This is a genomic window from Brotocaccenecus cirricatena, from assembly GCF_020687045.1.
GTDB classification, from domain to species: domain Bacteria; phylum Bacillota; class Clostridia; order Oscillospirales; family Oscillospiraceae; genus Vescimonas; species Vescimonas cirricatena.
This window is the reverse complement of sequence record NZ_JAJEPW010000001.1, coordinates 1-57,671: the sequence shown is the minus strand read 5'-3', so window position 1 is coordinate 57,671 and position 57,671 is coordinate 1. Positions and strand designations below refer to the sequence as shown.

The following is a 57,671-nucleotide window of genomic DNA, read 5'->3' as shown; positions in this document are numbered from 1 at the left end:
ATTAAAGAGCAGCTCGCCGATATATGACCAAACCTGCGTGACTGCCGCCGCATTGGGATCGACCACAGGCGGGGAAGAAGCGAACAGGGAGAAGATAATGCAGGCTAAAACGATCACCGCACCTTCAAGGCACACGGCGCAGTAGCTTTTGATAAACGATTTACCTACATTCTGACTCGGCTCTCCCGCAAAAGTAGAAAGCGGAATCGGGGCAAGCGCCGTATACATATATAACTTAAAAAATCTCCCGTACACCGTCATAATGAGCAGGAATGACATAACCGTAATGAACAAGCCGCCAATGAGCGTAACCGCCCAAAGCGGAATTGACTCGAAAAAGCCGCAGCTTTCTATGGTGTCAATCATTTCCTGCGGCAGAGTGGTCTGCTGTGCGGAAGTAAAGCCTGCGGCGGTCATAATCGTGCCGATTGTACCCTGTACGATATTGAACAGGGCAAGCATTAGCTCCATACCGTAAGTGATACCCGCCTTTGCAAGCGCAAATCGGATAAAGAGCTTGACAGCGTGTTCCGGTTTCTTGACATCGGCAAAGCTGCCGCAGGTTTTGACCACGCCAACCACAAAGAACAGCACTAAAAGCGCAAACCCGATTGCCTGCACCGCACCGTGGATGTCCACGATAACCGTCCATATTCCGCCGCCTTTGAAGCTCTGCGGCGTAGTCGTAATAAGCTGCCATATCTCAGCGAGTTTTTCATTCCAAGTTTCGAGGGCGTTCTGGAGATTCTGAACTACCCAGTTATCACTCAATTTCGTAGCACCTCCTTATAAAGAAAAATGGGGCGTCCCTGAATTGTTTTTCAGGAACGCCCCTGAGCGTCGTTTGCGTAAAGGTTAGCCCGTAATCAGAGTGAGGATTTCTTTAGCGAAAGTAATGATGACGCCGCCCGCCAGCGTCAGAAATCCGTTCGCACGCTGCGAAGGATCGTGGGATTTCAGGGAAAGACCTACCTGAACGATACCAAAGCCGAGCAGGATCAGACCAATCGCACGGATAAAGCCGAAAATGAAATCGGACAGGTTATTGACAACGGTAAGCGGATCGCTTGCGGCAAAAGCCGTTGTAGACATCGCAAAAACAGCGGTCACGCTCAAAACCGCAGCACAGTAATAACGAAAGCCTTTCTTTACCTTTCCGGTCATCGGCAGTTTGCGGGTTTCTTTCTTCTGAGTCTTATGAAAAATGTTCATTCTATTTTCCTCCAATCAATTTGTTAAGTTTTCAAAGTCCTCATCGGACAACAGCTCGTAAGTCGTTTCCGAAAGCTCCATTTCGGGAACGCTGTCGAGATCAACATACAGGGTTTCAATGGTCGCCACATTTTTTGTGACTTCGCCGTGCTGATACACGCCGCCTTTCCCGTCTGCGGTATACGCCACATTCGGGTGCTTCAAAATGGCGTACTTCAAATCCATTACCGGAAGCTCGCCACGGATAAACAAAATGGCGTAGCGGTTGTCGAGCATTCTCACTTCGTCAGGGGTAAGCAGCTCACGACCGGAAATCTGATAATTGGTCGAGTAGCTTCCGCTCCGTCCTTCGCTTTTCCCGTAGGTGTTGGTATCAATCGTTTCCTTGCCTAAAAGCTCGGACACATACTTGTGCGTACTCTGTTCATTGCCGCCGAGATAGAGAAATTCATCGCAGTTGCCTACAATGGATTCCCATTGTTTCTCAAACAACGCCTTTAACTGCGCCAGATTTTGCAGGATAATGGATACCGACACGCCTCTTGAACGCATAACGGAAAGTATCTTGTCAAAATCGTCGGGCAGGCTCACATTTGCAAACTCGTCCATAAGAAAATGGACGGGTATCGGCAGGCTGCCGCCGTGGATATGGTCGGCAGAATAAAAAAGCTGCTGGAAAAGCTGCGTGTAAAGGATACTGACGAGGAAATTAAAGCTCGAATCGTTATCCGGTATCAGCGCAAACAGCGCCGTTTTCTTCTCGCCCATTGAAGCAAGGTCAAGCTCATCGGCGGAAGTCAGCGCCGCTAAGCTTTCAAGATTGAATTTCTCCAATCTTGCGGCAAGGGTAATCTGAATGGATTTGAGCGTCTTTGCCGAGCCGGAGTGGTAGGAACGGTAGTATTTCAGGGCGATATGGTCGGGATTATCCATTTCCAAATCGGCGAAAAGATTGTCGAGGGGAGAAGGGCGATTGTCCTCCTCGTCCTCAATCGCCGCCGCCCTGAGCATTTCCATTACCATAGCGAAATTCTGCTCCTCCTCCGGCGCTTCGTAGTGCAGATAAAAAATAAGGGCGAGTAGAAGCATACTCGCCGCAGTGTCCCAAAAAGGATCGTTGGATTGAGAGCCTTTCGGGGTGGTACTCTTAAAAAGGTTGGTCACGAGGCGCTGAATATCGTTGTCGTTTCTGAGATAGACAAACGGGTTGTAACAATGGCTTTTCTCCATTGAAATCAAGTCCAGCACCTTGATCTCATAGCCTGCTTTTTCAAGCAGATTGCCGACATCACGCAGAATTTCCCCTTTTGGATCTAAAATTACCTGAGAGGAATTGCTTGTCTGCATTAAATTCGGCTTGCAATAGAATCTTGTCTTGCCTGCGCCGGAGCCGCCGCACACCAGAGTATTCAGATTCCTCCGGTGTTTTTTCGCATTGAGTCCGATTCGGACATTCTGCGTCATCAGCTTATTTTCCGATGGCGGGCTTTGACGGTACTTTTTATCAATGGCTTTTGCGCTGCCCCATTTCGCTGAGCCGTGTTCCTCACGCCTTCGGTAATTCCTCCGTGTGGATAGATAAATCCCAATCCCCATTCCGTAGAGCAAAAGCAAAACGAGGACAGTTTTTAAGCTGTCCCCGCAAAGCTCGATATGGAACGGATCATTGAATACCGCCAAAAGGCTCGGCAGTATCTCCGGCAGACCGCCCTTGACGGACGGCGCTATCAATAAGCCGAGCCACACAACGGGAAGAATCCCGATTACCGCAAGGATAATCGCAGACTGCCTGCTGCTATCTCGATTCACGGCAGGATTCCTTTTCTACCACTTTGAACTTGCGTCTTGGGGCGTGACCGATTTTGATAATCAGTTCGTCAACAGCGTCGGTGGACTTGCCCTCTTTTTTGAGGTCGGTCTTTTTATCGTTCAGCGAACGGATCACAACGCCGTGTTCATAATCGTCCAAAGCGATATGGTAGAGTTCTTCTTTCATCACAGCTACCTCCGGTTATCTCTCCTGTTCCTTTGAGCGTTCCGCCCTCTGACGGTACAGCTCATCGGAAACACGGGCGGTAATTTCCTTAAACGCCTTCTGCGTCTTGCCGAGTTCAGCTTTGATGTCTTTCGGCTCTTTATTTTTCAATTCATCGGGGATACGGTCAATCGCAAAGTTCTGCGTATCGACGCCGTATTTCTTACAGAGCATATATCCAATGCACACCGCCTGAAATCCCATATCCCTGCGGCTGTATACCTCGCTGTTCATAGAAAGCTCGGCGTGACCGAGTTCCTGAGCGACGCACTGGCAGAGGGCAACGCTGTCGCCGATGTCCCGCTTCACATAAAGCGTCTGATCTTCATTTTTATAAAAAGCGCCCATATCGGGATAGGGCAGCTCACTGGTGCTTTCAATATTGATCGGGGCGCTGTCGAGCATAACCGCCACCAGCTTTCTCGGATCACGGTTAGCGGTCGGGGCGGCAGGGCGCTTGCCGTTGGTCTGTGAAACATCCAGCACTCTTTTCAAATTGAAATCAATGCCGATTGTCCCGTCCTTCTTGGTGTACTCGTATGGATCAAGGATAATAAAGGTCTTGGAGCCTTTATTGACCTTTACGCCCTCAGCCGCCCAATCGTCAAATTCCTTGATCTGGCTTGCCTGCGGGAACTGCTTATACATCAGCAGCGCATTGTTCGCCGTGTACCTGTCCATACGGCTCTGCACATCAAGGTAGGCTTTGAATTTTTCCGGCGACTGCACCACTTCCGAAGCGGTATTGTCGAGCAGTTGATAAATGGCTTCTTTCTCCGCCTTTTTCTTGGCGGCGTATTCCTCCGGCGAAAGTCTCGGCGGTCTTGCGCCGCTGCTTTGCTTATTCTTAAAATCGTTGGTCATATCTTTTTACCTCTCTTTTGATAGATTTGATTTTTGCGGTTGCGGGACGCTAATCTGCCCCAACGCCTGTGCTGTGCGGTTTTCTTCTTTGGAAGCGGTCGGCTCGCTGCGCTCTGTTCCTTTTTCTGCCTTTGCCGCCGCCCTGTATCTGCTGAGATTTTCCTTTACAGACGATTTCACACGGGAAACTCTGAGCTTATCCGCTGTATCCATCGCCTTTTGCTCCAAAGACGCAAATCCTTTCTGCGCTTTTTAAAATAAACGGGACAGCCTTGATAAAACGCCTTTATCACTCTTGGAATGTTCCGCTTCCTTTGCGGCTTTCCCCATAAACAGCAGCCCCATATTTTTCAAATGCCCTTTTGCGCCCTGAAGCTCCGCCTGCATAGCGGACAGCTTCTTTGTGTCCTGCGCCATCTCCTTTGACATTCTGCCGAACATAGCGGACAGCTTATCCAGCGCTTCGGGGATTTTCATTGCCCTGACCGACTCGGCAAGGGCGTCCCTGCCTCTTTCCCGGAACGCCCGCACAGCGTTTCCGGCTGACTGGATCAGATTGTCCTTCATCTTTTTGACTGCGGAAAATCCCTGACGGATTTTGCCCTCCGTTTTTTCCACAAGGGTATGGCACTTGCTCCGCAGCGTGTTGTTGTGGATCAGATTGATTTCACGGCGCATATCCTGAAGCTCGCCGAGCATTTCAGTAAGCGTATTTTCCATACCGCCGATATAGCTTACCAGCGACTGCACCTCGTTTTTCTCTTTCATCAAGCCGTTTTTATCGAGTGTGTCTAACAGCTCCACGATCTGCGGGTGTTCCTTTAGTTGATCCATTTCGCTCACCTCTCTTTCGGCTTCTTGGATTTCTTCGGCTGCCTGTGAACGGTCTGCCGATTGGCTTCAGGGGTTTTCGGCTTCTCTTTGGAAGCCTCCGGCACAGTACGCTCTGCTTCCTTTTCCGCTTTGGCAGCCGCCTTGTATCGGTCGAGCTTTTCCCTGACCGAAGGCTTCTTATCCGCTGCCTTTGCGACACCCTTATCAGTGTGCGTACCTGTCGTTTCTGAGTCTCGCTCTGACAGAGGGCTTTTGTCCGTCTTTGCGACCGAGGGGTTTTGGTGGGAATTTCCCTCCTTCTGTATTGGCTTTCCCATCGCTTCCTCCACAATAATCTCGCCCCTTGATCTCGCAGGCACTTCATTGGCAGCCGCTTCACGGTCTGCCACATCTTTTTCCGCTTCGGAAACAATGGAAGCCTTATCGACTTTGCCGAGTTCAAAGCGGTCGGAAATTCGCTGGATTTTCGCAGCGTCCTCCGCACGGGCGATAATATCGACCATCGCCGTATCGCTCTTGGTGTTTTTATCACGCAGAACGCAGTAAAGGACGCCGTATCGTTTTGCCTGTTCGGTAAACTTCGGCAGGTCTTTCTGCTGGAACGAAAAGACCTTCAGCTCCTTGCCGGACTTAATCATATTGGTAAGCCGTGCTTTCCCCCGTGTCTTATTCGACTGGCTGATCTCCTGCTTCAGCACGGAAGCTAACAGAATAGCGATATTCTTCGCCGCCGAGCCTGTGAGCCGGACAGCCACTTCAAATCCTTCAAGCGATAGCCTGACGATTTGTTCTGCTGCGTCACCGCCGTTGTTCATAGTTTCGGGACTCCTTTCTTTGAGATTTTTCTTCCTCTGCCTTGACTTGCGAAAGGGTATCGGCAATTACGCCTGACCGCTTCGCAATCCCGTCGCAGAGCTTTACTTCTTTGCGAAGCTCTTTCAAGCGTTCGGAGATAGCTGAAATTTTCATCTTTGCCGCCGACAGCCGTTCATCTGATATATCTACCTTTCGTATTTCATTTCGGAGATGTGTTCTGTCGGCGGTAAGGGTTTTGATTTCGTCCTCAACCGACCGCTTATATGAAAAAAGCTGCTCGTCCGTACCGATCTGGTGCTTGCCGAGCAGCGTTACCTGTTTGGTGAGTTCGTCCATCTTCATCAGATCGTCTTTGAGAAGATAGTGAAGTCTCGCCGTATTCTGTTGTTTCTGATTGTGCTTCGGAAGGTAGCCGAGCCGATAGCAGTAGTAGAGATACAAGCCATACAGACCGCCGACCTTTTGGATTCTGCTTTCTCTTGTGGGAAGGCGGTACTGCCGGACAATATAGGTCTTTGGCTGGAACGGCTTGAACACGATATTATCCCGATTGGCAATAAGCCGTTCAAGGATTTTCTCTTTGGTGTATTCCTCGCCGAGCCGATAAGTCCGTATCGGTTTTTCACTGCCTTTCGGTGTAACCGTCGCATACTTACGATTAGGACTAAAATTCGAGTGATAGCCCATCACGCCCAGCTCATACTGGAACTGCCGCAGGTTACGGCTCATCGCAATCGCTTCGTCAATCGCTTTTTTGGCGTTGTTGTATCGGGTGGGCATACCCGCCTCGTCCTTCATCGTAAGGTAAGAGGGCGATCTGTGCAGCTCCGGCTTTTCTACAATGGACAGCTTATGCTCCAAGCAAATCTCGTCGGCGATATGGCGGAAGTAGTACCAAGACTTTTCTTTATCTTTCAGCCGCTTCCCATCGACAAAGGAAACGGAGTTGATGACAAAATGGCAGTGGAGATGTTTCGTATTCAGGTGGGTAGTGACGACCACCTGAAACCTCTTGCCCCACATCTTCCTTGCAAACTCCATTCCGATCTGCTGCGCCTGTTCGGGCGTGACCTCGTTTTCCTTAAAGCTCAGATACCCGTGATATGCCTGAATCCCGTCCGTCTTGTCGAACTGCTCCTTGACGGTAATGAACTGGTCACGAGCCATCGCCACATTGCAGTTGATACCGTCGCAGAAAAACTCGTGTTCCGTTTTCTCCTCGTCCTTTGCATAGGCAAGCACATCTTTGAGCGCCTGATAATCTTCGGCAGAATATTCGGGGTTGGCGGTCTTTTCGGGGTTGGTCGTATAGTCGAGTACCTGATCGAGCCGGACGCTTACCTTCCAAAGCTTTGTTACTGCCATTTCAATCCGCTTTTTTCAGGGCGCAGAAATTCACGCTCAATCGCCGCCTGAAACTTGTGCCACCTCAGCGCCTCGTTCTTCAGCATTTGCGAATCCACAAAGCCGAGGGCGTTCGCTTTAATGGCGAGCTGATTGATGTTGTTGCCGATAGCGGAAAGCTCCCGCATAGCGTCGTAAAATCTTTCGTCCGGTTTTTCTCTCGGCTCATAGCCACGAAGCAGCAGTCGAATCAGCGCCGCTTCGGTCAGGCAGGCTTTCTTTGCTTTCTTCTTCAAGTCCTGTGCTTCCACCTTAGAAAACCAAAACTGTTTTTTGACTGTTCGTTTCACAGCTCCTCGTCCTCCTTTCGGGCGTTAGAGCCGCCGTGGATTCGGTTGATCTGCATAAGGCACATTATCGTCACGCCGATAACGCCGCCGAGCAGGAAGCCTATCATAAAGAATAGAAATTCGTGCATAGTCAAAATCCTTTCCTGTATTGGGGTATTAGGGGCAGCCCCTAACGAGCTTTTACTGTTTTTGCCCGATAGGAGTAAAAACAGTCTGCTCGCTAAGCTAATGCAGACCTATCCGGCTGCCCCGTATTTTGCGGTTTATCGCTCAAAATCTTTTGTTTTTGGTTTATACGGTATCGCTTTAATGCCATCGTCGGTACGCACAAATGTCTCAGGATACCTAAACTTCTCCGCATATTTTTTCTCCAAGTCCGGTGTTAGACTTAAAAACTTTTCTGAAGAAATGGGAGCGTAGCAGATGAAAAAATCTCCTGCAATTATTTCGATCATCTCCCGTTCTTTGATATAGCAGCGTTCAATTTTCCAACCGTCCTTGCCGCCTTTTTCAGCAGCCATATATGCGTCTAATCGAACATTTTTGTCTGTACCATCAAGCGAAGTGCCGAAAACAGAATAACCACTCATATTCGGACGATAGGCTTTGTTATCGCTGGAAACTATATAGGTACGGGATTCCAACGGATATTTTTCCGTAAAACTGTCCTCGGTAAATACGATATATCCGTTAAGATGTTGACCGCTTTTCTCGGCTTCTCTGAACTTCTGCGCCATTTCATCGTAACGCATATCCACTTTTTCCTCAGAATAAATCGCTCTGTTCAAGGGCAACCCGATCATCTTTCCTTCCTCATTACAGATGATTGCGACTTCATCTTCAAACGGCATATATTCCTCAATATCTCCGCCCACAAGCGCCTGCATTGCTTCAAGAGAATCTTTGATTTCAATAAGTTTCGGATACTTCCCAGCCTGAACGAGAAGAACGGAAACCGTATCTTTTTCCTCACCAGAACAAAATCGTTCGCTGATTTCACATTTATCTGGTTCAAACGCCACCTTTCTAAATCCGAAAGAATCACAGAAGTGAAAGTCCCTTGTACCGTCCTCTTGAATAACCTCCACCACATCAGATACCGAAAGGGAACGGGCTTTATATCCTGCGGGATGGTTTAAATTAAACATCTGATACACTTCTTCAAGGTTGGTGCAATTCACATCACCCTCAAATACTTTGTCATAAACACTGCTGTCTATCTCCGAACTACCCTGAAACTTGGGCAGGCTCTCATAATTCATAAAGGCAATATGATTCGGATCTCGACTCATATTTACCTGATAAACTCGTATATTCATCGTTCAAAATTCCTTTCTTTTGATTTCCATATTCCTAACTGAATACAGAGATAATCGTTATAGTCCTTACCTTTCTTCGGCGGCTCGTCAAAGATTTCGTACCGCTTTGGCAAGATTACTTTTAACGCCTGAGTTGCTTTTCTTCCTGCGTTGTCGTTATCAAAGTGAATGTGTATTTTCTGAATATCCGGTCGCTCCGCAAGATATTTGATAACGGCTGCCGGCGTTGTGCTGTCCTCAATTTTTTTTTCGGGAGGTAAACACCCGCAAGGGAAACAAGGTTTTCCTGCCGCCAGTCCTTCCCGGAAAGCTTGGAAAGCGTTGCGTAAGAAAGCAGGTCAATAGCACATTCAAAAAGGTGTACCTCGTTGCTTTCGCTGTCTGCTAACCGAAAAGAATAGTGCTTGTCACTGCCGGAACAATCGCCTAAAATGCGGCGGCTGTTTGTCGCTCGAAAAGCGGCGTATTTCGGTTTTCTATTCTCGTCAAAGCCAACAAAAACAATATTGTGGTAAGGCAAGCTCTCGAAAATAACGCCTTTTTTGATACATTCGTCGGTAATTGCCCCGTCAATTCCTCTGCTGAACAGGTACTCTTTGATCTTGTCGGTTGTTTTGCTTTTTTCGGGCAGTAGGAGAATTTTCGGCTTTTCACTCTGCTTTGGTTTGACCGTCAAAGTAGGCATAACCGCCGCCTTTCCCATCAGGGTTTCGACTGCCTCCACAAAAGAAAAGCCCCTGACTTTCACAAGATAGTCAATGGCGTTATATCCACCGATTCTCTGCGACCACCACATCCATTTGCCGTTTGAAATCTTTAGGCTGTCGTGGGTACGGGTAGTGTAGTTGTTGCCAGAAATTCGCACCAGTTCGTGCGGCTCACAGTTTTTCAGATAGGTCAAAAGGTCGATCTGCCGAGCCTGTTCGATCACCTCCGGCGCAATATATGGCATATCAAATCTTCCTTTCCCTGAGAAGTTCTGCGACTTTTTCGATGGAATCTTCCATATCGTCCACCTCAATATTCATCATCCACTCGTCCCAAGACAGCTCCAAAACATTTTTTGTTTTCATAAGGGAGCTTACCATTTCAGGCGGAAACTCCGTATTCTCCACATAGTCATACAACTCGCACATAAAAGCAAACTGCTTATCGTTTGTGATGATTGTTGCCTGCGGCTGGCAGAGATACCGCCGTACATATCGAATTAGTTCCCTTTCAAGTTGGCATTGAAGTACCAGCATATCCCCACGGATTGTTTTTAATTTGTGTACCATTTTTCTTACCTGCTTTCTCTGTTTTTGTCCCGTTTGAGTACATCGTTTGCCCTTGTTTCGATGGAATCCCGAATGGTATCCATATGCTCAACTTCTCTGTCCCTAAACTCTTTATAGACATCATCAAGCGGACAGGGGGAGCGAAGCAATGCCTTTGCCTGTTTCGGAGAAAGCTCCATTTCTTCCATACACATCACGATGTCCTCTCTCATCGTGTACTCGTAGGTATGATTCAGAATTTCCTCCGGCGGCTGTGAAAGCAGCCAGTCTTTGTACTTGTCCTGCTCCGCTTTCATCTTGTCGTAAAGCAGGGCATTGTAGTCTGTTTCGCCCATAAGCGAACACCTCCTTAAACAAAAATATAGCCGCTTGATTTTTTGAAAACCAAGCGGCTATGTAAAGATATTTGTTATTCGGTAAGTCCTATTACTTTAGGTCATCAATGCTTCCCGTTTGAATGGCGGGAATATTTTTTTTAATTTTTTTCTCCGACCAATCCCACCATCTAATATCCAATAATGATGATATGGTATCTTCAGAAAATCTCTTTCTGATTTGTCGTGCGGGTACACCGCCTACAATCGTGTAAGGCGGTACATCTTTCGTTACTACTGCCCGAGTACCAATGATTGCTCCATCACCAATGGTAACACCAGACATAATAACAGCTTCATATCCAATCCATACATCATTTCCGATAACAATGTCTCCCTTATTATCCCACGAATCTGTCACATTGCTTTTGTCCAGTCCCCATTCTTCAAAAAACAATGGGAAAGGATAAGTAGACAATGACTTCAAAGTGTGATTAGCACTCGTGAAAATAAACTTTGCACCACACGCAATAGAGCAAAATTTCCCAATAATCAGTCTATCGTGATTGATAGGATAGTGGTACAGAACATTATTTTTTCAAAATCCGTTGGATCATTTACGAAATCATTATACATCGTATAATCGCCAACAATAATGTTTGGATTTTTTACTACGCTCTTTAAGTATACCGTTTGTTTGTCCCCGGTACGAGGATAGATTTTAGTTTCCGAAATAGCCATTATTAACCTCCTGATATTTTATTTTAGACTATTTCGGTTACTACAATGCAGCGTTTCACCTACAAATCACCTCTCTCAAATCAATCATTTTATAAATTGCATAGGTGTATATCGTATGCCATCCGAAAGTTGCTCCGTATCAATATCTACGAAACCCAGTTTATGATAGACGGGAACTGCATACGGAGAAGAATTTACTGTAATGGTTTTGCTTGAACTATTTTCTCGTAGGAAGTCCCACAACTTTCTACCAATGCCTTGTCTTTGATACTGTGCTTTCACAAAAAAGCAACAGATATGCTTCCGGTTTTCGTTTGTTGCGATAACTCCCTTTAGTTCTTCTTCGTCATAAGCGCCCCAAAATTCTAATGTTTTGATGATCTCTTTGTTCTCAATAAAATCCTGAAACGACTTAACTCCTTCTTCAGAATAATCGGGAGCCTCAAATTGTAAAAAAGTTTGCCAAATCAAGTCAATGGCATTTGTAATTTGAGTATCATCTATTTTTTTGACTTCCATACTAAGCACCTCGTAAATTTTCGTTATGACCGTTCCTTTTCGATCACATAGGACTGCAAGCTTCTTTTGCAACCATTCTTTTCGTAAAACTTTTCTATCCCCGGCTGCGCTCCAAAATACAGCATAGTAGGGGTATTATCCTTTGCAAGTTGCAAGAGTTTACTGCCGACTCCCTGTTTTTGATATTCAGGAAGGACGAGCAACTCTGTAATCGTACCGAAATAATATCCGTCTGTAAGAATACGCAAGCAGCCAATCAGTGCCTCATTTTCATAAGCAGTAATATTGATTGTCTGAGACAATGCACACTGTGTTTTTTCAATATCATAATTGCCTTGCCATACTTGTTTGACGAACGCAATAAAGGTAAATGCGTCCAGTTTTTTATCATCTACTATATATTCCATCTTTCTGTCTCCATATTTCCTTTATTAAATTCGTGACGGAAATCTACCACGATAATCAACATATCAAAACCAATTTGCCTTTTCATCTCTAAATCGAGGTTGATCGCCATATTGATACGGATTATAGTTATTACGGTTGCAGCCAAATTCTTTTAAAGACTTAATTTTGTTATCATCCGTCCACTCTACAAGTGAAATGCCGTCAAATTCTTCTATGCTTCCAGCGTTCATTTCATTTTTGAAGTACCATTCCACGATAGTCTGATTACCTTTATGGAAAAACTGCTTAATGTCCCAAATAAGGACTTTGCCCCGTGTATTCCACTCGTCAAACCAGTGCTTAACAGTTTTTCGATCCTGATATTTTGGACTCCAGCTTTCTGTATAAACCACATCTTCTGTAAAAATATCATCTATACCTAAATCCTGCTGCTTCAGCCACATATCAAACCATAAACGGATAATGTTTTCTCTCTCATTCATTATTAAAAACCCCATCTCTATCTTTCTGCCCAAAAGTCTTGTAAAATACTGACCAACTCATTCGGATTATCTTTGTTGACTTCGTGACCGGAATCATCTACAACAACCAGTTTGCTGTTTTTCATTGCTTCGTGAAATCGCTTCGCACTCCCCATATTCGTTTTATCCTTTGCGCCGCAAAGAATAAGGGCGGGACAATCAAGCGCTGTCGCCGAATCCATAAAATTGAAATCAACCATTGATTTGCTCAAACGAATAAAATCTTTTTTGCTTACGCCCATATTCTGAAATACGGCTTTGGGCATAAATCTAAATACAATATTTTGAAATTTCAGCAGTCCTTTCGGTATCTCAAACGGCGTTCCGATCAAAACAAGAGAGTTTATTTTCTTCGGATGTTCAATAGCATAATTGAGCGCAAGTAATCCCCCAAGCGAAAGCCCGCAAAGATTCAGACGATCTTGGTGTGAATCACATAGTCTACTGAACGCCTGATAAACAGTGTTATAGTCTAACTCCTTACCTTTTGCAAGGTCAAATAAATCAGGAGCGACAGAGGAAATTCCCCTCGTTTCCAACTCATTTTTAATGGTATCCCAATCCTTACTGATTTGTCCCAAGCCGTGAATCAAAATATTTTTCATAGGAAAATAACCTCAGTTTTCTTGACATTGACTCTCAAAGAGCCACTTTATTATATCACAGCACTATGTCTTTTTCCACCTTGCCGTGATAGATATAGCCGCCTGATTTTTTGTAAAACCGAGCGGCTATGTAAAAAAGATGTTCAGTTTTTAGAACGATTTGTTTTGCAAGCTGTAAGCCATTTATCTCGACAACTTAGGATTTGTTAGTGCCTTTACGGCAGAAGTTTTATTGTCTTGTTGTTGATTTCTACTTCCAATGTTACATCATATTCCATAATCCATGACTGACTATTTTTTAATAAGTCTAATATAAGTTGGTCTGGTTTTTCTTTAAAAGTAACTCGTAAAATAATTGGACATTTCAAATATTCATTTTGAAATTCTGCACTCTTAGTATACTTCAAATATGCTTCAATTTTAGTCAACAATGCTCTTTGAGTTTTTTCTTCTCCATCAATAAAACCATAGCAAATCAAGAACAGTACAATTTCTCCTGTTTTCTTTTCTGCCATAATATCAATGGAGTATAAATCTCCAAACATTTCTTCTATCGTCATATAATAATTCTCCCGTTTTGTTTTCCACAAATATCAATTTGTATTTTGATTATTATATCACAGAATTGTGTCTTTTTCCACCTTGCCGTGATATGTAAAGGCGGTATGAGACTTCTCCCATACCGCAAAAAGGTTATCTCTCATAAGCTCTTTCCTTTGGAGCGGGTACGCTGTCGCCCTCATCAGGCGCACCGTCCACCAACTCATTTTCCCGCTTGTCTACATTGAGCAAGCCGTTTAAGACATTGAGGCGATTTGTCTTTTCGGTCAGTTCTTCTTCCTTGTCAAACGGTTTTTCAACCTCTGCTTTCGCAGTAGCAAATTGCTGTTCGAGGGTTGAAAGCTCCCTGCTTTTTGCCTCCAGCTGTTCAGGAATTTTCTCAATGGCATTGTCGATTCGGGTAATATTGCCGATAGCGTCCGTGCCTAAAGAAACGGAACGGGAAAGACTGCCCTTGATTTTTACCTGATAGGCTTTCTCAAAGGTATCAAAGGAAAGCTCCAAATCAAAGCCTCTGTACTTGCCGAGAGGGACGGGATCAGGCGAGGTCATCTCTTTGCAGGCGTCAATGATTTTCTGTCCGCCTTCCGCTTTTTCGGAATAAGAAACACCCTTAACCTCAATCCCTATAAAGGTATCGTCAAGAGGTTTCGGGTGTTCTTTTGCAAGAGATCTATCCTTTTCCAGCCCCGCAATCGTCTCTTTTATCCGGGCGATTGTTGTCGGGTAATATTTGATGATTTTGTCCTCCAGCTCATATTTTTCGGAGAGATAATTGGACTTCAAAAGGCGCAGTTTCTGCACCTGAATATCCAAGTCCATTTTCTCCTTGATGTGCGGATTGTCCGCCGCAAGCATTTTGATCTCTGCATAAGAGAGAGCAGTAGCGTCCACATCTTCACAGGAACGCACGGGCGATTTGCTCGTCATAATCTGACTTGCGAACTTCTGCTTGCCCTCTACGAGCTGCCAGCAGTATGCGTCAAAAGTCCCTTCCGTAACATATCGGTACAGACCGACCTTCGGGTTTTCGTTGCCCTGCCGCACCGTCCGTCCGGCACGCTGCTCCAGATCGGCAGGTCGCCACGGGCAGTCAAGGTCGTGGGAAGCAATGATCTTGTTCTGCACATTCGTCCCCGCACCCATTTTCTGGGTACTGCCCATCAGGATTCGCACTTCGCCACGGCGCACCTTTTTGAATAGCTCCTGCTTTTTGACTTCGGTATCCGCTTCGTGGATAAACTTGATTTCCAATTCGGGAATACCACGCTCGATCAGCTTCTGTCGTATATCCGTATAGACGGAAAATTCGCCTGCTCCCTTTGGAGTGGAAAGGTCGCAAAAGAGAAGCTGCGTCAGCTTTTTATCGCTGTTTTCCTCCCATATACGGAATACTTCGTATACGCAGGCGTTGACTTTACTGCCTTCCTCATCGGGTAACATTGGATTCATCATTCGCTGGTCAAGGGCGAGCTTCCGCCCGTCGTTTGTAACTTTCAGCATATTGTCCACGCTGGAATCTATACCGCCGCCCCTTATCTTTTCAGCTCGTTCGCCGAGAGAGGCGACCATATCTTTTTGCACCTGCGACGGCTTCACGGCGATGTTATGATACTCCACTTCCGGTACGGGAAGATCGAGCATATCTGCGGTTTTGATGTCTGCCACCTGCTTGAACATCGCCATCAGTTCGGGCAGATTATTGAATTTCGCAAAGCGTGTTTTCGCTCTGTATCCCGTTCCTTCGGGTGTAAGTTCTACCGCCGTGACCGTCTCGCCAAAGCTGGAAGCCCAAGCGTCAAAGTGCTGCAAATCGTGTTCTTGCAGCGTTCGGTACTGCAAATACCGCTGTATGGTATAAAGTTCTACCATTGAGTTAGAGATCGGCGTACCCGTTGCAAATACAACGCCACGCCCTCCGGTAATCTCGTCCAAGTAGCGGCACTTCGTAAAAAGGTCGGAAGATTTCTGCGCTTCCGTCTGGGCGATACCACCTACATTCCGCATTTTTGTATAGAGATACAGATTCTTGTAATAATGACTTTCATCTATGAAAAGCCTGTCTATACCGAGTTCTTCAAAGGTTACGACATCATCCTTTCTTGATTGATCGTTTAATTTTTCCAGCTTCGTTTGCAGGGATTTTTTCGTCTTTTCAAGCTGCTTGACGGAAAACCTGTCGCCACGGTTTCTCTTTATATCCGCAATTCCCTCGACAATATCATCAAGCTGTTGCTGTAAAACAGCTCTTTGTCTTTCAATACTCATCGGTATTTTTTCGAACTGACTGTGACCGATGATTACAGCGTCGTAGTCGCCTGTTGCAATCCTGCCGCAGAACCGTTTACGGTTCTTCATCTCAAAATCTTTTTTCGTAGCGACCAAGATATTCGCCGCAGGATAAAGCTGTAAGAACTCCGCCGCCCACTGTTCTGTCAAGTGATTGGGGACAACAAAAAGGGACTTATTACACAGTCCGAGCCGCTTGGACTCCATAGCGGCGGCAGTCATTTCAAAGGTCTTGCCCGCACCCACAGCGTGTGCCAATAAGGTATTCCCGCCGTAAAGGATATGGGCAACCGCATTTTTCTGATGTTCCCTGAGTGTAATTTCAGGGTTTATGCCACTAAAAACAATGTGGCTTCCATCGTATTCACGGGGGCGAATTGAGTTGAACTTTTCGTTATACAGCCGCACCAGCTTTTCCCGTCTTGCGGGATCACGCCATACCCAATCCTGAAAGCCCTGCTTGATAAGCTCCTGCTTCGACTGGGCGATAGCGGTTTCCTTTTTATTGAGGACAGCTTTCTTTTTTCCCTCATCATCTTCGATATAGTCAAAGACACGCACATCTTTCATATTGAGCGTATCTTCAATAATTTTGTAGGCATTGACACGCTTTGTGCCATAGGTATTGTAGGCTTTCAGGTTCCCACGGTCATAGGATTTTCCCTCCACATTCCATTCGCCCGTCAGCTTTGAGTAATGGACTTTGATATTCCATCTCGCATAAACGGGCGTATCCAAAAACTCGTACATAAACTGCTGTGCGATTTCTTCCGGCAGCCAAGTCGTGCCGAGCTGCACGAAAATCTCGCTGGCAGTCAGGTCTTTCGGCTGTACCTTTTCCAGCGCCTCTACATTGATGTTGTAATCTTCGGGATAAACTTCTGCGGATTTTTTCGCCCAAGCGAGCTTTTCCCGCACATTGCCGGAGAGGTATTCGTCCGCCATCAGGTACTTTTGCTCATCACTGCCGCCGTAGCCGTACATCGGATTCAGGAAGATAACGCCCTTCAATTCCTCATAGATTTCCTGCTCGGTCTTGCCCGTAAGGGAACACATATATTCCATATCCACACAGGCTTTTTCGCCCATAGATACGGCAAGCGCTTCGCTGACGGTATCCACCGAGGTAACGGGTGTGTGTGGCTTGATCGTCCGCTTCGTGAACATATCCGCCTTGCGCTCCAGTTCTCCATTTTCGTCCAGTACCTCCAGTGCGGAAAGCAGGGCAAAGGAGCTGTCCTGCGAAAAAGCGGACACATTCGCACGGGAATTGATCAGCCCGTACTTTTTGGAGAAGGTATCATATAGTTCATTTAGCTTCTGCTGTTCCTTTTCAACTTCGTAATCGGGATAATCTGCGGTCTGCATTTCAATCAGGTTTCTGACGCAGTCACGGATCGCAATCATACCCTTAATACGGTTTTCTGCGGTAGCAGAAACATCGACGGGAGCCATACGGCTGTTTTCACGATAGTAGATTTTATCGTCCACAACCGTATAGGAAAAGTTGCGGACTTCGGGATCGGCAGGAATGGAGTTATCTTCTTCGGTCAGTTCCTCGTCCACCTCATAATCGGTGATCTCTGCGTGGATATTGGAGATTGCTTCTTCTAAAAGCTCGGCAAGGTCGGCGTTTTCATAGGGAACAACGGTATCTTCCTCGCCGAATCTGCCGGACACGGTTTTCCATTCGCCCAATACCATTTCAGGGTGATCGACGAAGTAGGTGTTCATCTTTACGCCGTTTTCATCGGTGTTTAGGTGTACCCATTCCGGTTCAAGGTCAATAAGTCTGTCACGCTTCTGTAAGATCAAAATATCCGAGACAACCTCTGTTCCGGCATTGCCCTTAAAGGTGTTATTGGGCAGTCGGATTGCGCCGAGAAGATCCGCTCGCTGTGCAATATACTTTCGCACAGCAGGACTCTCTTTATCCATTGTGCCTTTGCTCGTAATGAGCGCCATTACGCCGCCCGGTCTGAGCTTATCTAAGGATTTCGCAAAAAAGTAGTCGTGGATTAGAAAGTTATGCTTGTTATACCTCCTGTCGTTGACTCGAATATCACCGAATGGCACATTGCCAATAACAGCGTCAAAGAAGCTGTCGGGAATATTGGCTTCTTCAAACGGCTGTGCCGCAATCGAGGTTTTCTGATAGAGCTGCTGTGCGATACCCGCCGAAATTTTGTCGATCTCAACGCCGTAGATTTTGCTGTTCTGCATAGACTGTGGCAGCATACCGATAAAGTTTCCAATTCCACAGGAAGGCTCCAAGATGTTGCCCTCACGGAATCCCATCTGTTCCATTGCCTTGTAAATTGAGGAAATGACGACTGGCGGGGTGTAGAAAGCGGTCAGCGTGCTTGCTCTTGCGCTCTCGTATTCATCAGGGGAAAGGGCGGTGTAAAGCTCGATAAACTCATCAGCCCACGAGGAATTGTTCTCGTCAAAGGCTTCGGGAATACCGCCCCAACCGACATATTGTGAAAGGATTTCCTGTTCTTCGGGTGTAGCAAAGCGATTCTCAAACTCACATTCCTTCAACACACGGATTGCTTCCATATTCCTACGGAAGCGTTCTTTTTTGCCTGCCTCCGGCACTTCGTGGGAGGCGAGGTCAAAGGTATGCCGTTCAGACAATGGGATTTCGGGGTGCAAATCAAAGGTCTGTACCCGTGAGCGTTTAGGTTGGACAAAAGCAGGTGTTAATGGCTTAGCTTCTTTTTGTTCAGGCTCAAGCTGTCCGGCAGCTTCCTTTTCGGAAACAGACTTTTTCACCTGTTCCAAATAGTCATTTGCCTGCCACTCGCTCTTAAATTCCTCGCTGACGCCTTCATCGTCGATATAGATCGCTTCTGTCAAATCGTCCCAAATGGCGTAGCCCTCATCAGTTTCAATAACGAAAAATCTTTCATCAGGCGGGAGTGCGTTTTCTGTCCTGTCTTTTACAAGATAAGGCGAATCAATGATTTCGTAGACATTTAACGGGGTATCCTGTTTTGTGATGAAGGTTTGATCTATGGTTTTTCCTTCTGCGTCTCGATACACATAAAAGCGTAAGCGTGTGCCGAATGAGCTTTCTTCCTCAATATCCTTTTTGAATTGATACTCGCTGGTATACTCATCTGTGTGGATTATATTTCCATCTTCATCAAGGTACTCAATCCTGCCGACTGGCTGCGACTGTACCGGATCTTCCTTGTTGCTTGATACAATGTTGCGGGTATTTCGCTCTCCGTTTTCGGCGGCAGAAACCGCCACATCAAAGCCACGGTCAAGCAGCATATTGATATAGGTTTCCAAGCGGTTTGCCGGAAAACCACACATTTGAGTTCGCTGATTGTTTCCAATAAAGCGAGAAGTCAGATTCAGTTCTAACGCTTCGCTGACGGTTTGTGCGTCCGCTCCATAGGCTTCAAAGAAATCGCCCACCTGATACAGCACAAGACTGTCAGGATTTTCTTCCTTGATCTCACCGTATTCACGGTAAGCGTCTGTAAAACGGTTGCTGCGCTCGTTTTGCTGAACAAGCTGCATAAAGTTATCCTTGCTCTCCAAGCGTGGCTGCGGGTTTTGCTCCGAACGATCCATCAGCTCCACATTCCAGTCATCTACCCGTGTAATTTCAAACGGCTTGCCGTCCAAATACACTCTGTCACCCACTTGATAAGAAGCGGCAAACAAAGACTTTTGCTGTTCCTGCGCTGCCGCCTGCTCTATCCTTGCCACTACATCTTCGGGCAGTCCGTCCACATAGTAGTGAATTTCACCTTCATCGCTGATATGGGCAATCGTTTGGTAATCGCCGCTTTCCTCAACAGCTCTGTTCCAGACGGTAAGACCGTTACCAAGATAGCCCATACCAATGTCAAAGGCAGGCGCTTCATCTGTTTTTTCTTCGGACGGTAACTCCTTAACCTTCAGGTGATCGTTCATTGGGTTTTCCCGCACCTTGCGGTCGAACTCTGCTCTGTCCATCTCCTTTTGGAATAATGGAAATTGGACATCGTGAAGTACAACACGCTCATCGTTAAAGGAAAGGATTTCATATTCGTCTGCGCCCATATATACCGTATCACCGAGATGATAGGCATACGCTGAATTTTCAGGAGTTTCAGATTGTTCGATTGACAAAATCGGATTAAAGTTTCCGGTGTATTCAAATAACTCATTTTCGCCCGGAATATATAGTCTGCCGTTTTCTACGCATTTGAAAATATCTGCTGATGAGCTATTTGCAGCATTATAAAATTCTTCGTAAGAATATGGGTGAGTAGCCCCTTCATAAGCCGACATTCCAAGAGTATTGTTGGAAATAGTTTCATTACTAATCTCTTTTAGCGTCCTTCTGGCAGAGAGTATTCCTGTTGGCTCAAAGTGATAACCGTTGTACTCAAAAGATTTGGAAACAGCCGTATTGTTTTCGGATGGCGCAGATGAGAGGATTTCACGGTTTCTCTGTTCTTCGGCAAGTTCAGCCCGGCGCTCCTCCTGCTTTTCGAGCCACTGCGGATAAATCTCTTTTTCTTTCGGGTTGAGATAACGGTCAAGGCGTATCAATTCTTTGATTCGCTTTTCTACCTGATTCCAATTCAGCCTGATATGAGGCTTATCATCACCGATACCCTTTGAAATCAAAATACCTTTTCCGTCGTGCTGCTCGTCAATCCCTGTACCTGTAATTACAGGATAGGAGCCGCCCCAACCATATTCGTCCTTTAGGAAATCGACATTTTCCTTTGCCGACAAACTTTTTTCAAACTGTTCAAAGATACGGAACTTTCCCTCAGATACGCCGCTTCCACGAGTGAGAACAGCGTCAATGATTTCCTGTGAAAAAGAAAAAGCAGAGGTTTTTTCCTCTGCCTGCGTTTCCATAAAGTTCAGTTGTCCATCTACCGACGGAAGCGGCTTCATTGTATCCTGTAATTCACCGAGAAGCCGCATTGCTTCAAAGTGCTGTGCGATCACACCCCAATCATAGAAACTCTGTTTTGTACGGGACAGGTAACTGCCTTCCCAAAGCTGAAGCACATTCTGCCAAGTTTTGTACCCGACTCGCCGCCCATCGCTCAAAATTACTTCAGTATAATCATTGTTGAAAATACCTTTGATATATTCGGTGCGGACGGCGTTATCGGGATTGCTTTCATAGAAAGCACAAATTTCGTCCTTTGAGGCTTTCAAGTGGGGCGTTATGCCGAGGATTTCACGAATTGTATCATCTCCGCCGAAAAACGGTAGACTGGTATCTTCGTGTCTCCTGTCATAATAGTCTAAGCGAAGATTACTTCCGCTTTCACGATCTCCTGTACTCTGTTCCTCAAGTTGTTCATTCCCTGTACCCACTTCATCATATCCGCCGCTTTCAGGCTCTCTGTCAAGCCCTCCTGCGCTGCCATCTGCTTCATCAGGGTTTCTTCCAGTTTCATCGCCGTCTGTTCTACCTCCGCCAAATGCTCCGTCAGGGTACAGCTCGTCAGAAGATTGTAATACCGGATTTTGTGGTGTTCCTTGAGAAACTTCCGTCTCATCTGAGCGTATCTGCCTAAAATCCCCTCCGGCTGTTCCGGCATTGTTAAGTTCGGCAGGTTGTAATCGCCCTGCATTGTGTATGTGATTTCGCTCATTATCAAAACTCCTTTCGCTTGTCTTTTCAGCCTTATTGTAATCGGGTTTTCCTCTATCCGCAATTATGCGATTGTTTCTGTCGAGGGCAAGAATGGTGCGGGAGATTTCTCCAAGTCCCATTTCCGCAATATCACTCGTCGCAATACCGAGGGCATTAAAGGCTTCCGGCGTATTGAAATTCGTAATAACGGAGAAATCCTCCGATTCAAAATATGGCTCGGTATCTATCCCAAGCCTTGTCATCATCATATATGCCACGCTGTTTGTTACTGCTTTCCTATACATAGAGGTAATCATATCCTCGGAAAGACCGTAGAGGAAGCTGTCATCAGCGGCATACATCAGATCGCTCAAATAGTCAGGGATATTATCCTCCGCGGCGTTTTTAGCAGCGCTCATCACTGCGTCCGCAAGGCTGTCCTTATTTTCCAGCTCGCCGAAAGTGTTTTCAAGGGATTCAATTACATCGTCCGTATATTCCGGCTTCATATCCCAAATCGGAACGGGGCGGGAATAGCGGCTTTCGTGGGTATCGGAAATATCAAAATAATGGATTAAGCGCTGTCTGCTTCGGTCAGCGTCCTCAAAGACAGCGATACCTTTTGCGCCACGGTTTACCCAACGCCCGAATTTATCATTCCAACGCTCAATTTCCAAAACCGCCGTTGCGTCCGGTCTTTGAGCGTAAATAAGAAGCTGCTCATCACAGCGCAATCTGTAATTTCGGCAGGCACATCGTAAAAAGGCTTGCCAGTTCTGCACATCAGAAACAACAGCGTGTGCGGTACGGCGGTACATTTCAGAAATCAGGTCGTACTTTCGTGCCATCGGTTATACTCCTCCTATCTTTCATAGTCTTTTTGTTTCGGCTTTACTTGAATACCGTTTTTGTCATAGCTTTTCGGATCGGCGGCAGGTGTGCCCCAGCCAAACATTGAGCCTGCTTTCATTGCCTCCACCTGAGCTTTCGTCAAGCCGAGCTTTTCGTTCATTTCGTTTACAAGGGCGTTTGTTTCACTTGGTTTACCGCCCTGAATATCCGTGCGGTAAAATCCGCTTTCGCCCTTTTTGACAATGCCGACGCAATTTTCCGTTTGCACGAATACATAGCATTGCTCAGGCAAAGAGGAACGAAGGGGGATCATAGTGTTCCCGTTCTGTTCCATTCGCTCGGCAAACTCACAGATGTGATAAAGATTGCTGCCAACCTCCAAATAGTTTTCATTGATATATCGGCAGGTACGGTCAAGCTGTTCACCGTCGCTTAAAGCAATGCGGATTTTATCTCCATCGGGAATTATGAATTTTTCCTTATAATCCGGCGTGATAAAGCGGATTCCACGGCTCGCTTTTTCCATATGGCGGTCAAGCCATTCCCGCACATAACAGTAGCAATAGAAGTTATAGTCTCCACGGGTAGGGTTACAGCGTATCAGGAAAGCATACTTTTCTGTATCAGCACGGAATCCATACTCGGTGGTGTAACTGCCTTCAAAAGCACTGTCCGGACGACTTTTCGCATACTGTGACATATCGGTGCGGCTTTTTAACAGCCCGTATTCTTCAGAGCGCAGAGCATTGATAACCTCGTCCAGCTCGTTTTTGAACTGGTCTGTTTTCAAATCACGCCTGTGGTCAAACCAAGAGGTAAAAAACTCATTGCCGCCTGAGCCAAAATCGCCTCGCAAATGCCCTATGCAACCTGTCTGTCCCTCTATCTGTGTGCTTTGTGCGTAAGTGTATTTGCATTCTGCTTCCGTAAGGGGATTGATAACAAAATCCATCAGCGTTCGCTCCTTTCTCTGACTTTTCGTAATTCCAAAAGCGACTCATTGGCAAAGTATTCTCTTCGTCGAATCATTCTACCCGTTCGCCGTGCCACTTCGTTCCATCCAATACACTCCGAATGGATATTATCATTCCTGTCCCTAAACATAAATTGAAGTCCGGCGTTGTTATATACAATTTTGAATGGTTTATATGGCGTGTGATCATCAGCCGGCAAGCTAACTGGATTATATCCATTGGGTGCAAACAGTGCGTTTAACTTTTCTCCAAATTCCTTCTGTGACAAAGGTTGTGACTTATAAAGCTCGCATATCCTTTCCTTGCAACCCGCAATAGGATTTCCAGAAACATCTAAAATGCCAATGCGGATTATTTCGTCAATGAGTAATTCACGATTCTCACCACAGTTAGCATATTTAATTTTTTCGTTAGTAACATCAGAAAGCATACTTACCTCTCTTTCTCGGCTGCTGTTCTTTGTTTCGGTATGTGGAAACCATAGACTGCCGCAATTTCATCTCCAAGCCGTTTTGTCACCTTCGTTATATCTGCCCGTGTAGCTTTTCCAAAATAGATTTTTTCCTGCAATCGTTCAATCTGTTCCGGCGAAACAGTATCCTTAAACACACGGTACAAATAGTGATTTGTCCCATCGTGATGAACAGCGTCGGCACGAAGATCGCCGTACTTATCCACATACCATTCAGTCATATCCGTATCGGAATACAGGCAGTCCTTGATGTTGCCGGAATCAATCATTTTATAGCCCATCACTCTGCCGTTCCATCTGCCGATGTCGCCGATAACGATAATCGGCTGAGAAAGCTGGACATTGAGATTTTCCCGTTCATCGGAAAGATACTCGCCATTGGTTTCAACCATATATTCATACAGCTTATGTTCGTCGTTTGGATCTCCGTCAATTTCATTGATTTCAAGGAAATCCTTATAATTGTCACGCCAATCATCAGGGTTGAGATTTATATCGCTCCAGATAATATGCTTATCCGTCGCTCTGTTCTGACTGCTGCTCATCATCAGCACCTCCCAAATAGGAAAAGAGCCTGTTTTTTGCAATCTGCTCCTGAAGCTCTGTAATAACCGTCATATCGGAAACGGAAATATCGGGGATTTTCAAAATACTTTGCAGGCTCAGCGCCTTCAAGGCCTTTTCAGTTTTGCAGCCGGAATCGTAAAGTTTTGCAAGCACCTTTACTTTCTGCTGCAAAGCGGTATTTGTACTTTTTTTCGCTGCCATTTCTTTTACCTCCTGTCTTAGCTCTTAGCGTAGTCGGAATAGACACGCTGCATTTTATGCCTTGCTCTGCGCACTTCGGGGGAACAGCCAAGTTCAGGGTATTTTGCCTGAATTTTTTGTCGTGTCCTTCGGATACTCTCAAAACAAGGGATACCGTAAGCCTTGTAATTGCTCATCACATCTTCAAAGCTGAAATCTGCGATACCGTAAGTATCATAGATACACGCTTTGCTTATGAGCAGATATAGCTTCATATCATCGTTTCGTGCTTCGGGGTGTTCCTTTAAAACCGCAAGCACCCTGTTTTCCACAGTTTCAAGCTTTTTCATCTAAGCCTCCTAAATATAGAAAAAGGGGCGAAGTATTTAAACTCCGCCCCCCGTAGAAGTTCTTACTTTTTCTTTCTGTTACGGATCTGCAAAAAGATAAAGCCGCCTACGATAAAGGCGACCAAAGCAATTCCAATAATAGCTTTGAGTTCCATCAGTTATCCTCCTTTTTCTTAAATCCGAGGATACAGCAAGCCGCAATGCCTGCTGCCGACACGCCCGCAAGGGCAAGCCAAAGACCGAGCTTGCTGTCATCTCCGGTTTTCGGCGTATCTCTCAGTTCATTGTGCATTTCAACAATCGTAGTCGCTCCCATCTGCACCGCAGCCTCCTTATCGGCGGGCATGATATACATCGCAGAAGCGGAATTGTTCACCTCGGAAATTTTATATTCGCCGATTCGCAGACCTTCGAGGAAGATCTCACCGTTTTCGTCTGTTTCAAGGGTAACATCATAGCCGTTCTCTCCGGTAATGCGGAAAGCAAAGCCTTCAACCTTTCCGTCAGACGATGTTTTTACGATTTTCAGGTTCCCACGCATAGGTTCATTTGCAAAACCTTTGCCCTCTGTATTTTCGACCTGATAGGTCTTTCCGTCGGTGTCAATAAACACTTCATACACGCCTTCGTCCAGCGTGAAGCCCTCCGGTGCTTTTGTCTCTTTCACAAAATAGCGTCCATAGAGCAGATCATTCATTTCATACTGTCCGATTTCCTTTTCGGTCAGCGTACCGATCAGCTCGTCCTCACTGTCAAGCTCGCCGTTGTCATTGGAATCCTTGTAGACTTCAAAAACAGCGCCTGCCAGTTTGGTATCTGTATATTCAGCGTCCACCTTTGTCAAAGCGATATTTCCACGGATAAGCTCATTGACGATTTCAATCTCAACAATCTGCCCGTTTTCCGAAATGTTTACATCATAGACGGTTTCATCAAGCACGAATCCGGTCGGCTGCTTGATTTCACGGATATACCAGTTTCCGTAAGGCACATTCTCAAAGGAGAAGCTGCCATCGTCGCCGGATACGGCGGTCATCAGGGCATTTTCTTCGGTAAATTCCACATCATCGCTCTTAAACAGACCAATGAGCGCACCGCCAAGTCCTTCGCCGTTTCCGTCAACCTTCTTACCTGATACAGAGCCGTAGATCAGCTTATTTTCCATCGGCTCACCATTATTCACTGCAATCGCTACCGTTGCAGTTTCCTGTCCTGCATATTCAAATACAACGGGATATTTTTCGCCGCTAAGCTGATAATGCTCGTCTGTCGCAAGCTCTTTTACATAATAGCTGCCCAAAGGCAGATCAGTTTTAACGGTCGCCTTGCCGTTTTCATCAAGCGTGATGATTTCGATCAGACCGTCTTTCGGGATGGAAGTACCACTTGCGGATACGAGTTCCTCATCGGCAAACAAGCCAAAGCTGATATTTTTGATTTCGCCATTATTGCCGATACCAAACAGCTCGTTTGTTTCCAGTGCTTTTTCAAAGCTTACTTCAACCTTCTGTCTTTCATTGACAAAGGAACTCGCCGTTTCGGTTACGGCTACATTTTGTCCGGCGTAAATAAGTTCTACGGTATGGACTTCATCGCTTAATACCATTCCGTAGCCTGCCTTAACCTCTTTTACCTCGTATTTTCCGAGGTAGAGTTCCTTGCTCTCAGCAAAACCCATTTCATCGGTTGTAACCGTATCGACCAGCTCGCCCTTACTGTATCTCAGCGTACCGTCAGGCGTTACCACATCTTCGGCGGCACGGATTTCATAGACAGTATCAGGAAGTCCCTGTGTTTCATAGATCGGTTGATAGATAACGGGAAGTTCCTGCCCGTTTTCATCTGTTCCGCCGCTTACTGAGACACCGAAGAACACTTCGCCCGTCTTTTCAATACTAATCGTGCCTTTTTGCGGCATATTGGTCTTTTCGACTTTTATCACTGTTACCCCGCTTTCCTCAGAAGAATTTTCTTCCGCTACATCAAAATAGACGGGTGTGGAATCAAGAACATATCCATAAGGACTCTGTACCTCAACGATAGAGTAGCCCTGACCGTATGGCAGCTTCTCCGGCGTTACGAGCGAGCCGTTAGCGTCGGTATAGAAAGTGTCAACGGTTGTCGGGGTAGGATAGGTAAACTCCATCGTGATAAGATTGCCGGACGGATCATAAATCTGGAATCCTGCGCCCGCATAGGGAATAGTCTTGCCCGTTTCTGCGTCTACCTTGACTACTTGGATATAGCTTTCAAAATTACTGTTGTTAATCAGATAGCGGTAGGTCTGAGCGTCTTTTGCGATGAACACATCAAAATCGTCCATCAATTCTCTGCCTTCCCAACCGGACACCTGATGGACGGTATATGTGCCGTAAGGCATATCCTTTGTCTGTGCAAAGCCGTTCTCGTCGCAGGTCAGAGTATCACGCTCAGATTCCTTTGCGTTTTCAAAAGAGCCTGCGGATTTGAGATACACTTCAAATACAGCGCCTTCTTCGGGCGTTTCAATCTGTGTTTCGCCATCGTCCGTATGTTTGATAATGGCGATATTGCCCTTGATAACCTGTTCAATTACATCATTTGCGGTCTGATTATGCTCAATGGTATAAAGCTCCGCATCTGCACCGACCTTGTGGACGGTCGGATCGAGCAAATAGCCTTCGCTCGGCTCAAGTTCCTTAATTGTCCAATCCGAGCCGCAGATATATTCTTGCGTGACGAACTGACCGTTTTCATCGGTATAGTATTCGTCAATGAGCTGGTCGCCTTTGAAAATCCCGTATTTTGCACCTGCAAGCGAGGCGTTCCCCTGAGCCGTTCCCGTCTCAGCGTCGCTCTTGGTCACGGTAACGGTAAACTTCTTCAGGATATTCGTGAAATTGCGGGTAGTGACCTCATTCCACTTGACGGGTGCGGTCTGATCTGCGGGAACGACATAGCGAATAGCTGTATCCACTTCCTCGATGGTGTACGGCGTTGTGCCGCTAATCAGCACATCTTCAAAGGTCGCCACACCGTTTTTATCCGTAACTGCATACTCGTCCACGGCAATACCGGAGAGCGATGTGCCGTAAAGGTGGAAGGTCACGCCCTCATTGAAGTTATCCTCCGAGGATTTGATAACCTCAATATCGCCACGCTTCAGCGTATTGTTGAAATTGACGGTCGCAACCTGCCCCGCAACTACGGTTACTCTGCGGGACTCCTGCGGCTCGTAGCGGTCATATTCCTGCTCGGTTACGGTATATACTCCGGGCATTAGGTTATCTACCTGAATCTGACCGCCGTTTTCTGTCTTAACGGTTTTATCAATGCCGTTGCCCTGAATACGGAAGGAAATACCGTCAACTTTTCCGTCCTCACTGGTTTTGACGATTTTCGCTGATCCATAGGAAACCTTTAACTTAAGGAATCCCTTAACCGGATCATTGACCGTCTGAGCATAGGTTACGGTATCCTGCACACCGCCGTTCGGTCCATAGATACCGTCCGTCCAAGTGATAACGCCTTTTCTCTGCGCTGTTTTCTCGGCGGTAATCGTCAGCCCGTCGCTCGGCGCTTTCTCGGCAGTGATCGTCAGCTTGTTGCCGCTTACGGAGAACTGAACGCCCGAATCATTGGACGAAAACTTATATCCTGAAAGGACATTGTTGCTGTCCGTCAGCGTAACCGTGTACTTAGAGCCATCCCATTCAAGCTCGATTTCCTGTGCGCTCCCCGGCGTTTTGGTAAGGAAGCTCGGCAGCTTGGAGTGTTTCTGCACACTTGCCGCCATTGAGTTGTAGTAGCTCATAATCTTATCATAAAGCGGGTGGCTACGGCTGATCTGATCCAAAACAGCGTCCCTACCGCCTGTGCTGACCTTGTTAAAGTTTTCATCACGCTCGCCGATGACGGTTTCCCAAATGAGAAGCTGTGTAGCGACTGCGTGAGCCAGCTTATCGCCGCCCTCGTTCTGAGAACGCCACGAGGTTGAGATGGTTCCCGTATAGCCGTACTGGAAGATACGACCGATGAACAGCTTAATATCGTCAGGAGAAATGGTGCTGTTATAGGACGAAGGGTAGTTGTCCCAAAAATTCTCGCCCTTTTTGGTAAAGCTGTCTCCGGTCTGCTGCGGGACGCCAATCTCAATGCAGTAGCAGATATTTCCCGTATATGATCCCATCGCACGGACGGTTGTATAACGGGAATTGCCTGTTTTCCAGCCGTTCATAAAGGTAAGGCTTCCGTGTCCCCATTCGGCGTTGTAATTCGAGTCCCCGTCACGGGGGAACGAGATAAGGTACACATCGTCCGTTTCCTCTGCGGCGTAGGCGGTCGTACCCATTCCCACAAGGGAAGTCACGCACATCAGCGCCGCAAGAAACAGCGACATAATGCGCTTTGGTTTCTTAATTTTCATCTGAAATCCTCCTTGAAATGAAAAAACGCACCGTTTTTTCGGTGCGTCCTCAAAATGGAATATTTAATTTAAGCGTAGCCGATATAGATGTCGTAAAGTCCGTCAGAGACTTCCTCCGCCCAAATCCATACGGCTGTGATTTCTTCGTCAGCCTTGTACCGATCTAAGCGACTGTGAATATCCCTTTCAAGATATTTGCAGTGCGCTCCGGCACAGATCGGATTATCCCAACAGTAAACCGCCTCGCTGTCTAACAGAAGCCCCACGCTCTGAGCGTAGTCTTTTGCAAAGGAAATCCAGTAGTTAATGTCAAAGTCGGTTTCGCTCGGCGTTTCTTCCGTTTCAGGCGGCGCAGGCGTTTCGCTTTCTTTTGGAATATCCGGCTGCGGTGTGGATATGGAATGTTCGGTCTTGTCCGCTTTATCGGGTTGTTCGGCGTGCTGTGCCGCCTGCCCGGTTACAGAAGCAGTCTGAGGCTGTTCGGTGCTGACCGTATCCGTTTCCGTCGTTTCTTCCTGCTTTTCCGGCTTTGCTTCCTGCACGGCTTCAGGCGTTGTTTCAACCTCCTTGCTTTCCTTTTCCGCAGGCGCTTCGGATTCAGAGGCACTTTGAACACTCTCCGAAAAAGAAAACGGCTGCGGCTTATCTTCATTCGGCGGGGCATTGTTGCAGCCTGCAAGCACGATCAGCAAAAGAGCCGTTAAAAAAGCAATCGTTTTTGTTTTCATTGCGCTTCACTCCTTTTCTGCCGCCATTGTAATGCGAAACAGCGTTTCAGGCAAAGGTGTGAAACGAAGGTTAATCTTACATCATAGGGCATACCTCCTGTGCTTTGGAATGGTGCGTTTCCCTGAGATAGATTGCGTTAGGTGAGATAGCTGTAATCAGGAGAGATAGATTTATTCTTTCGGATAGTCAGGTAGTTTAGGGGTTGGAGTGTGAGGAAGGGGAAGAAGAAAAACACACTCCAGCTTACCTGCTGTCACGCTCGGCACGGTTACGCAAAAACTTGTTGTAATGCTCCAGCGCCTTGCAGACATACTCCTCCGTTTGGTTGATGGGGATATTTTTCGGTATCAGGCTTCGCACCCTGTCCCCACGCAAAACAATCTTCTCACGCTGATTCGGCTTTTCCTCGCTCATAATCGCAGAGATTGCCTCCGTAGTCAGCTTGCCTTCCTCAAAAAACTTCCGCATACGGATTGCCTGATCGTGGGACGGGGTACAGTCGTTTAAGTCGATTTCGTCCACCAAATCCCTCTGGCAGTCCTCGTTCAGATAGGACAGCTCAACGGCGGGGCGCATTTTAATCCTGCCCTCGTCCACAAATTCAAGCAGTTCGGGGACAAGGTTTGTGAGACGGATATATCTGTGTATCTGATTTCGGCTATCACCACATTCTTGTGCAAGTTCATCAGCCGTTCTCAACTTTGTCCCCAGTGGGGACGAAGTTAAATCTGTTCTCTGTCCTTGTCTTTTCATAGCGTCCAGCCGCATTTTATATGCGTGAGCTTTCTCCGAGGGAAGTATCTGCGACCGTTGGAAGTTGCTTTCGACCATTAAAATCGTCGCTTCATCACGGTCGAGGTCTACCACCTCACATCTGAGCGTTTCAAATCCGGCAAGCTCACAAGCCCTTTTTCGCCTGTGTCCTGAAATAAGCTCGTATCTTCCGTCCTCCTTCTGCCTTACGGTAGCGGGAGTAATCACGCCACGCTCTTTGATACTTTCCACAAGCTGAAACATATCCTCATCTTCCCGCACCTGAAACGGGTGGTCGGGGAAATCGTCGATTTCCTCAAGCGGAATATCCCTGATTTTTGACAGCTTCGCTTCGTCCCTTTCCTCCTGAGAGGAAAACAATTCATCGAGCGTGTTCGTGGGCAGCGTGAAGTCGCTCTTTCTGCCTGCCATCGGCTAACACCTCCTTTGTGAAACTGGCGTAAGCCTTAGACACCGGACTGTTCGGCTCATAGGCGTAGATACTTGTGCCTTTAGAAGATACCTCTGCGGCTTTTACGGCTGCCGGTATCATTGATCTATATATCCTGATATGGCTGCCGAAATTCTCCCTGAGCGCTTCCACTGTGCTTTTCGCAAGATTTGTCCTTCCGTCCACAAGCGTCAGAAGAATACCGTCGATTTTCAAATCGGCGTTTGTATGTTTCCTCACTTTCGCAATCGTCCCCAAAAGCTGCGTCATTCCCTTAGCGGGAAGATACTGCGCCTGAACGGGGATAATCACGCTGTCCGCCGCCGTTAGAGCGTTAAAGGTAATCATACCCAAGCTCGGCATACAGTCAATAAGGACATAATCGTACTTGTCTTTTACAAGGCTCAGATAATTCTTCAGGACGCTTTCTCGGCTCATCGCCGTTACAAGCGTCATTTCCAATGACGATAGGCTGAGATTGGACGGTACAAGGTCTACCTTCTCTTTATGTTGCAGGATACCGTCAAAGGGATTTTGCTCCTGCTCCGATATGATTGCCTGAAGCTTCTCTGTCAGCGTTACGGAAAGGCTGTCTGTATCCCTCCAGCCGAGACAGGTCGTTAAATCTCCTTGCGGATCAGCGTCAATCAGAAGCACCTTTTTCCCTTGCATAGCAAGTCCAATGCCTAAATTAACCGTAGTCGTGGTCTTGCCCACACCGCCTTTTTGATTGCATACCGCAATCGTCTTGCAGTTTGACATCTCCGGCTTTACCTCCTTTCATAGATTTCACAGCCTGCCTCAATAAGAGACGGCTATGTAAAGACCGCAGCATTTGTTCTCAACACCCCCTGCGGAAAGCGATTTGCTTTGTACGGGAAGCACTAAGGTTACGGTTTGCGAAACCGTATCATAGGAATCTCACCTCTGCCGGGTACTCCGCCAGCTCCGTAGAGAAGTATCATTATCATTCTGACTGTCATTGCCGTTTCAGTAGCAAGCTGAATTTCAGGTCGGGGATTCTCGCTCGTTCTCCGTATATCAATAGGAAAAGTCACGGCGTACCCACCTTCGGGCTATTCATCAGAACTAATGTCCTTAGCGCCTGTCTATTCAATTTTCAAGGTACTTTGAAGGGGGAAATCCCCTGCGGGAAAATAACCCCTTCACTCATTTGGACAAAGGGGGGCAAAATGCACACCCAAAATCACCCCTTTTCCGAAAAAAATTTGAAAAAAATTTTTTTGACCTTGAAAATTGCTCCTGAAACGACAAAAAGCCGCCCGCTTCTCCGTAGAGAAACAAGCGGCATAGTTGCGGTTTTATTTAGATGTACTGGACGGTAATCTTTTTCTTTCGTGCTTTTGTAAATTTGATAAGGACATCATCTACTGCGTCTGTATATCTGCCTTGCGCTATCAGATTATTTTTAAGGTCGATCAACGCCTGCAAAACTTGTCCGTACTCCTCGTCATCAAGATAGATATGAAATTGCCTGTCTTTCATCAAATCGTCTCCTTTATTTTATCTGTCCTTTTCTCCATTCAAAAAACCTCTGCCGGATAAACACTGTATCCTCATCTTCATTCGAGGTTATGAAAATATGTAAGCTGCGAAACGCTTTTTTGATTTTCATAGCGAAGTCGATTTCGCTGCTTTCTAATGTAAATGGGATTTTAATCAGTTTGATCTCCCGTTTCCTGCAAAGGTATGCTTTCAAGGTTTCTACTTTCTCTGTCTGACTAACCGTTTCAATCGCTGCTTTTTCTTCAGGAAAATAGATTTCAAGCGGTATGCCGATAATCTTATCCGTATCCGTCTGTACCTTTATGCGCTTCTTCGCTGCATAATACATAACTGCCAGCTTCGGAAAAACCGTCAGATAGTCTTTTTCACACACCTTACAACCTTTTTCTTCAATCGCTTTTTCTGAAATTTTTGCCTTCCACGAGTGTCCGAGTGAACATTTCCACCACACGCTCTGCATTGAGTGCCTTGATATTTTGTTTGGGGAAATATCTTTGTTCTTTTCGTAGTCCCATTCCGGAAGAAGATGTGCGTCCGTCGTTGCTAAATCATTATACCCTTCCATAACCGCCCGATCCGCACAGACAGGGCATACCGTTCCTTTTACACGGGCATAAACAACAGACTGCCATTCATACCCGCACTCTCTGCACTTCCACCAGACATTTCTGCGGGACTTTTCGTTTATCATATCAGGAGTAAAGGGCAGATTCCGGTCTGACCATTCCTGTGCAAGCTGAGGATGTGTCGTAGCGAAATCATTAAATCCTTTCAGCAGAAGTTGACCGCTGCAATAAGGACACCCACTTCCGCCTGAACGAGTGGAAATGAGCGTGTTCCATTCGTGACCTTTGCTGCACCGCCACCATACCTTCCGATTTGCAAAGACCGTAACCATATCAGGCTTTAGTGGGTAATTTCTCTCAGACCACTCAGAAGCGATTTGAGGGCGCTGTGAGGCAAGGTCATTAAATCCTACTAAGACTTTATTATGGGAGCAATACGGACAGCCTGTGCCGTTTAACGCCCTGCTCTTAACCGTTGCTGTCCATTCGTGACCATATTTATCCTGCCAAATCACTTTCTTGTGTGAGCCTGTCGTTACCATTGTCGGTTTCAGCGGATCATTCTTACTCGACCATTCATCAGCCAGCTCCGGCTTCAGCGTTGCCAGATCATTGATACCCTCTATCACTCTTGCGCCTGAGCAGATTGGGCAGTTTTCGCCGTTTGAACGAGCTTTAACACTTGTCTGCCATTCGTGACCGCAAGCGCCTTTCCACCAAACGACTTTGTTTGAGCCGTATGTAATTCTATCCGGTGTAAGCGGCAGGTTTTTATCCGACCATTCTGCAACAAGCTCAGGGTGTACCTCTGATAAAATATTGCTCATACTCAATCCTCTCCTTCCTCTGCGATTAGCTTCATTATATTGGGAAAGCGTAGATTGGTATAGTTTGCGACGAGGCGAGTAAAAACTATGAGAAAATACAGAAGCCCCTGAGAAGCTATACCTTCTCAGGGGCGGTGTGAAACTAAAAATTATGCGATTTTTTTGTTGCTGCACCGATTTTAGCACCGATTGGTGTAAAATTGGTGTATTTGTGTAAAATCCGAGGTTTTCGGAAAATGAAGTACATCTCGTTTTAGTAGAGCTTTGCGCCCGCCGGAATATGGTCATCTACCATCAGAAGATGGAGCTTTTCTTCGCCTTCTTCGTGGTGTACCGCACTGATCAGCATACCGCAGGAATCAATGCCCATCATCGGTCTTGGCGGAAGATTGGTAATAGCGATACAGGTCTTGCCGACAAGCTCCTCCGGCTCGTAATAGGCGTGAATACCGCTTAAAATCGTCCTGTTTTCGCCTGTACCATCGTCTAAGGTGAACTTCAAAAGCTTCTTGGACTTCGGTACGGCTTCGCAGGCAAGCACCTTGACCGCCCGGAAATCGGACTTAGAGAAAGTCTCAAAATCTACGAAATCCTTGAACAAAGGCTCGATCTCTACTTTGGAGAAATCTATCTTTTCCGGCTCGGTTTTTGGCGCTTCGGACTCGGTTTTGTTTACACCATTTTCGTCCTTTACACCATTCAAGGGTTTCATTGTCGGGAACAGGATCACGTCCCGGATGGAGTCGGTGCCGCAGAGCATCATGGCGCAGCGGTCGATACCGAAGCCCAGGCCGCCGGTAGGCGGCATGCCGTATTCCAGGGCCAGGACAAAGTCCTCATCCATCATGTCGGCCTCGTCGTCGCCGTTGGCGCGCTTCTCGGCCTGGGCCTTGAAGCGCTGATACTGGTCGATGGGGTCGTTGAGCTCGGAGAAGGCGTTGCCCATCTCGCAGCCGCAGATGAACATCTCATATCGCTCGGTAAGCTCCGGCTGGGCGGGACTGCGCTTGGCCAGGGGGCTGACCTCCACGGGGTACATGGTGATGAAGGTAGGCTGGATCAGCGTCTCCTCCACCTTCTGGTCGAAGGTCTCATACAGGGCGTTGCCCCAGGTGTGGGGCACGCCGTCCATATCCACGCCCACGCTGCGGGCCAGCTCCACGCCCCGGTCGGCGTCGCCGATGCAGGCCATAAAGTCGGCCCCGGTGACGTTCTTCACGGCGTCGGCCATGGTGACGCGCTGCCAGCTGGGGGTCAGGTCGATGTCGTGGCCCATCCAGGTGACCTGATAGGTGCCCAGAATCTCCTTGGCGGCTCCCGTGAGGATGCCCTCCAGAATGTCCATCATGCCGTCCAGATTGGTAAACGCCTGATACAGCTCGCAGGTGGTGAACTCGGGGTTGTGCTTGGTGTCCATGCCCTCGTTGCGGAAGATGCGGCCCACCTCATACACCCGCTCCATGCCGCCCACGATCAGCCGCTTCAGGTGCAGCTCCGTGGCGATGCGCATATACATGTCGATATCCAGGGTGTTGTGGTGGGTGATGAAGGGCCGGGCGTTGGCGCCGCCGGCGATGGGGCTGAGCACGGGGGTCTCCACCTCCATAAAGCCCAGGTTGTCCAGATAACGGCGCAGGAAGGCCACAAACTTGCTGCGGATCTCAAAATTCCGCTTGGATTCGGGGTTCATGATCAGGTCCACATACCGCTGGCGATAGCGCAGCTCCTTGTCGGTGAGGCCGTGGAACTTCTCGGGCAGGGGCTGGAGGGACTTGCTGAGCAGGGTGATCTCGTGGGCGCGGATGCTCATCTCGCCCTTCTGGGTGCGGAACACCTCGCCCCTGACGCCCACAATGTCGCCGATGTCGTACTTCTTGAAGCGGTTATAGGCCTCCTCGTCCATCTCGTCCCTGCGGGCGTAGATCTGGATGCGGCCGGACTTGTCCTGCAAATCGCAGAAGGACACCTTGCCCATGCCGCGCTTGGACATCAGGCGGCCGCCCAGGGACACGGTCTGCCCCTCCAGGGCGTCGAAGTTGTCCTTGACCTCCTGGGCGTGGTGGGTCACGTCGTAGCGGGTGATCTCAAAGGGGTTCATCCCCGCGTCCTGCAGGGCCTTGAGCTTGTCCCGGCGGATCTGGAGAATTTCCCGCAGGTCCTGCTGTGTATTCTGTTCTGCCATGGTGCAGTTCTCCTCTCTTGTTATCGTTCGATGGTGTCCACACGGTAGTGGATGACGCCCCGGGGGGCTTCCACGGTGATCTCGTCACCGGCCTTGGTGCCCATCAGGGCCTTGCCGAAGGGGGAATCCTCGGACACCTTGCGCTCCATGACGTTGGCCTCCTGGGAGCCGACGATGGTGTATTCCGGCAGCTGTTTGCCGTTATCCAGATTGGTGACCACCACACGGCAGCCGATGGAGATTTTGTCGGAGTCCATCTCGGACTCGTCCACAATGACGGCGTGGAGCAGAATCTCCTCCAGCTCGGCAATGCGGGAATAGAGCTTGCCCTGCTCGTTTTTCGCCTCGTCATACTCGCTGTTTTCGGACAGGTCGCCGAAGCCACGGGCCTCTTTGATCAGCTCGGCGATCTCGTCGGCGCGAGTGGTTTTGCTGTAGTCCAGTTCTTTTTTGAGCTCGTCATAGCGCTCCTGGCTCATTCTGAATTCTTTTACGGTTGCCATATGATCCATTCCTTTCGGGTGCCCGCCGGAAGGCGGCCACGATATACCTATAATATGTCACGTTGCATTATAGTAATTTTATGGACCGATGTCAAGGGTTTCCACGGATTTGACGCAGATCTCCGGCAGGCGGCAGGCCCGGTGCAACAGGGACAGAAGCCCCTCCGGCGGCGGGGCCTGGGACGGGTCCGGCCAGGCGTACCGTACCTCCTGGCGCAGGGCGCAGTCGGGGGTCAGGTACAGGGGCAGGCCCTCCCGGGGCGGCGGGCCGAAGGTCACGGTGACGGCGGCGGGGCCGCCGCCGGTGGTAAGTCCCAGCTGCCGCAGCAGCTGCCGCTCCAGGGCTTCCTGCCCCGCTCCTGTCTCCAGCCGCAGGCGCCGGAAGCGCCGGGCCAGGACCTGGGCCGCCAGCAGAGCCCGGCTGTCGGCGCAGTCCGCCAGCAGCAGGGCCGTGTCCCCGGCGGGGGCCAGGGCGTCCAGCAATTGCGGCAGCAGGGCCAGCCGCAGTCCGTCCGGCAGAACCGGACGCAGAGGGGCAAAATCCCCCTCCCGGCCCGGCGGCAGGGCGGCGTGGGACACCCCGCAGCGCTCCAGCCGCCCGATCCACCGCCGCAGACGCCGCCCGGGAAACAGGCCCCCGTCCAGGTCCCCCTCCAGGGCCCAGTAGGTCATACCGGCGGCGGCGCGGCGCTCCAGCACCGGGCGTCCGGCGGTCAGATGCACATATCCCAGCATAAAAAAATCCCCTCCCGCCTTAATCCTGTTCCAAAAGAGCAATGCTCTTTTGGAACAAAAAGTCATTCGCTCCGAACCGCGCGTCCGAATGGCCTTTTAAGCCCATTCGGGCACACTCTCTCCGCGCAAAGTATTTTTCGTGACGTACACGCCCAGCGGAAGTCCCCTTGGGGGATGCCGCCGCGAAAAATGGATTTGACTTGATTCGCGACCTGCGGGCCGCGAACTCTGCGAGGCTTTTTTCGCATAAAAATCCCCTCCCGCCTTATTTTATAAGGCAGGAGGGGAAAATATACGGAATTTTACCAGCCGTAACGGATGTAGCCGGGGAGGTAGGGCAGGGGGTTCACAGCGGTACCGTTAACGCCGCCGATGCGGATCTCATAGTGCAGGTGGGGGCCGGTGGAAACGCCGGTGGAGCCTATCTTTCCGATGACCTGACCCTGGGCCACCCGCTGGCCTACTACGGCGATGACCCGGCTCATGTGGCCGTACACCGTGCTGGTGCCGTCGTCATGCTGAATCTTCACGCAATAGCCCAGGCCATAGTTCCAGCCCTCGTTGGCCACCTTCACGGTGCCTGCTTTGGTGGCGTAAATGTCGGAGCCCCAGGAGGCGCCGATGTCCACACCCAGATGATAGGTGCTGGCGCCGGGGCACGGTGCGTCGCGGCCGCCGTAGCCGCCGGTGATCAGGCGGCAGGCGGTGGGCCAGATGAAGCCGCCCACGGCGGTCTGGTTGTTGCGGTTGGCTTCCTCGGACTTGCGGATCTCCTCCTGAAGCTCCTTCTCCCGGGCGGCCTGCTGGTTCAGCAGTGCCTGCTGGCCTGCCTCGCTGGCGGCATACTCCTCAAACACCCGGGTAGCCTCGGCCACCTGGGCGTCCAGCTCTGTCTTGCTGGCGGTAAGCTCCGCCTGCTGCTGCTCCAGGTCCGCCTTATCCTGGGCCAGCTGCTCCCGCAGGGTGCGCAGCTGGTCGATGACGCTCTGGTCGTGCTCCACGATCTCGTTGATAAAATCCATGCGGCTGAGGAGGTCGGCAAAGCCCGTAGCCTTGAACAGCACGGACCAGTAGGAAACGGTGCCCCGCTCCTCCTCCTGCCGCACCTGGCGGCAGAACAGCTGATACTGCTGCTCCTCCTGGGCCTCGTTTTCGGTGATGCGGTCCTGAGTGTCCTTGATCTGCAGCTCCAGCAGGTCGATCTGCTGGGCGATGACGGCGGCCTGCTGGTCCAGCAGCTCCTTCTGCTCCAGGGCCTTGGCCTTGTCGGACTTGATCTGGTCCAGCTGCTGCTGAATCTCCTGCTTTTTGGCACGGGTCTCGGCCAGCTGGTCATTGAGACTGGCGCCGTAGGCCGTGTCCACCGGCCGCAGGGCCAGACACAGGGCGGCCATCATGGCCACGGCGCACACCAGGGCGGTCAGGCGTTTGATTTTCTGTTTCATGACGGTCTCCTCTCTTTTTATACCCGCAGGAATTTTCGGATGGCGGTGAGGCTGCCGCCCACGCCCACCAGGATGCCCACCCCGGCGAATACCGCCGCCACCGGGGCCCAGATCTGACGGAAGTCCACCACCCGCAGCAGCTGCATGGTGTCGGAATTGGCGATGCCCTGGGATACGGCGGCATACAGCAGCCACTGGAGCCCGAAGGCCACCACCGCGCCGATGAGTCCCAGCAGCAGGCCCTCATACACGAAGGGCCAGCGGATGAAGCCATCGGTAGCCCCCACCATTTTCATGATGGCGATCTCGTCCCGCCGGTCAAAGGTGGTGAGCTTGATGGTGTTGGAAATGATGAACACGGAGATGATCAGCAGAATGGCGATCAGGGCGATGCTGATGACGCTGGCGATGTTGCGGACGGTGATGAAGCCGTTGGAGATGTCCTGGTCCGCTCGGACCTTGGCGATGCCCTCCGTTTCGTCCAGCTGCTGCACCACCTGGTCCATGAGCTTCAGGTCCGTCAGGTGCATCACATAGCGGTGGCGGAAGATGGTGGGGTCCAGGTCGCTGTACAGGTCGTCCTCGTTATACTGGTCCACATATTCGTCCCGGGCCTCCTGCCGGGAGACGAAGGTGCAGTCCGCCACGCCGGAGATGCCCGACAGTTGGGACTGGAGGCCCTGGGCCTCCTCATCCGTGAGGCTCTCGTCCACGAAGGCCACCACGGCGTTCTCCTTCTGCAGGTCCTGCAGGTTGATGTTGGCGTTGTAGGCCACTAGCGAGAAGGTGCCCATAATCAGCAGGCACGCCACGGTGACGCCGATGGCGGCAAAGGACATGAACCCGTGGGACAGCATATTGCCCACGCCCTCCCGGAAGAAATAACGGAAATTACGCATGGGCGGCCACCTCGTATCTGCCCACGCCGGTGGCGGCTACCACGCCGTGGTCGATCATAATGACCCGCTTGTCAAAATGATTCACCAGGCTCTTTTCGTGGGTCACCACCACCACGGTGGTGCCCAGGGCGTTGATGCGCTCCAGCAGGGTCATGATCTCCAGAGAGCGGGCGGGGTCCAGGTTGCCGGTGGGCTCGTCGGCCACGATGGTGCTGGGATTGTTCACCAGGGCCCGGGCGATGGCCACTCTCTGCTGCTCGCCGCCGGACAGCTCATCAGGGAACCGGCGGCCCTTGCCGTCCAGCCCCACCAGGCCCAGCACATAGGGGATGCGGCTTTTGATCTCCCTGGCGGAGGCCCCCACCGCCCGCATGGCCAGGCTCAGATTGTCGTACACGGTTTTGTTGCCGATCAGGCGGAAATCCTGGAAAATCACCCCCACGGTGCGGCGCATCAGGGGAATCTGACGCCGGGTGATGTTGCTCATGGAGAAGCCGTTGATCATCACCCGGCCCCGGGAGGGCACCAGCTCGCCGGTCAGCAGCTTGATGATGGTGGACTTTCCGCTGCCGGAGGGGCCCACCAGGAACACGAATTCCCCGTCCTGAATCTCAAAAGAAATGCCATTTAACGCATGGGTGCCATTTTCGTATGTTTTTTCAACATTTGTCATTCTGATCATGGGATAATACCTCGATGTATGCACACACGATGCCCTTTGACAGGCGTCGTCATTCGGCCTTTTTTTACTTCACGGAAACATTATAAACAAAAAGTTACAAAATGGCAACAAAAAAAATATTAAATCTTTGTGAATGCAGGCGGTAAAATATGGAAAATCTGCCAGACGGAAAAACAGGCCGCCGAAAAAATGGGACTCTCCCGCTATCGGAAAGGAAGATAGTTACGAAAGAAACCCATCAGGGGTGTCTTTCGTTTGCAATCACAGGTTTTTCAGAACTTAAAAAGTTCTGAAAAACCGCACGCAGCTTGTCAAAAAACTTTTTTGACAAGCTGAACAGGCCGCCGGTATCACCGGCGGCCTGCGGGGTTTCGGCTGTGATTCAGTTCATCTGCTTGCGGCGGGAGAGGTTCACGGTGCCGTCGTTCATCTCGTGGACGGAATCCAGGCTCTTGCCGGTGCCGATGGCCACGCAGCTGATGGCATTTTCGGCCACCACGGTGTGGATGCCGGTGCGGGCGGTGATGAGCTTGTCGAAGCCGTCCACCAGGCTGCCGCCGCCGGTCATGACGATGCCGTTGTTGGCGATATCCGCCACCAGCTCCGGCGGGGTGCGCTCCAGAACGCCGTGAATCGCCTCCAGAATGCGCTCCACCGGCTCCTCAAAGGCCTCCAGCATCTCGGTGGAGGTGACGGTGATGGTCTTGGGCAGGCCGGTCATCAGGCAGCGGCCCTTGATCTCGATGGTGGTCTCCTCCTCCTTGGGGAAGACGCAGCCGATCTGCATCTTCATCTGCTCGGCGGTGCGCTCGCCGATGAGGATGTTGTGCTTGCGGCGCATGTATTTGACGATGGCTTCGTTGAACTGGTCGCCGGCCACCTTGATGGAGGCGCTTTCCACCACGCCCTTCAGGGAGATCACGGCAATGTCGCTGGTGCCGCCGCCGATGTCTACCACCATGTGGCCCTCGGGCTTGGTGATGTCGATGCCGGCACCGATGGCCGCGGCCACAGGCTCCTCGATCAGATACACATGGCTGGCGCCGGACTGCAGGCCCGCGTCCACCACGGCGCGCTCCTCCACCTCGGTGATGCCGGAGGGAACGCAGATGATGACACGGGGCTTGAAGATGTGGTGGAAGCTGCCGCTGACCTTGCGGATGAACTCCTTGAGCATCCGCTCGGTCATGTCGTAGTCGGAGATGACGCCCTCACGCAGGGGACGGATGGCCACGATGTTGCCGGGGGTACGGCCCAGCATGGCCTGGGCGTCTGCGCCCACGCTGAGCAGGCGGCCGTCGTCCTTGTTGATGGCCACCACGGAGGGCTCATTGAGCACAACGCCCTTACCCTTGACATATACCAACACCGATGCGGTACCCAGGTCGATACCGATATCCTTTGCTAAAGAACACATAATGCTGCACCTCATTTTTCTGATATGGACCACGGCCCCGGGGAGGGCCATTTAATTCCTGATATCCTATTATAATGGCGCTTTTCCCATTTTGCAAGAGAATTTGTGGGTTTTTCCAAATCGTAATCTTTTGTTCATAATTTGTAACCTTTGGGCCGGTGCTTCATTATGGACAGGCGGCAGGGATTTTATTCCTCCCGGGTGACGGCCAGGGTCAGACCCAGCACGTCGGCGGCTCCCGCCTGGCGCAGGACCCGGGCGGCCTCCCCCAGGGTGGACCCGGTGGTGCAGATGTCGTCCACCAGCAGGAAGCGCTTTCCGGCGATGCGCTCCGGATGGACGGCCTCATAGGCCCCCAGGACGTTGGCCCGGCGGGCGTCGGCGTCCTCCAGGCCGGACTGGGGCGGGTTGTCCAGAATTTTGCGCAGGGTCTCCTGGGGCTCCACGTGCCACTCTACGCACAGGCTCCCGGCCAGATACCGGGCCTGGTCAAAGCCCCGCTTGCGCAGGCGCTTCCGGCTCACCGGCACCCAGGTGATGGCGTCGAACTCGCCGCCGAACTCCTCCGCCGCGCAGCGGGCCGTCAGGCTGCCGAAGCAGGGCAGGCCGCCCATGCGGCCCTTGAATTTGAAGTCCAGAATGGCACGGCGGACGGCGTCCTCGTAATACAGAGGCGCGGCCACCCGGCCCCAGGAGGTCTGGCGGACGGCCCGGTCCCCGGTGTAGGGCAACTTCTTTTCGCAGCCGGCGCAGATCAGCTCCTTGCTGCCGATGTGCTGATTGCAGAAGGGGCAGCGCCGGGGGAACAGGAAGTTCAATGCCCCCTGCTCCAGCTGGTTCAGCCGTTCGTTGAGATCACTCATGCCCATGGCTTGGTCCTCCTTGCTTGAGTCTGCGGCGCAGGCCGCTGTATCGCCGGGTGCGGCGGTCGTTTTCCGCCATGCGGCCGGGGATGGCGTCGTCGCCTACCATCACCAGCAGCTCCCTGGCCCGGGTGATGGCGGTGTACAGCACGCCCCGGACCAGCAGGTTGGGAGCCGCCGGGGCGGACACCAGCACCACCGCCCGGTATTCGCTGCCCTGGGCCTTGTGGACGGTCATGGCGTAGGCCATGTCCAGCTGGCTCAGCAGGTCGGCGGTGTATACGCTGGTGCGGTCGTCGAACCGGATGGTCACCAGCTCGCCGGAGGGGTCGATGTCCTCCACCGTGCCCACGTCGCCGTTGAAGATACCGCTGCCGGCCTCGCCGTCGTCCTTTTCCCAGAGAACGTCATAGTTGTTCCGGGTCTGCATCACCCGGTCCCCCACCCGGAAGATCATGTCGCCCCAGGTCTTCTGGCGCTTGCCCGGGGCCGGGGGGTTCAGAGCTGCCTGCAGGGCCCGGTTCAGGCTGACGGTGCCGGTCTCCCCCTTGCGGGTGGGGGTCAGCACCTGGATCTGCCCGGCGGGGATGCCCATCTTGTCCGGCAGACGGGTGCGGCACAGGTCCACCACCGTCTGCACCAGCCGGTCCGGCGAGCGGCGGCACAGGAAGAAAAAGTCGCTTTGCTTGTTGCTCAGGTCCGGGGCCTGGCCCCGGTTCACGGCGTGGGCGCTGCGGATGATGGCGGACTGCTCCGCCTGGCGGAACACCTCCGTCAGGGTCACGGAGTCCACCGCGCCGCTGCGCAGGATATCTCCCAGCACGTTGCCGGGGCCCACGGAGGGCAGCTGGTCCGGGTCCCCCACCATCACCAGGCGGCACCCGGGCTTCAGGGCCGCCAGCAGGGCGTCCATCAGCGGCAGGTCCACCATGCTCATCTCGTCCACGATGACGGCATCGGCCTCCAACAGGTCCTTTTCGTTTTTCTTGAAGGTCACCTCGCCGGTGAGCTCGTTGAAGGTCATGCCCAGGCAGCGGTGGATGGTCTGGGCCTCCCGGGAGCACAGCTCGCTCATGCGCTTGGCCGCCCGGCCCGTGGGGGCCAGCAGCAGCACCGTCAGGCCCATGCGCTCCAGCAGGGTGACGATGCCCCGGGTGGAGGTGGTTTTGCCGGTGCCGGGGCCGCCGGTCAGCAGCAGCACCCCGCTCCGGGCCGCCAGCTCCACCGCCCGGCGCTGCTGGGGCGCATAGGCGATGCCCTGGCGGGCCTCCATCTCGGCGATGATTTTGTCCACGTTTTTCCCGGTCTGCCGGGGCGCGTCCCGCAGGGACAGCAGCCGCCGGGCCACCTGGGTCTCCGCCTGATACAGGCGCTGGAGATAGCAGGCCTGCACCCCCGCCACCGGCTCCTGGACGATGACGCCCCGGGCCAGCAGCCCGTCCAGGGCGGTCTCCAGGGCGTCCGGGTTGCCGTCAATCAACTGGGCGGAGGCAAAAAGCAGCTTGTCCCGGGGCAGGAACACATGGCCGTTGTTCAGATTGTGGGACAGCTCGTATGTAAGGGCGGCCTCCACCCGGCAGGGGCTGTCGCCGTCGAAGCCCATGCTCAGGGCGATCTCGTCCATGGTGGAAAAGGCCACGCCGTAGGCCTGCCCCGTGAGAAGATAGGGGTCCTCCTTCAGCCGGGGCAGGGCCTGGGCCCCATAGGCCCGGTACAGCTGCATGGCCAGAGGCACCGGCAGCTCATACCGGGCCAGAAATTCCATCACCCGCTTCAGCCCCGTCAGCTCCCGGAAGGCGGCGGACAGCTCCATGGCCTTTTTGGCGGTGATGCCCTTGACGGTTTGCAGCCGCTCCGGCTCCTCCTCGATAACGGCCAGGGTGTCCGCCCCGAAGCGGTCCACCAGCCGCTGGGCGGTGGCGGGGCCGATGCCCTTGAGAATGCCGGAGGCCAGATAGGCCGCGATGTCCTCCTCCGTCTCCGGCATGCGGCGCTCCACGGATTCCGCCGCGAACTGGGGGCCGTAGCTGGGGTGGTTGGTCCACACCCCGGTGACGGTCATGCCCTCGCCGGGGGCGGCGCAGGGGATGCACCCCACCACCGTCACCAGCTCGCCGTCGTCCGTCAGCAGGGAGAGCACGGTGTAGCCGTTGTCCTCATTCTGAAAAATCAGGCTTTGTACGGCGCCCTCCACCGTGCTTCGTTCGGCCATAGCGGCCCTCCTTATGGTAAATGGTCGGGGATCTCCGCCGCCGTCAGCAGCAGAAGATCGTCGTATCGCTCCGTCAGCTCCCGGGCCCGGCGCAGGTCCGCCCCCTCCAGGCCGCAGTCGCACAGCACGATGGGGACCGCCCCCCGCAGCTGCCGCCGCAGGTCCAGCATCTGGGCCGCCGGGGCGGCAAAGTCGCAGCCGGGCCGGGCGGGGATCAGCAGCATCACCCGGGCGGGCTCCCGCCGCCGGAACCAGCCCGTCAGCAGCCAGAACAGGGCCGCCAGCCCCGTGGCCGCCAGAAAGGCCAGCACGCCGTCTTGCAGCACCTCCATGATATCACCTCGATATCAGTGTATGCGGCGGCGGGGACGGGGGTGCAGGCGGCAGAAACGTGTTGCATTCCGCCGCGCCATTTGATACAATAGCCATGGCGCTGCACGAACGGCAGGCGGTTGGCTGATGATCCCCGAAAGGGGGTGACGCCATGCGGATTACATTACATATCGGGCCCTATACGGTTACGATCATTGTAAAGAAACGCGAAAACCGCCACTCGGCCAAGTGACGGTTTTCATTATGAATTCCTGATTGAACCGAGCCAACCGCTTGTCGCAGCGCCCTTTTCTGTGTTCATTATAGGCGGCGCAGGCCGTCTTGTCAAGCCCCGGGACCGTCTCCCGGGGCCTGATTTTCTTTTGTGCGGGTCAGGTACGGGGGGTTGTGCGGTTTAATACTGATAGCCCCGCTTTTCGTCCCGGAACTCCTCCACCCGGGCCCGGTAGGCCTTCATGGCGGTGTCCTCAAAGGCCAGGTGCACGTCCCTGGCTCCCATCTGCTCCAGCAGATACCGGGTGAAGGGCGGGTTCAGCGGCAGCAGGGGGCCGATGAGGTAGGTGGCCATGAGGCCGCCCCGGAGAAAGCCCTCGGCAAAGGCCCCGGGATGGCGGCCCACACCACGCTCCACCCGGAACAGGGGGTTCGCCAGCTCATCATCGGGATAGGTGTGGCCGAACAGGCTCTTGAAGCCCACGATCTCCATATCCTGGAAGCTGCCCAGCAGGAAGCTGTTGTGGCGCTTCATCATATGATACTCGGCGTGGGTCTTGAGAATGCCCAGGCCGTCGAAGGCGCGCTTGCCGTCGATGACCACATATTCGCCCAGGGCGTCCAGGGCGTTGCCGGTGGCCAGCATCAGCCCGCCGCCGTCCACATAGCGCTCCAGTTCCGCCTTATAGGGGGTCAGGGCCTGGACCATCAGCTGCAACCCCCGCTCGGTGGCAGAGCCCACGTACACCAGGTCCACGCCGCCGTCCAGAAAGGCGGGGCGGTCCTTCAGACCGGTTTCCACCACCTCCATCTCCGGGCAGGACTGGCGCAGATAGGTGACGTTCATCAGGTCGCCGCAGAGGTTGGCCACCTCGGGGAACAAAATCTCGGTTTTCATGCCTGCACCTCCTGCTCCGCCGCCCGGGAACGGGCGATATCCTTCATCTGGTCATATACCTGATAGGCAAGCTCCAGGGTGTCCGTGCCGTAGAGCACATACAGCTCGTCGCCGGGCTCGTAGGCCATCATGGCCGCTGCGTCGTGCTCGTCCTTGGCGCAGGCCAGGCGGTCCTCCGGCACGCCGGCCATCAGGCAGCGGAGCTTGTAGTCCTCGCACCGCAGACCGGTGCACACCACCCGGACGATGCTCTCGTCCGCCAGATACTCAAAGTCCGTATCGTAGAACCAGCAGACGTTTTCCGACCAGTGGGGCACGTCCGTCAGGGAGTTCATCAGCAGCATGACTTCTTTCTTGCCGGGGCGGGAGGCGATATACTGGAATACCCGGGAGCAGGCCAGGGCGTTCTTGTCCTTGGCCATTTCCCGGACCAGGGTGACGTTTCCGGCCTGTTCCACGTTGTGGCGGCTTTCGGTGATGGCGGACTGGGACAGCACCCGGGCGATCTCGTCATGGGCGTAGCCCAGCTGACGCAGCACGGCGATCACCGTGACCATGTTGTAGACATTGAACACGCTGTCGCAGATCAGGGTGTAGGGGTATTCCTTGCCGCCCTCCCGGATGGTCATGGTACCGCCGGGGATATCCACGTTGGTGGCCAGATAGTCGCTGTCCGGGGAGTGGAAGCCGCAGTCCTGGCACACGGCCCGGCCGATGTGGTGATAGCGGCGGTATTCATAGCGCAGCTTCCCGGCGCACTTGGGGCAGATGCGCACGTCGTTGATGTGGTTGACGCACTCCACGGTGTCCGAGGGCAGGCGGTCGATGCCGAAATAGACCCGGGAATTCTCCGGGGCCAGGCCGCAGGAGATCAGGTCGTCGGCGTTGAGCACCAGCTTGGAGGCGGCGGGGACGCTGCGGCTGATGATGCCGGCGATGAAGTCGGCGTGGGCGTTGCGCATGATGCTGTCCCGGAACAGGTTGGTGACGGCGATATAGTCCGGGGTGATGTAGGGGTACACCCGGACGCTGGAGCGCTCGTCCACCTCCAGCACGGCCATGTCATAGTCCTTTACCCGGCCCGCCAGGTCGCAGCCCTTCAGCAGGGCGGTGGCGATGCCGCTGGCCACGTTGGAACCGGCCCGGTTGATGAGGACCCGGTGACCCGCCTTTTCCAGGGTGTCCGCCAGGAGATTGCTGACGGTGGTTTTGCCGTTGGTGCCGGTGACGGCGATGATGGTTTTGGGACGGCCCACATACTTCAGAAAGTCCGGGCACAGCTTCAGGGCCAGGGTGCCGGGGAAGTCCGTTCCGTTGTGGCGGGTGATCTTCAGCGCCGGGACGGACAGCTTCGCCATCCACAGCGCAAACAGGAATCGCAGTTTACCCATTGTGTTCAAGCCTCCTTGGTAATGATCGCCGCCGCCCGGCAGCTGCAGCCGTCGGCATTTTCAAATTTCAGGGGCATGGTCAGGAACGTGAATTCCCGGCCGATGAGCTGCGCCAGCCCCTTGAGGTTCTCGGTATTCACCAGCCCCGCGCCAAACAGAGTCAGGTGGTTGGGGAAGTCCACCGTGCCGCAGGGGTCCAGGGAGATGGAATCCTCTCCCACCCCCTTCAGGGGCAGGCCCGCCACGAACCGGGCGGCCTCCTCGGTCAGACACGGAAACCCCTCATAATAGGCATCGGTGCCCCAGTATTGGTCCCACCCGGTGCAGAACAGCAGAAAGTCCGCGTCCCGCAGGGCGGCCTCGTGCCGCAGCAGCAGGTCCAGGGGAATTTGGGACAGGCCACGGCAGTCCAGCACATAGCCCCGGCCCACAAAGCGGTCCGGACCGAAGCTGTCCAGGGTGGGGGCCCCGTCCATCATGTGGGCGGGGGCGTCCATGTGGGTGCCGGTGTGGGAATACATGTGCAGCAGGGTCTCCCGGTAGCCGCACTGGGAAACGGTGCAGGCGGTGGTAAGCCGGGGCGGCTCCGTGCCGGGATAGACGGGCATATCCTCCCGGATGGTGTGGGTCAGGTCGATAACGGTCATGTTGAGGTCCCTCCTTCGGGCGGTGTTTCGCGGGTGTGCAGGTATACCATCAGGGCCGCTATGTCGGCGGGGGATACGCCGGAGATGCGGCCCGCCTGGCCCAGGTTCTCCGGCCGCAGGGCGGCCAGCTTCTCCCGGGCCTCCAGCCGCAGGCCCTGGATATGGCTGTAATCCATGTCCGGCGGCAGGCGGCGGCGCTCCAGCTTCTCAAATTCCTCCACCTGCTTCTCCTGGCGGCGGATGTAGCCCTCATATTTCACGGTGATCTCCACCTGCTCCCGGACGGCCGGGGGCAGGCCCGGCGGGGCCGGGTCGAAGGGGATCAGGTCGTCATAGCCCACCTGGGGCCGCCGCAGCAGGTCGATGAGGCGGCAGCCGTCGGCCACCGGGGCGGTGCCCCGGGCCGTCAGCAGATCGTTCAGGGCTGCCGAGCCGGGGACGCCGGTTTTCTCCAGGCGGCGGATCTCCCGCTCCACGGCGGCGTATTTTTCCTCCACCCGCCGCAGCCGCTCAGCCGATACCAGGCCGATGCGGCAGCCGATGGGGCACAGGCGGCGGTCGGCGTTGTCCTGCCGCAGCAGCAGGCGGTATTCCGAGCGGCTGGTCATCATGCGGTAGGGCTCCTGGGTGCCCTTGGTCACCAGGTCGTCGATAAGGGTGCCGATGTAGCCTTCGCTGCGCTTCAGGATCAGCGGCTCCCGGCCCAGCAGGGCCAGCGCCGCGTTGACGCCCGCCACAAAGCCCTGGACCGCCGCCTCCTCGTATCCGGAGGAGCCGTTGAACTGTCCCGCCCCGTACAGGCCCCGGACCGTCCGGGTCTCTAAGGTGGGGCGCAGGGCCGTGGGGTCGATGCAGTCGTATTCGATGGCGTAGGCCGGGCGCATCATCTCCGCCCGCTCCAGGCCGGGGACGGAGTGCAGCATGGCCAGCTGCACGTCCTCCGGCAGGGAGGAGGAGAAGCCCTGGATGTACATTTCCTCCGTGTCCAGGCCCATGGGCTCGATGAACAGCTGGTGCCGCTCCTTGTCCGGGAAACGGACGATCTTGGTTTCGATGGAGGGGCAGTATCGGGGTCCCACCCCCTGGATGACCCCGGAATACAGGGGGCTTTTGTCCAGGTTTTCCCGGATGATGCGGTGGGTCTCCGGGGTGGTGTAGGTCAGCCAGCACACCGCTCGGTTTTCCGGCGGGGCCGGGGTCTCGAAGCTGAAGGGCAGGGGAGAGGGGTCCCCTTCCTGGAGCTGCATTTGGGAAAAGTCGATGCTCCGGCGGTTGACCCGGGGAGGGGTGCCGGTTTTGAACCGCCGCAGAGGCAGGCCCAGGGCCAGCAGGCTCTCCGTCAGAGGGCCGGCGGCGTGAAGTCCGTCGGGGCCGGATTCCTCCACGCAGTCGCCGACGATGGTGCGGCCCCGGAGATAGGTGCCGGTGCACAGCACCACCGCCCGGACCCGGTATACCGCCCCGGTGCGCAGCACCACGCCGGTGACGCGGCCGTTTTCCGTCCGCAGGGCCACCGCCTCCGCCTGGCGCAGGGTCAGGTGCTCCTGCCGCTCCAGGGTGTGCTTCATCACCTGCTGATAGGCCCGGCGGTCCGCCTGGGCCCGCAGGGACCACACGGCGGGACCCTTCCGGCGGTTGAGCATCCGATACTGGATGCAGACCCGGTCCGCCGCCCGGGCCATTTCGCCGCCCAGGGCGTCCAGCTCCCGGACCAGGTGACCCTTGGCGGTGCCGCCGATGGCGGGGTTGCAGGGCATATTGCCCACGGCGTCCAGGTTGATGGTCAGGCACACCGTTTCCAGCCCCAGGCGGGCGGCGGCCAGAGCCGCCTCGATGCCGGCGTGTCCCGCGCCGATGACGGCGATATCAAATTGTCCCGCGTCAAATTCTCTCATACAGGCTCCTTATGCGCGCCGCAGGGTCAACACCGCCACCTCCGGGCGGTTGAACAGGCGCACCATGCCGCCGAGGCCCCGGGAGACAAATACCTCCGCGCCCCGGCAGGTGTAAAATCCGTTGGTATAGGAGGGCAGCAGCGTGCCGCCGCTTCCCAGCAGCCCGTCGGTAAAGGGCAGACGCCACAGGCCGCCGTGGCCGTGGCCCGACAGGGTCAGATCCGCCCCCAGGGCGGCGTATTCCGATTCAAACAGGTTGTTCCGGTGGGCCAGCAGCAGCCAGAAGCCCTCCGGGGCGGCGTCCCGGACCTCCCGGGCCACCTGCTGGGGCGTTTTCTGGTCGGCGTAGCCGTTGGGGTCGTCGATGCCCGCCAGGAGCAGGCTGTCGCCGCCCCGCTGAAGCGTCACGAAGCCGTTATGGAGCCAGGTGACGCCGCAGTCCGCCAGCAGGGCCGCCGTCTCCTGCATCTTTCCGGCGGCCCACTCGTGGTTGCCGGAGACGAAATAGCAGGGGGCCAGGGCCGTGAGCCTTTCCAGCAGAGGGCGCAGGTACGCCGGGTCCGTCCACTCGTCCACGAAATCCCCCACCAGGGCGATGACGTCCGGGTGGGCGGCCTCCACCGCCGCCGCCAGGCGGCGGTTGTCCCGGCCGAACCGGCGGCCATGGAGGTCCGACAGCACCACCAGCCGTCCGCCGTCCCAGCCCGGGGGCAGACGGGAGGAGGAAAATGCGTATTCCTCGACGGAGAGGGTGTAGTTCCCCCACCAGAGCCCGGCTCCGGCCAGGGTCAGGGCCGCCAGCAGCAGCGGCAGGGTCTTCTTTCTGCGTTGTTCCTTGTGGGCCACGGCGGCACCTCCTTTCCCGCTGTCACTTATTATATAATAGGTTCCCCGGGGTTTGCAAGTCCTTTGTTGTGCATAATAGCAAAAAATGATGAGCGGTTTTTATGAAAAATGTAGATTCTCACCCTTGCAAAACCGGGCCGGGCGGGATATACTATAACCGTGAAAAGAGAAGAAAGGAGCGTGATACAATGACCAACATCTTCATGAAGGGTGACCTGGATGACATGATCTTCGAGGGTTCCGACTGGCAGCCCAGCGAGCGGTAAGTGATCCGGCTATACCAAGGAAGAAACCACGCCTGTGCGTGGTGATTTTTTTTACAGAAAAAGCGTTTTACGAAGGGATGCGCCGCAAGGCGCTTTTTTTGTGCCCATTTATGGGGCCCGTCTGCGGCGGCACAGGTCCGCGATGATGAGCGCGGCGCAGCACAGCAGCACCGCCGCCAGAATGAGAATGGCGCAGCTGCGGAAGAACGCCTCCGGCAGGATCAGGATCACCGGGTCCGTGGCCGGGTCAAAGAGCCAGTTGTCCTTGCCGGGGAAGAAGATGCTGTGGAACACCGTGAAGGCCCGGTCAAAGTCCAGGGCCGCCAGGACGCCGGCTATGGCCAGCGCCCCGCCCAGGCCGCAGCCGGCCCAGAAGCCGGGACTGTGGCCCGCCAGGGGACACAGGGTCAGGCCCTTTTTCCGCCGCAGAGCGTACAGCACCAGCAGCACCGCCATGCACACCGCCAGCACCCGAAGGTCCAGCAGAAACAGCCGCCGCACATCGGCGAAGTGGCTGGCCCCCTCCGGGGAGAAGGACAGCACACCGGCGGCAAAGTCCGGGCGCTTGCCCAGGCAGTAATCCATCACGTCGTCAAAGGCCGCCCCGATCTGCTCCGCCGTCAGGCCGCTGCGGGCGGGGATGCCCAGAGGCTCGATCTGGGCCCGGTAGAAGGGCCGGATCAACAGCGGCAGGGCGATGGACCCGGTCAGGATGGTCAGGGCCATGGCAAAGGCCGTGAAAACGGACAGCAGCTTCCTCATGAAATATCCTCCTTTTTCCGGCCGGACAGCACCAGCAGCACCTGGCCCGGCAGGTAAAACAGCCACATACCCACCTGGGCAAAGGCGGCAAGCCACCCGGGAAACAGCTCCGGCTGGTTATGAACGCCCACGCACACGTCGCACAGCAGGAACAGACACAGTCCCCAGGCAAACAGCGGCATGGAAAGGGAAAGCGCCTGACAGGCGTTCACCAGGAAATTGGCGAAATACACCGCCGCCAGCAGGTTCAGCGGCGACAGCAGGCCCAGGGCCCACAGCCCTGCCCAGGCCGCACCCACCAGGAACAGCCGCAGTCCCCACAGGGAACGGCCGCACCGGCGGAGGATACGGACCAGGTACAGCCCCTGGACCCCGCAGAACAGGGCCACCCCTGCGCCGTACCAGTCGTTCAGCAGCAGAAGAAAGGTGTCGGCCCCCAGGGTCAGGGCCATGGCGGCGGCCATCAGGCGGTTGCCGCCCCGCCGGGCGAACAGCACGGAAAACACCAGGCACACGGCGATGGAGGCGTATTTCACCGGGTCGCCGCTGCCGCCGGTAAGGTCCAGGGTCATGAACGCCGCGTACAGGGCCGCCTCCAGCCCCAGAAAGGTCGCCGTCACAGGTCCCACAGCTGCGGGTCGCTGGCGGAGACGCACAGGGCCCCGGCGCTCAGCGCCGCGGTGACATCGGCCTTGTCCGCCAGCAGGCCCCCGGCGATCAGGGGCACCGGCAGCTCCCGGGACAGCCGGGCGATGACCCTGTAAATGGTACCGGGCAGCACCTCGATCAGGTCCGGCATCCCTATGCCGGTCTCCTTCCCCAGGTTGCTGACGGCCTTGGAGTCGATGGCGAACACCCGCAGCACCGTCAGCATGCCCAGCTCCCGGCCCCGGCGGATGATGTGGGGCCGGGTGGAGATGATCCCGTCGGCTCCGCAGGAGCGCAGATAGTCCACGGCGATCTCCCTGGGGGCCAGTCCCGCCACCAGGTCCCCATGGACCACCGCCCGCTTCCCGGCCCGGTGGACCCGGTCCACAAGACCCACGATATTCAGAATGTCGCCGCACAGCAGGAACACCGCCGCTCCGTCGTGGGCCAGGGCCAGGTCCAGAGTCTCCGGCTCCTTCACCGCCGGGATCACCGGCGTCCGCTCCAGCAGCGGCAGCATGGGATGGGACATAGGGCGGACCCTCCTTCCGCAGTTTTCTCTCCCTATGTTACCACGGTAGGTGGGCAAATTTCAACGATATTTTCAGGAAAAAGTGCTTGACAGGGGAGGGAGGGTCTGGTATACTATCCTGGAAAACAAAGAAGGCTGGATGCATCCGCCTCACCTCCCGCCCCAGGCAAAGAGGTCAACAGCGATTTTCGTCAGGGCTTCCGTTATGGGGGCCGTGCCGCTGCGCGGATGCAAGGGATGCATTCGCGTTTTTTATTTATCGAATGGAGGTGCGACGGTTATTAGCAAGGTAGAGCATGAACTCAATGAAGAGATCCGGGATAAGGAGATCCGCCTCATCGGCGAAGACGGCGAGCAGCTGGGCATTGTGTCCTCTGCGGAGGGCCTGCACATCGCCGAGGAAAAGGGACTGGACCTGGTGAAGATTTCCCCCCAGGCGACGCCGCCTGTGTGCAAGCTCATGAACTATGGCAAGTTCAAGTTCGAGCGCAGCAAGAAGGAGAAGGAAGCCAGAAAGAACCAGCACGTGGTGGAGATCAAGGAAATTCGCATGTCTCCGGGCATCGATGTCGGCGACTTCAACACCAAGCTGAAAAATGCGCAGAAGTTCCTGGCTGACGGCAACCGGGTGAAGGTCTCCGTCCGCTTCCGCGGCCGCGAGATGGCGCATACGGATATCGGCCGGGATCTGCTGAAGAAGTTCGCGGAGCTTTGCGCCGACGTGGCCACCATGGATAAATCCGCCAAGATGGAGGGCCGGCTCATGTCCATGTTCCTGTCCCCCAAGGCCCAGAAGGCCGGAAAATAACACACGAGTTCTTCCCGCCCCGGCGGGAGAATAGATGGAAGGAGTAATATTATGCCTAAACTGAAGACCCACAGCGGCGCCAAGAAGCGCTTCAATCTGACGAAGTCCGGCAAGGTCAAGAGAGCGCACGCTTTCAAGAGCCACATCCTCACCAAGAAGGACACCAAGCGCGGTCGTCGCCTGCGCAGCGGCACCTATGCCGACTGCACCAATGAGGCCACCATCCGCAAGATGATCCCCTACAAATAAGAGACGGATATCGTTAGAAATAGGAGGCAATTAAGAAATGGCACGTGTTAAAGGCGCTATGATGGCGCGTAAAAGAAGAAATAAGACTCTGAAGCTGGCCAAGGGCTACTGGGGCGCCAAGTCCAAGCACTTCAAGATGGCCAATGAGCAGGTCATGAAGTCCCTGACCTACGCCTATGTGGGCCGCCGGCTGAAGAAGCGGGATTTCCGCCAGCTGTGGATCACCCGCATCTCCGCCGCCTGCAAGCTCAACGGCATGAACTACTCCACCTTTATGCACGGTCTGAAGGTGGCCGGCATCCAGATCAACCGCAAGATGCTCTCTGAGATGGCCATCAACGACACCGTGGCCTTCACCGCCCTGTGCGACATCGCCAAGAAGGCGTAAACGGATACGCGGAACATACGACATAAAAAATCAGGTCCGGAAACGGACCTGATTTTTTTGTTCCAAAAGGCTTGCAGACTGAGAAGTGTTTTTTGCGACGTACACGCCGCGTCCCTCCGGCCCGCCGCACGGCGGCCCGGCCCCACTCCTGATAGAAGCCGCGTCCGGCCACGCAGATCAGGATCTGGCCGCCGCCGCTTTTGGCGTGATGGATGTGCCAGTTGTTGCGGCAGCCCGGCTCAAAGGTCACATTGAAAATACCGACCTGTTCCGTGGAAACGGGCGCAAGAAAGCTCCTGCCCGTAAAATACTGCGCAAAGCCGTCGTTGGGCGCACCGATGGGGAAGACCATGGACGCGGCATGCCGGGCCATGGCGCTGTCGCCCGAAGGAGCGGTTTGTTTCACAGACATTTTCTTTACTTCCATTATTCCGGCCCGCGCTCTTGCGCGGCGCTTTGGTTTTTGCTATACTCATGATAACACCTGAACCCGACTTTAAGTCAAGATCTTGAGGCGGGATATCTGTAAATTTTGCTTGAAGGGAGGCACAGAAGTTGAAACAACGCACCTATATTGCCATTGACCTGAAATCCTTCTATGCCTCTGTTGAGTGCCGGGAGCGGGGGTTGGATCCGCTGGACACCAACCTGGTCGTTGCGGATGAGAGCCGGACGGAGAAAACCATCTGTCTGGCGGTGACGCCCTCCCTCAAAAGCTACGGCATCTCCGGGCGCAGCCGACTTTTCGAGGTGAACCAGCGGGTCCGGGAGGTGAACGCCCGGCGGCAGCAGAAGGCCCCGGGGCGAAAGTTGGAGGGTTCATCCCACTTTTTCTCCCGGTTGCAGGCTGACCCGGCCCTTGCCGTGGACTTCCTCATCGCGCCGCCGAGAATGGCGTACTACATGGAGTACAGCACCCGCATTTATCAGACTTACCTCAAGTACATCGCGCCGGAGGACATGGTGGTCTACTCCATCGACGAGGTGTTCATGGACGTCACCGACTATCTCAGCACCTACCGGCTGACGGCCCGGGAGCTTGCCATGAAGATCATTCTCGATGTGCTGGAATCCACCGGCATCACGGCAACTGCCGGAATCGGGACAAACCTCTTTCTCTGCAAGGTAGCCATGGACATTGTAGCGAAGCACATTCCCGCCGATAAAAACGGCGTCCGCATTGCAGAGCTGGACGAGATGAAGTTTCGCCGTGAGCTGTGGTCACACCGGCCTCTCACCGATTTCTGGCGGGTGGGCCGGGGCATCGCAAAGAAGCTGGAGGAGAACGGGATGTTCACCATGGGCGATGTTGCCCTCTGCTCGGAGCGGAATGAGGACCTGCTTTATAAGCTCTTCGGCAAGAACGCGGAACTGCTCATCGACCATGCGTGGGGCTGGGAGCCCACCACCATTGCGGCCATCAAGGCGTACCGCCCCAGCTCCAACAGTCTCAGCTCCGGTCAGGTCCTGCACTGCCCCTATGAGGCGGACAAGGCAAAGCTGGTCGTCCGGGAGATGACGGACCTGCTGGTGCTGGATTTGGTGGATAAGGGGCTTGTCACCGATCAGATGGTGCTGACCGTGGGCTATGATGTTGAGAATCTGACCGATCCGGCGCGGCGGGCCAGGTATCACGGCCCGGTGGAAACCGACCGCTATGGCCGCCGGATCCCGAAGCAGGCCCACGGCTCTATTAACCTTGACAGTCACACATCATCTACGAAGAAAATAATGTGCGCCGTGTCAGAGCTGTTTGACCGGATCGTGGACAGGAATCTCCTGGTGCGGCGCATGTATGTCGTTGCAAATCATGTCCTGCCGGAAGCGGATGCACCGAAGAAGAACAACGGGGTTGTCCAGCTCGACCTTTTTACGGACTACGCCGCCCAGGAGGAAAAGCAGAAGGCGGAGGACGCCGCCCTGGAACGGGAACGAAAAATTCAGAAGGCGGCACTTGCCATCAAGAAGAAGTACGGAAAGAACGCCATTCTCAAGGCGATGAATCTGGAAGAAGGCGCAACGGCGAAGGACCGAAATGCGCAGATCGGCGGGCATAAGGCGTAGAGAATGAAATAAATTGGAATTTATAAAGGAGAATATTGATGAAACTATTTTTATGTTCACATTTTTCAAGTGTAGGAAGTCTGATAAAGGAAGAAATTGAAAATAAGAAAGTCGCATTTATTCCAACAGCTTCGCTGCGTGAAGGCTACACCGGTTATGTCGGCTCGGCTCGAAAGCTATTCAATAAACTGGGAGCAACCGTAACGGAAATTGATATTTCAACGGAGGCTTATTTAACGATACAGTCCGTTTTTGAAGATGCGGATGTGATCTATTTTACTGGTGGAAATTCTTTCTTCCTTATGGATCAGCTCCGTAAAACGGGAACGAATGAGCTATTGAAGAAGGAATTGGCAAAGGGAAAACTGATGATCGGTGAATCGGCGGGTGCGATTATATGCGCTCCAACTATCCAATATATTGAACAAATGGATGAAAAGCCAGAGGACTACTCACAAGAAGATGATGCAGGGCTTGATTTGATTGATTTCTATGTTCTTCCGCATTATCTTACAGCACC

The 57,671-nt window shown here is 52.9% G+C and carries 54 protein-coding genes and 4 pseudogenes (1 of these 58 running past the window's edge); 6 read left to right on the top strand and 52 right to left on the bottom strand.

Annotated elements, in window-relative coordinates; all coding sequences use genetic code 11:
• The 48 genes and pseudogenes from LKD37_RS00295 to LKD37_RS00055 form a co-directional block, all read right to left on the bottom strand.
• Positions 1-771 carry the 5' portion of a VirB6/TrbL-like conjugal transfer protein, CD1112 family gene (locus LKD37_RS00295; protein WP_302927508.1) on the bottom strand. Its footprint begins 66 nt before the window's first position, so only the first 771 of its 837 coding nucleotides appear in the window; its start codon is at positions 769-771; its stop codon lies beyond the left edge, outside the window.
• Between the two features lie 84 nt (positions 772-855).
• A complete protein-coding gene (locus tag LKD37_RS00290) occupies positions 856-1,212 on the bottom strand; it encodes a TrbC/VirB2 family protein (protein WP_015517981.1) in 357 nt (118 codons plus the stop codon).
• A 15-nt stretch (positions 1,213-1,227) separates the two neighbouring features.
• Positions 1,228-3,021 carry a VirD4-like conjugal transfer protein, CD1115 family gene (locus tag LKD37_RS00285; RefSeq protein WP_118670915.1) on the bottom strand — a complete coding sequence of 598 codons (1,794 nt, stop codon included), beginning with the start codon at positions 3,019-3,021 and terminating at the stop codon, positions 1,228-1,230.
• Positions 3,008-3,208 carry a hypothetical protein gene (locus LKD37_RS00280; protein WP_015517979.1) on the bottom strand — a complete coding sequence of 67 codons (201 nt, stop codon included), beginning with the start codon at positions 3,206-3,208 and terminating at the stop codon, positions 3,008-3,010. Before LKD37_RS00280 ends, LKD37_RS00285 begins: the two co-directional genes overlap by 14 nt.
• A 15-nt stretch (positions 3,209-3,223) precedes the next feature.
• Entirely contained in the window at positions 3,224-4,111 is an 888-nt protein-coding gene (locus LKD37_RS00275; RefSeq protein ID WP_015517978.1) for a hypothetical protein, read from the bottom strand.
• A gap of 6 nt (positions 4,112-4,117) precedes the next feature.
• On the bottom strand, positions 4,118-4,339 hold the full coding sequence (locus LKD37_RS00270; RefSeq protein WP_302927507.1) for a hypothetical protein: 222 nt from the start codon (positions 4,337-4,339) through the stop codon (positions 4,118-4,120).
• Positions 4,340-4,363: 24 nt separating this feature from the next.
• Positions 4,364-4,945, bottom strand: coding sequence for a DUF6674 family protein (locus LKD37_RS00265; RefSeq protein ID WP_302927506.1), 582 nt, complete (start codon positions 4,943-4,945; stop codon positions 4,364-4,366).
• 5 nt (positions 4,946-4,950) lie between these two features.
• Positions 4,951-5,760 carry a PcfB family protein gene (locus LKD37_RS00260; protein ID WP_015517975.1) on the bottom strand — a complete coding sequence of 270 codons (810 nt, stop codon included), beginning with the start codon at positions 5,758-5,760 and terminating at the stop codon, positions 4,951-4,953.
• A complete protein-coding gene (locus LKD37_RS00255; protein WP_015517974.1) occupies positions 5,744-7,126 on the bottom strand; it encodes a relaxase/mobilization nuclease domain-containing protein in 1,383 nt (460 codons plus the stop codon). The genes LKD37_RS00260 and LKD37_RS00255 overlap by 17 nt, the downstream gene beginning before the upstream one ends.
• Positions 7,117-7,455: a plasmid mobilization protein gene (locus LKD37_RS00250; RefSeq protein ID WP_118670919.1), complete on the bottom strand. Its 339-nt coding sequence runs from the start codon at positions 7,453-7,455 to the stop codon at positions 7,117-7,119. The genes LKD37_RS00255 and LKD37_RS00250 overlap by 10 nt, the downstream gene beginning before the upstream one ends.
• On the bottom strand, positions 7,452-7,583 hold the full coding sequence (locus LKD37_RS00245) for a DUF3789 domain-containing protein (RefSeq protein WP_118670920.1): 132 nt from the start codon (positions 7,581-7,583) through the stop codon (positions 7,452-7,454). Before LKD37_RS00245 ends, LKD37_RS00250 begins: the two co-directional genes overlap by 4 nt.
• Before the next feature lie 135 nt (positions 7,584-7,718).
• Complete coding sequence (locus LKD37_RS00240; protein ID WP_302927505.1) at positions 7,719-8,774, bottom strand: DUF3846 domain-containing protein; 1,056 nt, start codon at positions 8,772-8,774, stop codon at positions 7,719-7,721.
• Positions 8,771-9,726 (bottom strand): annotated as a pseudogene (locus tag LKD37_RS00235) (DUF3991 domain-containing protein). Before LKD37_RS00235 ends, LKD37_RS00240 begins: the two are co-directional and overlap by 4 nt.
• A gap of 1 nt (position 9,727) precedes the next feature.
• Positions 9,728-10,051: a hypothetical protein gene (locus LKD37_RS00230; protein WP_302927504.1), complete on the bottom strand. Its 324-nt coding sequence runs from the start codon at positions 10,049-10,051 to the stop codon at positions 9,728-9,730.
• Between the two features lie 32 nt (positions 10,052-10,083).
• Positions 10,084-10,386, bottom strand: a pseudogene (locus LKD37_RS00225) (DUF3848 domain-containing protein); the annotation flags it as partial.
• Between the two features lie 91 nt (positions 10,387-10,477).
• Positions 10,478-11,106, bottom strand: a pseudogene (locus tag LKD37_RS00220) (CatB-related O-acetyltransferase).
• Between the two features lie 84 nt (positions 11,107-11,190).
• Positions 11,191-11,625, bottom strand: a complete 435-nt coding sequence (locus tag LKD37_RS00215) for a GNAT family N-acetyltransferase (RefSeq protein WP_055194943.1) — start codon at positions 11,623-11,625, stop codon at positions 11,191-11,193.
• A gap of 23 nt (positions 11,626-11,648) precedes the next feature.
• Complete coding sequence (locus tag LKD37_RS00210) at positions 11,649-12,032, bottom strand: GNAT family N-acetyltransferase (RefSeq protein ID WP_055194945.1); 384 nt, start codon at positions 12,030-12,032, stop codon at positions 11,649-11,651.
• A gap of 63 nt (positions 12,033-12,095) precedes the next feature.
• The gene (locus LKD37_RS00205; protein ID WP_302927503.1) at positions 12,096-12,515 is read right to left on the bottom strand and encodes a nuclear transport factor 2 family protein; all 420 of its coding nucleotides are present in this window, start codon (positions 12,513-12,515) and stop codon (positions 12,096-12,098) included.
• Between the two features lie 17 nt (positions 12,516-12,532).
• Entirely contained in the window at positions 12,533-13,159 is a 627-nt protein-coding gene (locus LKD37_RS00200) for an alpha/beta fold hydrolase (protein ID WP_302927502.1), read from the bottom strand.
• 215 nt (positions 13,160-13,374) lie between these two features.
• The gene (locus tag LKD37_RS00195) at positions 13,375-13,719 is read right to left on the bottom strand and encodes a DUF6572 domain-containing protein (protein WP_055194951.1); all 345 of its coding nucleotides are present in this window, start codon (positions 13,717-13,719) and stop codon (positions 13,375-13,377) included.
• Positions 13,720-13,852: 133 nt separating this feature from the next.
• Positions 13,853-22,468, bottom strand: a complete 8,616-nt coding sequence (locus LKD37_RS00190) for a helicase-like domain-containing protein (RefSeq protein WP_431833250.1) — start codon at positions 22,466-22,468, stop codon at positions 13,853-13,855.
• Between the two features lie 14 nt (positions 22,469-22,482).
• Complete coding sequence (locus LKD37_RS00180) at positions 22,483-23,424, bottom strand: hypothetical protein (protein ID WP_302927501.1); 942 nt, start codon at positions 23,422-23,424, stop codon at positions 22,483-22,485.
• Complete coding sequence (locus tag LKD37_RS00175) at positions 23,424-23,876, bottom strand: hypothetical protein (RefSeq protein WP_055282130.1); 453 nt, start codon at positions 23,874-23,876, stop codon at positions 23,424-23,426. The genes LKD37_RS00180 and LKD37_RS00175 overlap by 1 nt, the downstream gene beginning before the upstream one ends.
• A 2-nt stretch (positions 23,877-23,878) precedes the next feature.
• A complete protein-coding gene (locus LKD37_RS00170) occupies positions 23,879-24,463 on the bottom strand; it encodes a hypothetical protein (protein ID WP_207642805.1) in 585 nt (194 codons plus the stop codon).
• A complete protein-coding gene (locus LKD37_RS00165) occupies positions 24,432-24,686 on the bottom strand; it encodes a hypothetical protein (RefSeq protein WP_302927500.1) in 255 nt (84 codons plus the stop codon). Before LKD37_RS00165 ends, LKD37_RS00170 begins: the two co-directional genes overlap by 32 nt.
• Before the next feature lie 17 nt (positions 24,687-24,703).
• Positions 24,704-25,015 carry a hypothetical protein gene (locus tag LKD37_RS00160; RefSeq protein WP_055194961.1) on the bottom strand — a complete coding sequence of 104 codons (312 nt, stop codon included), beginning with the start codon at positions 25,013-25,015 and terminating at the stop codon, positions 24,704-24,706.
• 154 nt (positions 25,016-25,169) lie between these two features.
• Positions 25,170-29,420, bottom strand: a complete 4,251-nt coding sequence (locus tag LKD37_RS00155; protein WP_302927499.1) for a SpaA isopeptide-forming pilin-related protein — start codon at positions 29,418-29,420, stop codon at positions 25,170-25,172.
• 68 nt (positions 29,421-29,488) lie between these two features.
• Positions 29,489-30,148, bottom strand: coding sequence for a hypothetical protein (locus LKD37_RS00150; RefSeq protein ID WP_302927498.1), 660 nt, complete (start codon positions 30,146-30,148; stop codon positions 29,489-29,491).
• A 244-nt stretch (positions 30,149-30,392) separates the two neighbouring features.
• Positions 30,393-31,334 (bottom strand): ParB/RepB/Spo0J family partition protein, encoded by a 942-nt coding sequence (locus LKD37_RS00145; protein WP_302927497.1) that lies wholly within the window; start codon positions 31,332-31,334, stop codon positions 30,393-30,395.
• Positions 31,285-32,115 (bottom strand): ParA family protein, encoded by an 831-nt coding sequence (locus LKD37_RS00140; RefSeq protein ID WP_197049469.1) that lies wholly within the window; start codon positions 32,113-32,115, stop codon positions 31,285-31,287. The genes LKD37_RS00145 and LKD37_RS00140 overlap by 50 nt, the downstream gene beginning before the upstream one ends.
• Positions 32,116-32,679: 564 nt before the next feature.
• Entirely contained in the window at positions 32,680-32,859 is a 180-nt protein-coding gene (locus LKD37_RS00135) for a hypothetical protein (RefSeq protein ID WP_196854528.1), read from the bottom strand.
• Positions 32,860-32,872: 13 nt separating this feature from the next.
• Entirely contained in the window at positions 32,873-34,273 is a 1,401-nt protein-coding gene (locus LKD37_RS00130) for a zinc-ribbon domain-containing protein (protein ID WP_302927496.1), read from the bottom strand.
• A 253-nt stretch (positions 34,274-34,526) separates the two neighbouring features.
• Complete coding sequence (lysS, locus tag LKD37_RS00125) at positions 34,527-36,455, bottom strand: lysine--tRNA ligase (protein WP_302927495.1); 1,929 nt, start codon at positions 36,453-36,455, stop codon at positions 34,527-34,529.
• Between the two features lie 20 nt (positions 36,456-36,475).
• Positions 36,476-36,958 carry a transcription elongation factor GreA gene (gene greA / locus LKD37_RS00120; protein ID WP_302927494.1) on the bottom strand — a complete coding sequence of 161 codons (483 nt, stop codon included), beginning with the start codon at positions 36,956-36,958 and terminating at the stop codon, positions 36,476-36,478.
• Between the two features lie 78 nt (positions 36,959-37,036).
• On the bottom strand, positions 37,037-37,693 hold the full coding sequence (locus LKD37_RS00115; RefSeq protein WP_302927493.1) for a hypothetical protein: 657 nt from the start codon (positions 37,691-37,693) through the stop codon (positions 37,037-37,039).
• A 302-nt stretch (positions 37,694-37,995) separates the two neighbouring features.
• Positions 37,996-39,138 carry a murein hydrolase activator EnvC family protein gene (locus tag LKD37_RS00110; protein WP_302927492.1) on the bottom strand — a complete coding sequence of 381 codons (1,143 nt, stop codon included), beginning with the start codon at positions 39,136-39,138 and terminating at the stop codon, positions 37,996-37,998.
• Between the two features lie 17 nt (positions 39,139-39,155).
• Entirely contained in the window at positions 39,156-40,037 is an 882-nt protein-coding gene (ftsX, locus tag LKD37_RS00105; RefSeq protein ID WP_302927491.1) for a permease-like cell division protein FtsX, read from the bottom strand.
• On the bottom strand, positions 40,030-40,719 hold the full coding sequence (gene ftsE, locus LKD37_RS00100; RefSeq protein WP_302927490.1) for a cell division ATP-binding protein FtsE: 690 nt from the start codon (positions 40,717-40,719) through the stop codon (positions 40,030-40,032). The genes ftsX and ftsE overlap by 8 nt, the downstream gene beginning before the upstream one ends.
• Before the next feature lie 382 nt (positions 40,720-41,101).
• Positions 41,102-42,136: a rod shape-determining protein gene (locus LKD37_RS00095; protein WP_302927489.1), complete on the bottom strand. Its 1,035-nt coding sequence runs from the start codon at positions 42,134-42,136 to the stop codon at positions 41,102-41,104.
• Between the two features lie 188 nt (positions 42,137-42,324).
• Positions 42,325-43,005, bottom strand: a complete 681-nt coding sequence (locus tag LKD37_RS00090; RefSeq protein WP_302927488.1) for a ComF family protein — start codon at positions 43,003-43,005, stop codon at positions 42,325-42,327.
• Positions 42,992-45,211: an SF1B family DNA helicase RecD2 gene (gene recD2 / locus LKD37_RS00085; RefSeq protein WP_302927487.1), complete on the bottom strand. Its 2,220-nt coding sequence runs from the start codon at positions 45,209-45,211 to the stop codon at positions 42,992-42,994. Before recD2 ends, LKD37_RS00090 begins: the two co-directional genes overlap by 14 nt.
• A gap of 11 nt (positions 45,212-45,222) precedes the next feature.
• Positions 45,223-45,543, bottom strand: coding sequence for a hypothetical protein (locus tag LKD37_RS00080; RefSeq protein ID WP_302927486.1), 321 nt, complete (start codon positions 45,541-45,543; stop codon positions 45,223-45,225).
• A 395-nt stretch (positions 45,544-45,938) separates the two neighbouring features.
• The gene (locus tag LKD37_RS00075; RefSeq protein WP_302927485.1) at positions 45,939-46,655 is read right to left on the bottom strand and encodes a hypothetical protein; all 717 of its coding nucleotides are present in this window, start codon (positions 46,653-46,655) and stop codon (positions 45,939-45,941) included.
• Positions 46,652-48,046, bottom strand: a complete 1,395-nt coding sequence (locus tag LKD37_RS00070) for a Mur ligase family protein (RefSeq protein WP_302927484.1) — start codon at positions 48,044-48,046, stop codon at positions 46,652-46,654. Before LKD37_RS00070 ends, LKD37_RS00075 begins: the two co-directional genes overlap by 4 nt.
• Positions 48,047-48,051: 5 nt before the next feature.
• The gene (locus LKD37_RS00065; protein WP_302927483.1) at positions 48,052-48,693 is read right to left on the bottom strand and encodes a cyclase family protein; all 642 of its coding nucleotides are present in this window, start codon (positions 48,691-48,693) and stop codon (positions 48,052-48,054) included.
• Positions 48,690-50,588 (bottom strand): tRNA uridine-5-carboxymethylaminomethyl(34) synthesis enzyme MnmG, encoded by a 1,899-nt coding sequence (gene mnmG / locus LKD37_RS00060; RefSeq protein ID WP_302927482.1) that lies wholly within the window; start codon positions 50,586-50,588, stop codon positions 48,690-48,692. The genes LKD37_RS00065 and mnmG overlap by 4 nt, the downstream gene beginning before the upstream one ends.
• 9 nt (positions 50,589-50,597) lie before the next feature.
• Positions 50,598-51,434 carry a metallophosphoesterase gene (locus tag LKD37_RS00055; RefSeq protein ID WP_302927481.1) on the bottom strand — a complete coding sequence of 279 codons (837 nt, stop codon included), beginning with the start codon at positions 51,432-51,434 and terminating at the stop codon, positions 50,598-50,600.
• Positions 51,435-51,535: 101 nt separating this feature from the next.
• On the opposite strand from LKD37_RS00055, the gene LKD37_RS00050 reads away from it, so the two are divergent.
• On the top strand, positions 51,536-51,700 hold the full coding sequence (locus LKD37_RS00050) for a hypothetical protein (protein ID WP_302927480.1): 165 nt from the start codon (positions 51,536-51,538) through the stop codon (positions 51,698-51,700).
• Positions 51,701-51,808: 108 nt separating this feature from the next.
• Here the strand turns inward: LKD37_RS00050 and LKD37_RS00045 are convergent, their stop codons facing one another.
• The 3 genes from LKD37_RS00045 to LKD37_RS00035 are packed head-to-tail and all read right to left on the bottom strand — an operon-like array spanning position 51,809 to position 53,642.
• Positions 51,809-52,462, bottom strand: a complete 654-nt coding sequence (locus LKD37_RS00045; protein ID WP_302927479.1) for a TIGR01906 family membrane protein — start codon at positions 52,460-52,462, stop codon at positions 51,809-51,811.
• Entirely contained in the window at positions 52,459-53,082 is a 624-nt protein-coding gene (locus LKD37_RS00040; protein ID WP_302927478.1) for a lysoplasmalogenase family protein, read from the bottom strand. Before LKD37_RS00040 ends, LKD37_RS00045 begins: the two co-directional genes overlap by 4 nt.
• On the bottom strand, positions 53,079-53,642 hold the full coding sequence (locus LKD37_RS00035) for a glycerol-3-phosphate responsive antiterminator (protein WP_302927477.1): 564 nt from the start codon (positions 53,640-53,642) through the stop codon (positions 53,079-53,081). Before LKD37_RS00035 ends, LKD37_RS00040 begins: the two co-directional genes overlap by 4 nt.
• Before the next feature lie 220 nt (positions 53,643-53,862).
• Between LKD37_RS00035 and infC the strand changes: the two genes are divergently transcribed.
• From infC to rplT, 3 genes are read left to right on the top strand one after another with little or no spacing between them, the layout of a single operon-like run.
• Positions 53,863-54,450 carry a translation initiation factor IF-3 gene (gene infC, locus LKD37_RS00030; RefSeq protein ID WP_306414361.1) on the top strand — a complete coding sequence of 196 codons (588 nt, stop codon included), beginning with the start codon at positions 53,863-53,865 and terminating at the stop codon, positions 54,448-54,450.
• 51 nt (positions 54,451-54,501) lie between these two features.
• On the top strand, positions 54,502-54,699 hold the full coding sequence (rpmI, locus tag LKD37_RS00025) for a 50S ribosomal protein L35 (protein WP_021859480.1): 198 nt from the start codon (positions 54,502-54,504) through the stop codon (positions 54,697-54,699).
• A 37-nt stretch (positions 54,700-54,736) separates the two neighbouring features.
• On the top strand, positions 54,737-55,087 hold the full coding sequence (rplT, locus tag LKD37_RS00020; protein ID WP_302927476.1) for a 50S ribosomal protein L20: 351 nt from the start codon (positions 54,737-54,739) through the stop codon (positions 55,085-55,087).
• Positions 55,088-55,199: 112 nt separating this feature from the next.
• Here rplT and LKD37_RS00015 read toward each other — a convergent pair.
• Positions 55,200-55,478: pseudogene (locus LKD37_RS00015) on the bottom strand (cupin domain-containing protein); the annotation flags it as partial.
• A gap of 164 nt (positions 55,479-55,642) precedes the next feature.
• On the opposite strand from LKD37_RS00015, the gene LKD37_RS00010 reads away from it, so the two are divergent.
• On the top strand, positions 55,643-57,151 hold the full coding sequence (locus LKD37_RS00010) for a Y-family DNA polymerase (RefSeq protein WP_302927475.1): 1,509 nt from the start codon (positions 55,643-55,645) through the stop codon (positions 57,149-57,151).
• A 38-nt stretch (positions 57,152-57,189) separates the two neighbouring features.
• The coding region (locus tag LKD37_RS00005) for a Type 1 glutamine amidotransferase-like domain-containing protein (protein ID WP_302927474.1) at positions 57,190-57,671 on the top strand (482 nt) is incomplete at its 3' end.

Excerpts from the sequence above, each read along its gene's own strand:
- rplT (WP_302927476.1), top strand. The coding sequence starts at position 54,737 with ATGGCACGTGTTAAAGGCGCTATGATGGCGCGTAAAAGAAGAAATAAG.
- LKD37_RS00190 (WP_431833250.1), bottom strand. The coding sequence starts at position 22,468 with ATGGCACGAAAGTACGACCTGATTTCTGAAATGTACCGCCGTACCGCA.
- LKD37_RS00165 (WP_302927500.1), bottom strand. The coding sequence starts at position 24,686 with ATGGCAGCGAAAAAAAGTACAAATACCGCTTTGCAGCAGAAAGTAAAG.
- LKD37_RS00080 (WP_302927486.1), bottom strand. The coding sequence starts at position 45,543 with ATGGAGGTGCTGCAAGACGGCGTGCTGGCCTTTCTGGCGGCCACGGGG.
- LKD37_RS00260 (WP_015517975.1), bottom strand. The coding sequence starts at position 5,760 with ATGAACAACGGCGGTGACGCAGCAGAACAAATCGTCAGGCTATCGCTT.
- LKD37_RS00265 (WP_302927506.1), bottom strand. The coding sequence starts at position 4,945 with ATGGATCAACTAAAGGAACACCCGCAGATCGTGGAGCTGTTAGACACA.
- LKD37_RS00115 (WP_302927493.1), bottom strand. The coding sequence starts at position 37,693 with ATGCTGGGATATGTGCATCTGACCGCCGGACGCCCGGTGCTGGAGCGC.
- LKD37_RS00090 (WP_302927488.1), bottom strand. The coding sequence starts at position 43,005 with ATGGGCATGAGTGATCTCAACGAACGGCTGAACCAGCTGGAGCAGGGG.
- LKD37_RS00275 (WP_015517978.1), bottom strand. The coding sequence starts at position 4,111 with ATGACCAACGATTTTAAGAATAAGCAAAGCAGCGGCGCAAGACCGCCG.
- LKD37_RS00170 (WP_207642805.1), bottom strand. The coding sequence starts at position 24,463 with ATGAGCAGCAGTCAGAACAGAGCGACGGATAAGCATATTATCTGGAGC.
- LKD37_RS00230 (WP_302927504.1), bottom strand. The coding sequence starts at position 10,051 with ATGGTACACAAATTAAAAACAATCCGTGGGGATATGCTGGTACTTCAA.
- ftsX (WP_302927491.1), bottom strand. The coding sequence starts at position 40,037 with ATGCGTAATTTCCGTTATTTCTTCCGGGAGGGCGTGGGCAATATGCTG.
- LKD37_RS00215 (WP_055194943.1), bottom strand. The coding sequence starts at position 11,625 with ATGGAAGTCAAAAAAATAGATGATACTCAAATTACAAATGCCATTGAC.
- LKD37_RS00155 (WP_302927499.1), bottom strand. The coding sequence starts at position 29,420 with ATGAAAATTAAGAAACCAAAGCGCATTATGTCGCTGTTTCTTGCGGCG.
- greA (WP_302927494.1), bottom strand. The coding sequence starts at position 36,958 with ATGGCAACCGTAAAAGAATTCAGAATGAGCCAGGAGCGCTATGACGAG.
- LKD37_RS00070 (WP_302927484.1), bottom strand. The coding sequence starts at position 48,046 with ATGGGTAAACTGCGATTCCTGTTTGCGCTGTGGATGGCGAAGCTGTCC.
- LKD37_RS00210 (WP_055194945.1), bottom strand. The coding sequence starts at position 12,032 with ATGGAATATATAGTAGATGATAAAAAACTGGACGCATTTACCTTTATT.
- mnmG (WP_302927482.1), bottom strand. The coding sequence starts at position 50,588 with ATGAGAGAATTTGACGCGGGACAATTTGATATCGCCGTCATCGGCGCG.
- LKD37_RS00160 (WP_055194961.1), bottom strand. The coding sequence starts at position 25,015 with ATGAAAAAGCTTGAAACTGTGGAAAACAGGGTGCTTGCGGTTTTAAAG.
- LKD37_RS00175 (WP_055282130.1), bottom strand. The coding sequence starts at position 23,876 with ATGCTTTCTGATGTTACTAACGAAAAAATTAAATATGCTAACTGTGGT.
- LKD37_RS00240 (WP_302927505.1), bottom strand. The coding sequence starts at position 8,774 with ATGAATATACGAGTTTATCAGGTAAATATGAGTCGAGATCCGAATCAT.
- LKD37_RS00290 (WP_015517981.1), bottom strand. The coding sequence starts at position 1,212 with ATGAACATTTTTCATAAGACTCAGAAGAAAGAAACCCGCAAACTGCCG.
- recD2 (WP_302927487.1), bottom strand. The coding sequence starts at position 45,211 with ATGGCCGAACGAAGCACGGTGGAGGGCGCCGTACAAAGCCTGATTTTT.
- LKD37_RS00130 (WP_302927496.1), bottom strand. The coding sequence starts at position 34,273 with ATGAGCAATATTTTATCAGAGGTACACCCTGAGCTTGTTGCAGAATGG.
- LKD37_RS00135 (WP_196854528.1), bottom strand. The coding sequence starts at position 32,859 with ATGAAAGACAGGCAATTTCATATCTATCTTGATGACGAGGAGTACGGA.
- LKD37_RS00140 (WP_197049469.1), bottom strand. The coding sequence starts at position 32,115 with ATGTCAAACTGCAAGACGATTGCGGTATGCAATCAAAAAGGCGGTGTG.
- LKD37_RS00045 (WP_302927479.1), bottom strand. The coding sequence starts at position 52,462 with ATGAGGAAGCTGCTGTCCGTTTTCACGGCCTTTGCCATGGCCCTGACC.
- LKD37_RS00095 (WP_302927489.1), bottom strand. The coding sequence starts at position 42,136 with ATGTGTTCTTTAGCAAAGGATATCGGTATCGACCTGGGTACCGCATCG.
- rpmI (WP_021859480.1), top strand. The coding sequence starts at position 54,502 with ATGCCTAAACTGAAGACCCACAGCGGCGCCAAGAAGCGCTTCAATCTG.
- LKD37_RS00065 (WP_302927483.1), bottom strand. The coding sequence starts at position 48,693 with ATGACCGTTATCGACCTGACCCACACCATCCGGGAGGATATGCCCGTC.
- LKD37_RS00180 (WP_302927501.1), bottom strand. The coding sequence starts at position 23,424 with ATGGATTTTGTTATCAATCCCCTTACGGAAGCAGAATGCAAATACACT.
- LKD37_RS00145 (WP_302927497.1), bottom strand. The coding sequence starts at position 31,334 with ATGGCAGGCAGAAAGAGCGACTTCACGCTGCCCACGAACACGCTCGAT.
- LKD37_RS00195 (WP_055194951.1), bottom strand. The coding sequence starts at position 13,719 with ATGACGATAGAAGAAATGTTTGGAGATTTATACTCCATTGATATTATG.
- LKD37_RS00110 (WP_302927492.1), bottom strand. The coding sequence starts at position 39,138 with ATGAAACAGAAAATCAAACGCCTGACCGCCCTGGTGTGCGCCGTGGCC.
- LKD37_RS00255 (WP_015517974.1), bottom strand. The coding sequence starts at position 7,126 with ATGGCAGTAACAAAGCTTTGGAAGGTAAGCGTCCGGCTCGATCAGGTA.
- ftsE (WP_302927490.1), bottom strand. The coding sequence starts at position 40,719 with ATGATCAGAATGACAAATGTTGAAAAAACATACGAAAATGGCACCCAT.
- lysS (WP_302927495.1), bottom strand. The coding sequence starts at position 36,455 with ATGGCAGAACAGAATACACAGCAGGACCTGCGGGAAATTCTCCAGATC.
- LKD37_RS00150 (WP_302927498.1), bottom strand. The coding sequence starts at position 30,148 with ATGAAAACAAAAACGATTGCTTTTTTAACGGCTCTTTTGCTGATCGTG.
- LKD37_RS00050 (WP_302927480.1), top strand. The coding sequence starts at position 51,536 with ATGAAAAATGTAGATTCTCACCCTTGCAAAACCGGGCCGGGCGGGATA.
- LKD37_RS00200 (WP_302927502.1), bottom strand. The coding sequence starts at position 13,159 with ATGAAAAATATTTTGATTCACGGCTTGGGACAAATCAGTAAGGATTGG.
- LKD37_RS00205 (WP_302927503.1), bottom strand. The coding sequence starts at position 12,515 with ATGAATGAGAGAGAAAACATTATCCGTTTATGGTTTGATATGTGGCTG.
- LKD37_RS00245 (WP_118670920.1), bottom strand. The coding sequence starts at position 7,583 with ATGCACGAATTTCTATTCTTTATGATAGGCTTCCTGCTCGGCGGCGTT.
- LKD37_RS00280 (WP_015517979.1), bottom strand. The coding sequence starts at position 3,208 with ATGAAAGAAGAACTCTACCATATCGCTTTGGACGATTATGAACACGGC.
- LKD37_RS00035 (WP_302927477.1), bottom strand. The coding sequence starts at position 53,642 with ATGTCCCATCCCATGCTGCCGCTGCTGGAGCGGACGCCGGTGATCCCG.
- LKD37_RS00075 (WP_302927485.1), bottom strand. The coding sequence starts at position 46,655 with ATGAAAACCGAGATTTTGTTCCCCGAGGTGGCCAACCTCTGCGGCGAC.